58 protein-coding genes (1 of these 58 cut by a window edge) are annotated in these 52,297 nt (G+C 72.0%); 37 read left to right on the forward strand and 21 right to left on the reverse strand.

Annotation, left to right across the window (positions count from 1 at the left end; all coding sequences use genetic code 11):
- Window positions 1-117 precede the first annotated feature (117 nt).
- Window positions 118-969, reverse strand: coding sequence for an LLM class flavin-dependent oxidoreductase (locus ACTMTF_RS31825; protein WP_441113993.1), 852 nt, complete (start codon window positions 967-969; stop codon window positions 118-120).
- A gap of 96 nt (window positions 970-1,065) precedes the next feature.
- Window positions 1,066-1,869 carry an alpha/beta hydrolase gene (locus ACTMTF_RS31830; protein ID WP_441113994.1) on the reverse strand — a complete coding sequence of 268 codons (804 nt, stop codon included), beginning with the start codon at window positions 1,867-1,869 and terminating at the stop codon, window positions 1,066-1,068.
- A gap of 148 nt (window positions 1,870-2,017) precedes the next feature.
- Here ACTMTF_RS31830 and ACTMTF_RS31835 point away from each other — a divergent pair, with 148 nt between their 5' ends.
- Complete coding sequence (locus tag ACTMTF_RS31835) at window positions 2,018-3,229, forward strand: PP2C family protein-serine/threonine phosphatase (protein ID WP_441113995.1); 1,212 nt, start codon at window positions 2,018-2,020, stop codon at window positions 3,227-3,229.
- Window positions 3,230-3,415: 186 nt separating this feature from the next.
- Here ACTMTF_RS31835 and clpX read toward each other — a convergent pair whose 3' ends face one another.
- Window positions 3,416-4,657 carry an ATP-dependent Clp protease ATP-binding subunit ClpX gene (gene clpX / locus ACTMTF_RS31840; RefSeq protein WP_441113996.1) on the reverse strand — a complete coding sequence of 414 codons (1,242 nt, stop codon included), beginning with the start codon at window positions 4,655-4,657 and terminating at the stop codon, window positions 3,416-3,418.
- 142 nt (window positions 4,658-4,799) lie between these two features.
- On the opposite strand from clpX, the gene ACTMTF_RS31845 reads away from it, so the two are divergent.
- From ACTMTF_RS31845 to ACTMTF_RS31865, 5 genes are all read left to right on the forward strand, one after another.
- Entirely contained in the window at window positions 4,800-5,213 is a 414-nt protein-coding gene (locus tag ACTMTF_RS31845; protein WP_441113997.1) for a hypothetical protein, read from the forward strand.
- A gap of 2 nt (window positions 5,214-5,215) precedes the next feature.
- On the forward strand, window positions 5,216-5,440 hold the full coding sequence (locus tag ACTMTF_RS31850) for a helix-turn-helix transcriptional regulator (RefSeq protein ID WP_397015004.1): 225 nt from the start codon (window positions 5,216-5,218) through the stop codon (window positions 5,438-5,440).
- A gap of 29 nt (window positions 5,441-5,469) precedes the next feature.
- The gene (locus ACTMTF_RS31855) at window positions 5,470-6,465 is read left to right on the forward strand and encodes an NAD(P)-dependent alcohol dehydrogenase (protein WP_441113998.1); all 996 of its coding nucleotides are present in this window, start codon (window positions 5,470-5,472) and stop codon (window positions 6,463-6,465) included.
- A gap of 290 nt (window positions 6,466-6,755) precedes the next feature.
- Window positions 6,756-7,148 (forward strand): VOC family protein, encoded by a 393-nt coding sequence (locus tag ACTMTF_RS31860; RefSeq protein WP_441113999.1) that lies wholly within the window; start codon window positions 6,756-6,758, stop codon window positions 7,146-7,148.
- Window positions 7,145-7,585 carry a cupin domain-containing protein gene (locus ACTMTF_RS31865; RefSeq protein ID WP_441114000.1) on the forward strand — a complete coding sequence of 147 codons (441 nt, stop codon included), beginning with the start codon at window positions 7,145-7,147 and terminating at the stop codon, window positions 7,583-7,585. The genes ACTMTF_RS31860 and ACTMTF_RS31865 overlap by 4 nt, the downstream gene beginning before the upstream one ends.
- A 6-nt stretch (window positions 7,586-7,591) precedes the next feature.
- Here ACTMTF_RS31865 and ACTMTF_RS31870 read toward each other — a convergent pair whose 3' ends face one another.
- Window positions 7,592-8,020, reverse strand: coding sequence for a MarR family winged helix-turn-helix transcriptional regulator (locus ACTMTF_RS31870; RefSeq protein ID WP_441114001.1), 429 nt, complete (start codon window positions 8,018-8,020; stop codon window positions 7,592-7,594).
- Between the two features lie 39 nt (window positions 8,021-8,059).
- Here ACTMTF_RS31870 and ACTMTF_RS31875 point away from each other — a divergent pair, with 39 nt between their 5' ends.
- Together ACTMTF_RS31875 and ACTMTF_RS31880 are read left to right on the forward strand one after the other, a co-directional pair.
- On the forward strand, window positions 8,060-8,899 hold the full coding sequence (locus tag ACTMTF_RS31875; RefSeq protein WP_441114002.1) for an alpha/beta fold hydrolase: 840 nt from the start codon (window positions 8,060-8,062) through the stop codon (window positions 8,897-8,899).
- Window positions 8,900-9,101: 202 nt separating this feature from the next.
- On the forward strand, window positions 9,102-9,332 hold the full coding sequence (locus ACTMTF_RS31880; protein WP_441114003.1) for a hypothetical protein: 231 nt from the start codon (window positions 9,102-9,104) through the stop codon (window positions 9,330-9,332).
- Between the two features lie 65 nt (window positions 9,333-9,397).
- Here ACTMTF_RS31880 and ACTMTF_RS31885 read toward each other — a convergent pair whose 3' ends face one another.
- Complete coding sequence (locus ACTMTF_RS31885; RefSeq protein WP_441114004.1) at window positions 9,398-10,237, reverse strand: nitroreductase/quinone reductase family protein; 840 nt, start codon at window positions 10,235-10,237, stop codon at window positions 9,398-9,400.
- A 349-nt stretch (window positions 10,238-10,586) separates the two neighbouring features.
- Between ACTMTF_RS31885 and ACTMTF_RS31890 the strand changes: the two genes are divergently transcribed.
- The 6 genes from ACTMTF_RS31890 (at window position 10,587) to ACTMTF_RS31915 (ending at window position 15,104) form a co-directional block, all read left to right on the forward strand.
- Complete coding sequence (locus tag ACTMTF_RS31890; protein WP_441114005.1) at window positions 10,587-11,213, forward strand: helix-turn-helix domain-containing protein; 627 nt, start codon at window positions 10,587-10,589, stop codon at window positions 11,211-11,213.
- A complete protein-coding gene (locus tag ACTMTF_RS31895) occupies window positions 11,206-12,651 on the forward strand; it encodes a pyridoxal phosphate-dependent decarboxylase family protein (RefSeq protein WP_441114006.1) in 1,446 nt (481 codons plus the stop codon). Before ACTMTF_RS31890 ends, ACTMTF_RS31895 begins: the two co-directional genes overlap by 8 nt.
- A gap of 178 nt (window positions 12,652-12,829) precedes the next feature.
- Entirely contained in the window at window positions 12,830-13,714 is an 885-nt protein-coding gene (locus tag ACTMTF_RS31900) for a putative protein N(5)-glutamine methyltransferase (RefSeq protein ID WP_441114007.1), read from the forward strand.
- Window positions 13,715-13,732: 18 nt separating this feature from the next.
- Entirely contained in the window at window positions 13,733-14,092 is a 360-nt protein-coding gene (locus ACTMTF_RS31905) for an ArsR/SmtB family transcription factor (RefSeq protein WP_441114008.1), read from the forward strand.
- Window positions 14,092-14,703, forward strand: coding sequence for an SRPBCC family protein (locus ACTMTF_RS31910; RefSeq protein ID WP_441114009.1), 612 nt, complete (start codon window positions 14,092-14,094; stop codon window positions 14,701-14,703). The genes ACTMTF_RS31905 and ACTMTF_RS31910 overlap by 1 nt, the downstream gene beginning before the upstream one ends.
- A gap of 5 nt (window positions 14,704-14,708) precedes the next feature.
- Entirely contained in the window at window positions 14,709-15,104 is a 396-nt protein-coding gene (locus ACTMTF_RS31915; protein WP_441114010.1) for a VOC family protein, read from the forward strand.
- A 24-nt stretch (window positions 15,105-15,128) separates the two neighbouring features.
- On the opposite strand, the gene ACTMTF_RS31920 is transcribed toward ACTMTF_RS31915, so the two are convergent.
- Together ACTMTF_RS31920 and ACTMTF_RS31925 are read right to left on the reverse strand one after the other, a co-directional pair.
- Window positions 15,129-16,235: an SWIM zinc finger family protein gene (locus tag ACTMTF_RS31920; protein WP_441114011.1), complete on the reverse strand. Its 1,107-nt coding sequence runs from the start codon at window positions 16,233-16,235 to the stop codon at window positions 15,129-15,131.
- Window positions 16,232-18,949 carry a DEAD/DEAH box helicase gene (locus tag ACTMTF_RS31925; protein WP_441114012.1) on the reverse strand — a complete coding sequence of 906 codons (2,718 nt, stop codon included), beginning with the start codon at window positions 18,947-18,949 and terminating at the stop codon, window positions 16,232-16,234. The genes ACTMTF_RS31920 and ACTMTF_RS31925 overlap by 4 nt, the downstream gene beginning before the upstream one ends.
- A 101-nt stretch (window positions 18,950-19,050) precedes the next feature.
- Here ACTMTF_RS31925 and ACTMTF_RS31930 point away from each other — a divergent pair, with 101 nt between their 5' ends.
- The 6 genes from ACTMTF_RS31930 (at window position 19,051) to ACTMTF_RS31955 (ending at window position 22,588) form a co-directional block, all read left to right on the forward strand.
- Window positions 19,051-19,668, forward strand: a complete 618-nt coding sequence (locus ACTMTF_RS31930) for a DedA family protein (RefSeq protein WP_441114148.1) — start codon at window positions 19,051-19,053, stop codon at window positions 19,666-19,668.
- The gene (locus tag ACTMTF_RS31935; protein ID WP_441114013.1) at window positions 19,652-20,752 is read left to right on the forward strand and encodes a sensor histidine kinase; all 1,101 of its coding nucleotides are present in this window, start codon (window positions 19,652-19,654) and stop codon (window positions 20,750-20,752) included. The genes ACTMTF_RS31930 and ACTMTF_RS31935 overlap by 17 nt, the downstream gene beginning before the upstream one ends.
- The gene (locus tag ACTMTF_RS31940; RefSeq protein ID WP_441114014.1) at window positions 20,743-21,387 is read left to right on the forward strand and encodes a response regulator; all 645 of its coding nucleotides are present in this window, start codon (window positions 20,743-20,745) and stop codon (window positions 21,385-21,387) included. Before ACTMTF_RS31935 ends, ACTMTF_RS31940 begins: the two co-directional genes overlap by 10 nt.
- Window positions 21,388-21,427: 40 nt before the next feature.
- The gene (locus ACTMTF_RS31945) at window positions 21,428-21,997 is read left to right on the forward strand and encodes a TetR/AcrR family transcriptional regulator (RefSeq protein ID WP_441114015.1); all 570 of its coding nucleotides are present in this window, start codon (window positions 21,428-21,430) and stop codon (window positions 21,995-21,997) included.
- A 77-nt stretch (window positions 21,998-22,074) separates the two neighbouring features.
- Complete coding sequence (locus ACTMTF_RS31950; protein ID WP_441114016.1) at window positions 22,075-22,389, forward strand: hypothetical protein; 315 nt, start codon at window positions 22,075-22,077, stop codon at window positions 22,387-22,389.
- 13 nt (window positions 22,390-22,402) lie between these two features.
- Window positions 22,403-22,588 carry a hypothetical protein gene (locus ACTMTF_RS31955; RefSeq protein ID WP_441114017.1) on the forward strand — a complete coding sequence of 62 codons (186 nt, stop codon included), beginning with the start codon at window positions 22,403-22,405 and terminating at the stop codon, window positions 22,586-22,588.
- Between the two features lie 94 nt (window positions 22,589-22,682).
- Here the strand turns inward: ACTMTF_RS31955 and ACTMTF_RS31960 are convergent, their stop codons facing one another.
- Window positions 22,683-24,236: an FAD-dependent monooxygenase gene (locus ACTMTF_RS31960; protein ID WP_441114018.1), complete on the reverse strand. Its 1,554-nt coding sequence runs from the start codon at window positions 24,234-24,236 to the stop codon at window positions 22,683-22,685.
- Between the two features lie 97 nt (window positions 24,237-24,333).
- A complete protein-coding gene (locus ACTMTF_RS31965) occupies window positions 24,334-25,080 on the reverse strand; it encodes a helix-turn-helix transcriptional regulator (RefSeq protein ID WP_441114019.1) in 747 nt (248 codons plus the stop codon).
- A 72-nt stretch (window positions 25,081-25,152) separates the two neighbouring features.
- Between ACTMTF_RS31965 and ACTMTF_RS31970 the strand changes: the two genes are divergently transcribed.
- From ACTMTF_RS31970 to ACTMTF_RS31985, 4 genes are all read left to right on the forward strand, one after another.
- Window positions 25,153-25,524, forward strand: coding sequence for a hypothetical protein (locus tag ACTMTF_RS31970; RefSeq protein WP_441114020.1), 372 nt, complete (start codon window positions 25,153-25,155; stop codon window positions 25,522-25,524).
- Window positions 25,494-26,057 carry a CPBP family intramembrane glutamic endopeptidase gene (locus ACTMTF_RS31975; RefSeq protein WP_441114021.1) on the forward strand — a complete coding sequence of 188 codons (564 nt, stop codon included), beginning with the start codon at window positions 25,494-25,496 and terminating at the stop codon, window positions 26,055-26,057. Before ACTMTF_RS31970 ends, ACTMTF_RS31975 begins: the two co-directional genes overlap by 31 nt.
- Before the next feature lie 234 nt (window positions 26,058-26,291).
- Window positions 26,292-26,834, forward strand: coding sequence for a dihydrofolate reductase family protein (locus ACTMTF_RS31980; RefSeq protein ID WP_441114022.1), 543 nt, complete (start codon window positions 26,292-26,294; stop codon window positions 26,832-26,834).
- A gap of 2 nt (window positions 26,835-26,836) precedes the next feature.
- Entirely contained in the window at window positions 26,837-27,229 is a 393-nt protein-coding gene (locus tag ACTMTF_RS31985; RefSeq protein ID WP_441114023.1) for a hypothetical protein, read from the forward strand.
- 9 nt (window positions 27,230-27,238) lie between these two features.
- Here the strand turns inward: ACTMTF_RS31985 and ACTMTF_RS31990 are convergent, their stop codons facing one another.
- Window positions 27,239-27,832: a TetR family transcriptional regulator gene (locus ACTMTF_RS31990; RefSeq protein ID WP_441114024.1), complete on the reverse strand. Its 594-nt coding sequence runs from the start codon at window positions 27,830-27,832 to the stop codon at window positions 27,239-27,241.
- A 91-nt stretch (window positions 27,833-27,923) separates the two neighbouring features.
- Here ACTMTF_RS31990 and ACTMTF_RS31995 point away from each other — a divergent pair, with 91 nt between their 5' ends.
- Window positions 27,924-28,832, forward strand: a complete 909-nt coding sequence (locus ACTMTF_RS31995; protein ID WP_441114025.1) for an SDR family NAD(P)-dependent oxidoreductase — start codon at window positions 27,924-27,926, stop codon at window positions 28,830-28,832.
- Here ACTMTF_RS31995 and ACTMTF_RS32000 read toward each other — a convergent pair.
- Window positions 28,805-29,527 carry a MerR family transcriptional regulator gene (locus ACTMTF_RS32000; protein ID WP_397014951.1) on the reverse strand — a complete coding sequence of 241 codons (723 nt, stop codon included), beginning with the start codon at window positions 29,525-29,527 and terminating at the stop codon, window positions 28,805-28,807. The genes ACTMTF_RS31995 and ACTMTF_RS32000 overlap by 28 nt on opposite strands.
- Window positions 29,528-29,770: 243 nt before the next feature.
- Between ACTMTF_RS32000 and ACTMTF_RS32005 the strand changes: the two genes are divergently transcribed.
- Entirely contained in the window at window positions 29,771-32,008 is a 2,238-nt protein-coding gene (locus tag ACTMTF_RS32005; protein WP_441114149.1) for an ATP-binding cassette domain-containing protein, read from the forward strand.
- Window positions 32,009-32,053: 45 nt separating this feature from the next.
- Here ACTMTF_RS32005 and ACTMTF_RS32010 read toward each other — a convergent pair whose 3' ends face one another.
- Complete coding sequence (locus ACTMTF_RS32010) at window positions 32,054-32,908, reverse strand: TetR/AcrR family transcriptional regulator (protein WP_441114026.1); 855 nt, start codon at window positions 32,906-32,908, stop codon at window positions 32,054-32,056.
- A 116-nt stretch (window positions 32,909-33,024) separates the two neighbouring features.
- Here ACTMTF_RS32010 and ACTMTF_RS32015 point away from each other — a divergent pair, with 116 nt between their 5' ends.
- Window positions 33,025-34,539, forward strand: a complete 1,515-nt coding sequence (locus tag ACTMTF_RS32015) for an MFS transporter (RefSeq protein WP_441114027.1) — start codon at window positions 33,025-33,027, stop codon at window positions 34,537-34,539.
- On the opposite strand, the gene ACTMTF_RS32020 is transcribed toward ACTMTF_RS32015, so the two are convergent.
- Window positions 34,518-34,847, reverse strand: a complete 330-nt coding sequence (locus ACTMTF_RS32020; RefSeq protein ID WP_441114028.1) for an ArsR/SmtB family transcription factor — start codon at window positions 34,845-34,847, stop codon at window positions 34,518-34,520. The two genes, ACTMTF_RS32015 and ACTMTF_RS32020, sit on opposite strands and share 22 nt — an antisense overlap.
- 61 nt (window positions 34,848-34,908) lie before the next feature.
- Between ACTMTF_RS32020 and ACTMTF_RS32025 the strand changes: the two genes are divergently transcribed.
- A complete protein-coding gene (locus tag ACTMTF_RS32025; RefSeq protein ID WP_441114029.1) occupies window positions 34,909-35,994 on the forward strand; it encodes a flavin-containing monooxygenase in 1,086 nt (361 codons plus the stop codon).
- 1 nt (window position 35,995) lies between these two features.
- Window positions 35,996-36,400 carry a nuclear transport factor 2 family protein gene (locus tag ACTMTF_RS32030; protein WP_441114030.1) on the forward strand — a complete coding sequence of 135 codons (405 nt, stop codon included), beginning with the start codon at window positions 35,996-35,998 and terminating at the stop codon, window positions 36,398-36,400.
- 10 nt (window positions 36,401-36,410) lie between these two features.
- Here the strand turns inward: ACTMTF_RS32030 and ACTMTF_RS32035 are convergent, their stop codons facing one another.
- Complete coding sequence (locus ACTMTF_RS32035; RefSeq protein ID WP_441114031.1) at window positions 36,411-36,995, reverse strand: TetR/AcrR family transcriptional regulator; 585 nt, start codon at window positions 36,993-36,995, stop codon at window positions 36,411-36,413.
- Window positions 36,996-37,026: 31 nt separating this feature from the next.
- Window positions 37,027-38,436 (reverse strand): PLP-dependent aminotransferase family protein, encoded by a 1,410-nt coding sequence (locus tag ACTMTF_RS32040; RefSeq protein ID WP_441114032.1) that lies wholly within the window; start codon window positions 38,434-38,436, stop codon window positions 37,027-37,029.
- On the opposite strand from ACTMTF_RS32040, the gene ACTMTF_RS32045 reads away from it, so the two are divergent.
- Both ACTMTF_RS32045 and ACTMTF_RS32050 read left to right on the forward strand, forming a co-directional pair.
- A complete protein-coding gene (locus ACTMTF_RS32045; protein WP_441114033.1) occupies window positions 38,435-39,664 on the forward strand; it encodes an aminotransferase class V-fold PLP-dependent enzyme in 1,230 nt (409 codons plus the stop codon). The two genes, ACTMTF_RS32040 and ACTMTF_RS32045, sit on opposite strands and share 2 nt — an antisense overlap.
- 175 nt (window positions 39,665-39,839) lie before the next feature.
- On the forward strand, window positions 39,840-40,715 hold the full coding sequence (locus tag ACTMTF_RS32050; RefSeq protein WP_441114034.1) for a DUF4097 family beta strand repeat-containing protein: 876 nt from the start codon (window positions 39,840-39,842) through the stop codon (window positions 40,713-40,715).
- Window positions 40,716-40,735: 20 nt separating this feature from the next.
- Here ACTMTF_RS32050 and ACTMTF_RS32055 read toward each other — a convergent pair whose 3' ends face one another.
- On the reverse strand, window positions 40,736-42,310 hold the full coding sequence (locus ACTMTF_RS32055) for an ABC-F family ATP-binding cassette domain-containing protein (RefSeq protein ID WP_441114035.1): 1,575 nt from the start codon (window positions 42,308-42,310) through the stop codon (window positions 40,736-40,738).
- A gap of 53 nt (window positions 42,311-42,363) precedes the next feature.
- Between ACTMTF_RS32055 and ACTMTF_RS32060 the strand changes: the two genes are divergently transcribed.
- Window positions 42,364-43,011: a TetR/AcrR family transcriptional regulator C-terminal domain-containing protein gene (locus ACTMTF_RS32060; protein ID WP_441114036.1), complete on the forward strand. Its 648-nt coding sequence runs from the start codon at window positions 42,364-42,366 to the stop codon at window positions 43,009-43,011.
- Here the strand turns inward: ACTMTF_RS32060 and ACTMTF_RS32065 are convergent.
- From ACTMTF_RS32065 to ACTMTF_RS32075, 3 genes are read right to left on the reverse strand one after another with little or no spacing between them, the layout of a single operon-like run.
- Window positions 42,995-43,957 (reverse strand): NAD(P)-dependent alcohol dehydrogenase, encoded by a 963-nt coding sequence (locus ACTMTF_RS32065; RefSeq protein ID WP_441114037.1) that lies wholly within the window; start codon window positions 43,955-43,957, stop codon window positions 42,995-42,997. The two genes, ACTMTF_RS32060 and ACTMTF_RS32065, sit on opposite strands and share 17 nt — an antisense overlap.
- Before the next feature lie 9 nt (window positions 43,958-43,966).
- Window positions 43,967-44,920 (reverse strand): permease prefix domain 1-containing protein, encoded by a 954-nt coding sequence (locus tag ACTMTF_RS32070; RefSeq protein WP_441114038.1) that lies wholly within the window; start codon window positions 44,918-44,920, stop codon window positions 43,967-43,969.
- Window positions 44,917-45,255, reverse strand: coding sequence for a PadR family transcriptional regulator (locus tag ACTMTF_RS32075; RefSeq protein WP_397014923.1), 339 nt, complete (start codon window positions 45,253-45,255; stop codon window positions 44,917-44,919). Before ACTMTF_RS32075 ends, ACTMTF_RS32070 begins: the two co-directional genes overlap by 4 nt.
- Window positions 45,256-45,326: 71 nt before the next feature.
- Here ACTMTF_RS32075 and ACTMTF_RS32080 point away from each other — a divergent pair, with 71 nt between their 5' ends.
- Window positions 45,327-46,397 carry a winged helix DNA-binding domain-containing protein gene (locus ACTMTF_RS32080; RefSeq protein WP_441114039.1) on the forward strand — a complete coding sequence of 357 codons (1,071 nt, stop codon included), beginning with the start codon at window positions 45,327-45,329 and terminating at the stop codon, window positions 46,395-46,397.
- Window positions 46,398-46,823 (forward strand): SRPBCC family protein, encoded by a 426-nt coding sequence (locus tag ACTMTF_RS32085; protein WP_441114040.1) that lies wholly within the window; start codon window positions 46,398-46,400, stop codon window positions 46,821-46,823. It begins immediately after the preceding gene.
- A 229-nt stretch (window positions 46,824-47,052) separates the two neighbouring features.
- On the opposite strand, the gene ACTMTF_RS32090 is transcribed toward ACTMTF_RS32085, so the two are convergent.
- Together ACTMTF_RS32090 and ACTMTF_RS32095 are read right to left on the reverse strand one after the other, a co-directional pair.
- On the reverse strand, window positions 47,053-48,672 hold the full coding sequence (locus ACTMTF_RS32090) for an FAD-dependent monooxygenase (RefSeq protein WP_441114041.1): 1,620 nt from the start codon (window positions 48,670-48,672) through the stop codon (window positions 47,053-47,055).
- Between the two features lie 23 nt (window positions 48,673-48,695).
- The gene (locus ACTMTF_RS32095; protein WP_397014915.1) at window positions 48,696-49,295 is read right to left on the reverse strand and encodes a TetR/AcrR family transcriptional regulator; all 600 of its coding nucleotides are present in this window, start codon (window positions 49,293-49,295) and stop codon (window positions 48,696-48,698) included.
- Between the two features lie 301 nt (window positions 49,296-49,596).
- On the opposite strand from ACTMTF_RS32095, the gene ACTMTF_RS32100 reads away from it, so the two are divergent.
- From ACTMTF_RS32100 to ACTMTF_RS32110, 3 genes are all read left to right on the forward strand, one after another.
- Entirely contained in the window at window positions 49,597-50,811 is a 1,215-nt protein-coding gene (locus ACTMTF_RS32100) for a histidine kinase (protein WP_441114042.1), read from the forward strand.
- A 237-nt stretch (window positions 50,812-51,048) separates the two neighbouring features.
- A complete protein-coding gene (locus tag ACTMTF_RS32105) occupies window positions 51,049-51,561 on the forward strand; it encodes a PadR family transcriptional regulator (protein WP_441114043.1) in 513 nt (170 codons plus the stop codon).
- Window positions 51,561-52,297: the 5' portion of an alpha/beta fold hydrolase gene (locus ACTMTF_RS32110; protein ID WP_441114044.1), read on the forward strand. It continues 46 nt past the right edge of the window; only the first 737 of its 783 coding nucleotides appear in the window; its start codon is at window positions 51,561-51,563; its stop codon lies beyond the right edge, outside the window. Before ACTMTF_RS32105 ends, ACTMTF_RS32110 begins: the two co-directional genes overlap by 1 nt.

Raw genomic sequence — 52,297 nt, forward strand, 5'->3', positions numbered from 1 at the left:
CGGCGATCACCGTGCCGTCCTGGCTCACCAGCAGCGACCCGAAGGGCGGGTTGCCGGCCTGCCGCGCGGAGGCGGCCAGCTCGATGGCTCTGCGGAGGTGCCGTTCGTCGTCCTGGTTCATGGAGTCTCCGTTCGGGGTCGGTGGGCGGCGACCGCCGCGAGTGCTTCCCAGGCCACCTCGGGGTGGCTGGTCTCGTGCGGGTCGCCGTTGAAGGGATCGAGGACCACGGTGCCGGCGCCGAGCTCGTGCAGCTGTTCGAGGTCGTCGATGATCTGCTCGATGGTGCCCTCGCCGGCCCGCCGGTCCGGGCCGGTGACCGGCTCGCCGGTGAGCCGCAGGAGGATGCGCGGGACCAGTGGCGGCACCGGGCGCTCCAGCTCGTCGGCCACGATCCGGAGCCGGTCCAGCGCGCCGCGCAGCCAGGGAAGCGTGCAGCGCAGCGGATGCCAGGCGTCGCCCAGGCGCACCGCCCGGCGCACCCCGGCGTCGCTGTTGCCGCCGACCCAGATCGGGATGCGCCCGGGACCGTAGTCGCGCTCGTCGTCCCAGGCGGCGCGCATGGCCCGGATGTGGTCGTCGGTCAGCTTGCCGCGCTGCTGGAACGGGACGCCGAGCGCCTCGAACTCCTGCCGCGCCCAGCCGACGCCCACGCCCAGCACGAGCCGCCCGCCGCTGAGCTGATGCAGGTTGGCGGCCATCCGGGCGACGAGCAGCGGATGCCGGTAGGGGACGATGAGCACGGTGGTGCCGAGCCTGACGCGCCGGGTGATGCCGGCGAGCCAGGCCAGCGTGGTGAACGGCTCGTAGAACGGCGCCGGATACTGCTCGGCCACATCCGGCGTCACCGCCAGATGGTCGGAGACCATGAGCAGGTCGTAGCCGAGCCCCTCGACCGTCTGCGCCCAGCGGCGCAGCGTGTCGGGATCGGTGCCTGGCCCGAAGTTCGGAACGTTCACCCCAATGTGCATCAGCAAAGGCTACGGGTTCACGGCGACACGCGCGCGACCGGCCCGGCCAGGTCCCGGACGGTTCCGGCCGGTCACCCTGACGGCCCGGGCCGCCGCTCAGCGGGTGCCGCCGGCCCGGTCGGCCAGCTTCACCACCGCGCCGACCAGCTCGGAGCCGGTCAGGAAGACCTGGTCGTTGTGGCCCGCGCCGGTCACCTTGATCAGGGTGGCCGAGTCCCCGGCCGCCTCGGCGACCGCTCTGCTCAGTCGTGGCGGCACGATCGTGTCCCGCGTCCCGTACAGGATCACGGTGGGAGCCCGGACGCCGGCGATCAGGTCGGTCACCGGGAAACGGTCGCGGAGCAGCAGCCGGACCGGAAGGTAGGGGTAGTTCGCCTGGCCGGCCGCCGCCAGGTCGGTGAAGGGGGAGCGGAGCACCAGGCCGGCCGGCGGATGGTCGACGGCCAGCCGGGTCGCCACCGCCGCGCCGAGGCTCTCGCCGAAGTAGACGACCTTGGTGTGCCCGAGGGTGTCGCCGAGGAACCGGCGCGCGGCGAGGGCGTCGAGGGTGAGCCCGTCCTCGGTGGGGTTGCCGGGGTTGCCGCCGTAGCCGCGATAGTCCATCAGCAGGACCGGCAGGCCGTGCGCGGCCAGGGCGCGGGCCAGCGGCGCTCGGTGCAGCCGGTTGCCCGCGTTGCCGCCGGTGATCAGCACGGCCACGTCGCGCTCGCCGGGGACGAACCAGGCGGCGAGCCGGAGGCCGTCACGGGTGGTGAAGGAGACGTCCCGCGCTCCGGGGATCACCGTGGCGGCGGACGGCGCCGGCTGCCGGTCGGGAAGGTAGATCAGATGACGCTGGCACGCCCACAGCAGTGCGAGCAGCACCACCAGCACTCCCACGATGACCACCACGGTGCGCATCGCCGCCGATCACTCCCTCCCATGGTCTGTGGTATCAGTCCACCACAGACCGCTCCGCATACGCTGGGGGCGGCGAACGAGCGTGACAGCTGGGAGGCCCCGGGTATGACAGCCCGGGAAGAAGACCGCGACGGGGGAGGCGGGCCGCATGCTGAGCGACGGCGAGCGCATGCTGGGCGGGCTTCTCCAGTCCAGCCACACCGCGAGCATGGAGGACGTCGTCCGACTGGTCGCCGAGCACGCCGTGCTCGGCGGTTTCACCAACACCCAGATCTACGTGGCCGATCTGCAGTCGATGTTCCTCGTGCCCTTCCCCGGGCAGATCGATCCGGCGGGTGAGCCGCTCTCGCGGCTGCACGTCGACGGCACCCTCGCCGGTCGGGCCTTCCGCGACGTCACGCTCGTCCGAGCCCCGGTGGACGACTCGGGCGTGGTGCGGCTGTGGGTGCCGCTGCTCGACGGCACCGAGCGGGTCGGTGTGCTCGGCGCCCTCGCCCACGACCCCGACGAGACCGCCGAGTGGCGGATGAAACGCCTCGGCACACTGATCTCCCTGATGGTGGTCAGCAAGCGTCACTCCAGCGACACCTACGCCCGGCTGGTGCGGACCGACCCGATGACGCTGTCCGCCGAGGTGCTGTGGAACCTGCTGCCGAACGGCAGCTTCGCCAACGACAGGGTGGTGCTCAGCGCCGCGCTCGAACCCGCCTACCAGGTGGGCGGCGACGCCTTCGACTACGGCATCACCGGGGACCTCCTGCACCTGTCGATCTTCGACGCGATGGGCCACGACCTCACCTCCGGGCTGACCGCGAGCATCGCCATCGGGGCCTGCCGCAACAACCGGCTCCAGGGCGCTGACCTGCTCGCCACCAGCGAGGCGGTCGACGAGGCGATCGCCGAGCAGTTCGGCCAGACCCGCTTCGCCACCGGCGTCCTGGCCGATCTGGACATGAACACCGGTGAGCTCACCTGGGTCAACCGCGGGCATCACCCGGCGCTGATCATCCGCGACGGCCGCCTGGCCGCCACGCTGGAGAGCAAGATCCCGTCGCCCCCGATGGGATTCCGGCTGGGGTTGTCGTCCGGGATCGAGCGTTATCAGCTCCAGCGCGGCGACCGGCTGCTGTATTACACCGACGGCATCATCGAGGCCCAGAGCCCCGAGGGGGAGATGTTCGGGCTGGACCGGTTCATCGAGTTCATCGTGCGGCACGAGGCGGACGGGATGTCGGCGCCCGAGACCCTGCGGCGGTTGATCCAGTCGATCCTGCGGCACCAGCACGGGCGGCTCCAGGACGACGCCACCGTGCTGACCGTGGAGTGGCAGTCCGGCAGGCACGTCGGCCTCACCATGTGATCAGCCTCACCGGTGGGACGTCAGGCGCGAAACGCGCCGGTGTGCTCGGCGTATCTGGCCAGCAGCCCCTCGGCGAAGGGCCGTGGCAGGCCCGCCTGGACCAGGTGCCGGGTGAGCGCCTCGGGCGGCACCTCCTCCAAGCGCAGCGGCCTGCCGATCGCCGCGCCGATCGGCCGCGCGCCGTGATCAGGCTGACTTCTCGCGCGGGCCTGGCTCGGGGCGGGCGCGCGGCACCAGGGTCGGGTTGACGTGGTCGAGCACGGTGTCGCGGGTGATCACGACTCGGGCCACGTCGTCCCGGCTCGGCAGCTCGTACATCACGTTGAGCAGCACCTCTTCGAGGACGGCGCGCGTGGCGCGGGCGCCGGTGCGGCGCAGCAGCGCCTGATCGGCGATCGCGCCGACGGCTTCCTCGGTGAAGTCGAGCTCGACGCCGTCGAGCTCGAACAGCCGCTGATACTGCTTGATCAGCGCGTTGCGCGGCTCGGTGAGGATCCTCGTCAGTGCGGTACGGTCCGGCGGACGCAACGTGGTGAGCACCGGGAGGCGGCCGACGAGCTCCGGGATCAGTCCGAACTTCAGCAGGTCGGCCGGCATGACCTCGGTGAGCGGGTCACGTCCGTCCGGCGGCGTGGCGCCGAACCCGGCGCTCCTGCGGCTGGTCCGCCGCTCGACGATGTGCTCCAGGCCGGCGAACGCGCCACCGGCGATGAACAGCACGTTGGCGGTGTCGATCTGGACGGTCTCCTGCTGCGGGTGCTTGCGCCCGCCCTGAGGCGGCACGTTCGCGACCGTACCCTCGAGGATCTTCAGCAGCGCCTGCTGGACTCCTTCGCCGGAGACGTCGCGGGTGATGGACGGGTTCTCGCTCCTGCGGGCGATCTTGTCGATCTCGTCCAGATAGACGATGCCGGTCTCGGCCCGCCCGACGTCGTGGTCGGCGGCCCTGAGCAGGCTGAGCAGGATGTTCTCGACGTCCTCGCCGACGTAGCCGGCCTCGGTGAGCGCCGTGGCGTCGGCGATCGCGAACGGCACGTCGAGCATCCGGGCGAGCGTCTGGGCGAGATAGGTCTTGCCGGAGCCGGTCGGGCCGATCATCAGGATGTTCGACTTGGCCAGCTCGACGGCGTCGCCGGGGCGCGCCCGGATGCGCTTGTAGTGGTTGTAGACGGCCACCGCGAGCGCCTTCTTGGCCCCCTGCTGGCCGACGACGTAGCGATCCAGGAAGTCGTGGATCTCGCGCGGCCTGGGCGGCGGGGACGGCTCGCTCCGGGCGATCTCGATCCGCTCCTCCTCGATGAGCTCGTTGCAGAGCTCCACGCATTCGTCGCAGATGCAGATCTGGCCGGGCCCGGCGATGAGTTTCCTGACCTGGTCCTGCCTCTTGCCGCAGAACGTGCACTTGAGCAGATTGCCGGAGCGTGCCACGTGTCTTCCTCGCCGGAGTCGTTAGATGTTCCAATCATTCGGATGTTCATGGTATCCCAATCGAGAAGTTAAGTATCTTTGACATCAGGTTTGGAGTGCTTTACATTTGTCGTGTTGGCAGATCGTTCACCTGGGAGATGGCATGTCACACGAGGAGAAGCGGGCGTGGGTCTACGCCGTGATCGCGGGCGTCGTGCCCGTGGTCTACGCCGTGATCGTGTTCGGGCGGCTGGCCGACGCCTCGGTCGCGGAGATCTCCTACGTGCGGCCGCTGCTCATAGCCGTCGGCGTCGCGATCCTGGCCAACGTCCTCGCCGACACGCTGATGGGAGCGTCCCGCGGCGCCGGCCGCCGCGACGAGCGCGACGTCGGCATCTTCCGGTACGGCACACAGGCCGGCTACTACGTGCTCGCGGCCGGCGCCGCCGGAGCGCTCCTCCTGACACTGGCGGGATTCGAGCACTTCTGGATCGCCAACGCCCTGTATCTGGCGTTCGTTCTTGACGCGCTCGTCTCCTCGATCGCGAAGATCGTCGCCTATCGCCGGGGTTTCTAGGCATGCCCAAGCCCACCAAGATCACCAACTCGATCCGCTACCTGCGCTTCACCCGTGAAGAGATGACGCAGGCCGAGCTGGCGGCCCGCGTCGGGGTGACCCGGCAGACCATCATCGCCATCGAGCAGGGGCGTTACTCGCCCTCGCTGGAGGTGGCGTTCCAGATCGCCAGAGTGTTCGGCGTGCCCCTCGACGAGGTCTTCCAGTACCCCGATGATCAGGCGTGACCGAGCCGCATGACCACCATCACGTGAGGATGATCTTCATGAAGGCCGTCGTCTATGACACCTATGGCTTACCCGACGTCCTCAGGGTCGAGGACGTCGAAATCCCCCGGCCCGGGGACAAGGAGGTGCTGGTCAGGATCGGCGCCGCGCCGGTGTCGGCGGTGGACGCCACCTTCCGGGCGGGCAAGCCGTTGTTCTCCAGGCTGTACACCGGCCTCACGAAGCCGAAGGCGCGGACGCTGGGCACCGACTTCGCCGGTGAGGTCGCGGCGGTCGGCAAGGACGTGAGCCGGTTCGCCGTGGGCGATCGGGTCGTCGGCGTCACCGGTCCCAGTTTCGGGGCGCACGCCGAGTATGTGCTCGCCCCGGCGGACGGGCCACTGGTCGTCGCGCCGGCCAATCTGTCCTACGCCGAGGTCGCCTCCTTCAGCAGTGGAGTGCTGACCGCGCTGCCCTTCCTCAGGGACCACGCCCGCCTCCGGCAAGGGCAGGAGATCCTCGTCAACGGAGCCTCCGGGCAGGTGGGACTGGCGGCGGTGCAACTGGCCAAGCACTTCGGCGCGCGGGTCACCGGTGTGTGCAGCACCGCCAAACTGGACCTGGTGACCTCCTTGGGCGCCGACGAGGTGGTCGACTACACGAAGGAGGACTTCACCCGCGCGAGTCATGGTTACGACGTCGTCTTCGACGCGGCCGGCAAGAGCTCGTTCGGGCGGTGCAAGCGCGTGCTGAAGAGCGGCGGGGTGTACATGACGACCGTCCCTTCCCCGGCGATCTTCCACCAGTCGCTGTGGACACGCAGGTTCGGCGACAAGCGGGCCGTCGTCGCGTTCACCGGCCTGCGCAAGGACAGCGACAAGACCACGGACCTGCGCTTCCTCGTGGAGATCGCGGAAGCGGGACACATCAGGCCGGCCATCGACGGACGCCACCCACTGGCGCGGGCCGCCGAGGCGCATCGGCGCATCGAATCCGGCGTCAACCGCGGCGCCGTCCTCATCACGATGGACCACGACGACAGGTGACCGCGTGGCCATACCGGGTCTCCAGCGGCCGTTCCAGCGGCGGCACCGGCGCGTCGTCCCAGGCGGAGGCGACATCGACCACATGCTTGGGTAGTCGGCTCAGAAGCAGACCGTCAGCACCGAGACCTCGGCCACGTCGGGCCGCCCGCTGGAAGGTCGTCCCGGCGTAGCCCCGCACGATCCGCCTGCGCCCGGTGCTCACGATCCGGCCTCCGATCCGCGTAGAGCGCGCCCTGGAACCCTTGACGGCCGCCTCGGTGTGAAGTGACATGACAAGAAGGAGCGAGATCATGCCTGTTCTGGGTGGCTTCCACCATGTCAGGCTGCCCGTCTCGGATGTGGTCACGAGCCTGGAGTGGTACAGGCGCGTGCTGTTCCTGGAGGTGGCGATCGAGTTCATCGAGGACGGCGTCCTGCGCGCCGTCACCCTGTCCGACCCGGACCGGACGCTCAGACTCGCCCTGCGCGAGGACCCCCAGCGCGCCCCCGGCCTGGCCGGATTCAATGCGCTGGCCTTCGGCGTGCCGACCGTGCAGGACCTGCACGCCTGGTCCGACCATCTGGACGCGCTCGGCGTCGAGCACTCCGCCATCGCCGAAGGCAGCGTGGGATGGCTGATCGGCGGCATCACCGACCCCGACGACATCGAGATCCGGCTCTACACCCATGAAAGGCGACCATGAGCGCGCTGTACCTGCCCGCGGGTGCGGGCACGACCCATTCCTTCCTCGGCACCGCCATGACGGTGAAGGCGGGCGGATCGGAGACCGGTGAGGCGCTGAGCCTCAGCGAGCAGGAGTGCCCGCCGGGCTTCGCCACGCCCTGGCACCTGCACCAGCACGACGACGAGGCGTTCTACATCCTGTCTGGAACGATCCAGCTCTATTGCGGCGACCGGACGTGGGAGGCGGGAGCCGGCGCGTTCGCCTTGCTGCCCCGCAGGCTGCCGCACGCCTTCGCCAACCGGGCGGAGGAGCCGCTGCGGCTGCTCCAGCTGAGCTGGCCGGCCGGGTTCGAGAACTTCGTCGCTGAGGTCGCCGCCCAGGACCCCGACCCGGCCCTGCTGACCGAACTCGCCGCCCGCCACGGCCTTGAGATCATCGGGCCGCCGCCCGCCTGACGCGCGTCAGGCCGGCGCGCCGGACAGCCGCCGGGCGAGAGATTCCAGCGTGGCGACGAGCTCGGCGACCTCCGCCGTCTCAACACCCAGCGCCTCGGCCAGCGCGGCGTCGACGGTCGTGCTCTCGGCGGCGCGCCGCCCCTTCTCCGGCGCGCCGGGAGCGGGGCGTACGAGAGTCCGCCGCCGATCGGCGGGGTCGGTCTCGGTGACCAGCACACCGTCCTCGCGGAGCTTCGCCACCGAGGAGGACACCAGGCTCTGCGGGAAGCCGGTGCGCTCGGTGACCTCCCTGATCGAGCTGCCTGGGTTCTCGAAGACGTCGACGAGGATCGTCCGCGCGCTGTTCGTCAGTGTGTGGAACCCCGATCGGGGGATGGCGTCCTGGCCGATCCTGATCAGCTTGTGCCCCAGGAGAAACAGCTCCAGCCCGTTCATGTGTCCCATGATGCACCACAGACGTGATACATCTTAAATATGATGCATCTGAAAACAGATGGAGTTGGCACGCTGGACGTGCCCGGCGCCCGGCTGCGGTACCTGCGGCGCGGCAGCGGCCCGCTGCTCCTGCTGATCGCGGGCGGCGACGGGGACGCCGCAGCCTCCGACGGCCTGGCCGCCCACCTCGCCGGCTCGTACACCGTGCTCACCTACGATCGTCGCGGCCTGTCCGGAAGCACCGTCCACGACCCGGCACGGTCACCGACCCTCAGCACCCACGCCGACGACGTTCACCGGCTCCTCGCCGCACACACGTCAGAGCCCGCGTACGTCTTCGGCAGCAGCATCGGCGCCATGATCTCCCTGGAGCTGGTGTCCCGCCACCCCGAGCAGGTCGGCCTCCTCGTGGCGCACGAGCCGCCCGCGCCCCAACTGCTGCCCGAGCCCGAGCGTGCGCGCGCCCGCCAGGACCAGCGGAAGGCCGAGGAGATCTTCCAGGCGGAGGGCGCCATCCCGGCATTTCTCGCCTTCGCCGCGTTCGGCGGCATCGACCCCACCGATCGCGAGCCGGACGTGGAGGTCGGGCCGCCCGGCCCGGAACGACTGCCGAACATGGAGTACTTCCTGACCCACGACGCCCCGGCGGTGCGCCGCCACCGGCTGGACCTGGCCGCCCTGAAGGCAGCGTCCACCCGTATCGTGCCCGCCGTGGGCCAGGCCTCCGCGCACATCTGGGCGCACCACTGCGCCCGCCTGCTCGCCGAGGAGCTCGGCACCTCGTACGTGGAGTTCCCCGGCGGCCACAGCGGCAACGTCTTCCGGCCCCGAGCCTTCGCCGCCCGCCTGCGCGATGTCCTCGACGGCCGGTTGCCGTGACCCGGAAGGCGTACGATCCGAAGCGGCCCCAGGCGGCGAAGACGGCCGGCGCGAACAGCACCACGTTGACGGCGATCCCCGAGGGCTCTTTACGGCGGCCGCACCACGAGACAAAGCCCTGATCAGCTAATCTCGAGAACAAGCGGGACCCGGCTGGGCTTAGCAGCCAGGTCCCTTACCTCCACGGTAAGGGAGATCATCAGTGGACACCAAGACCATCGAGGATCGAGTGCGGAGTCTGGAGTCGTTCGCGTATCGAACGGGTGAGGATCTGACCGACATCAAGACCACGCTGACCGGGCACACGGGGCAGCTGGCCGAGATCCATGACCGGCTGGGCCACGTCGAGGACCGGCTGGACCACATCGAGAAGGGCATTTCCCTCCTCCTCGGTCACCACGGCATCGAGCGTGCCGGAGCGGGGTCCGTGTAAGGTCCGTGGACACCGCTCCGGCGGCTGACGCAGGCGGCGGTTCGCCCGCCGCCTGGTCGGTGGCGCTAGGGCATGATCCCGTTGAGGATCGGGATGAGGTGCTCCTCCTCGTAGGAGAGGTGGGCGTCGAGCTCGGCGATCAGCCGTTCCACCTCACCGAGCAGCGTCGCGGGATCCGTACCCTCGCCTGAGACGAGCTTCTGAAGCTCCTCCAGCAGCGCCTTGATCTCCTCGTGCTCGCGGCGCAGCCGCGCCAGGGCGGGGGCGAGCGCGGGGTGCTGCCCGTCGAGGTGCGGGAACATGTGCCCGTCCTCCATCAGGTGGTGGTGCTCCAGCCCCTGGCAGAGGGCGAGGCAGTTGATGCGCAGCTGCGAGCCGAGGCCCGGCCCGGACTCCGCCACCTCCTTGCGGACCAGGGCGAGCTCGCGGCGGAACGCGTCATGGATCGCCTTGAGCCCGTCCCCTCCCCGGGTGACGCTCGACACGGGGGGACCGACGGGGGTCAGCGCGACGACGGGGATGGTCCGTCCGGCTTTGGCCTGGTATTCGGCCCAGCCGGGATCGGATTCGACGGCGCGGGCGAAGATCTCGTCGCGCTCGGTGCCCTGAAGGATCCGCGCGTCGGCTTCGCGGGTGAACACCCCGTCCTCGATGGTGACCCGTGGGTTGGCGCGCACGTTGTGGTACCAGGCGGGGTTGGCGGGCGACCCTCCGGCCGAGGCGACGACGAACAGGCGACCCGAGCCGCCGTCCGGCAGGTAGCCGAGCGGGGTGGTGTGGCGGGCGCCGGTCCTGGCTCCCGTGGTGGTCAGAAGGAGCAGCCTGGCCCCGTCGAAGGGCGGCCCGACCTGGCCCTGGTTGGCGCGGAACCGGTCGATGATCTGCTGGTTGAAGTCGTTGGGCATGCTCTGCTTTCTCCAGGCGTGAGTACGAAGCCGCAGGAATATGCGGTGAAATTTCGGTACATCGCACGCCGACGCCCAGGCCGTGGGCAGGCAAGCCTCGAAGAACGCGGGAAACAGGAACGAGGCGGCGGTCAACACCACCGAGCGCGGGGACGGCGCGCGGGCGCGATCAGATCAGGCGCTGCCTGTGAGCTGTGAAGTCACGGTATCGTCCCCTTGCTGCGCGGCCTCCATGCCGACACCGTCCTCCGGGTGACGTCACGCGACCTGCCGACGATTACACGATGTCCTGCCGTGGCTGTCAATCCCGCTGCCGCTATCGCGGACAAACCATCGCTATAGTGGACATATGGATGGCGAAGGCGTTCTCTCCACCGGCCTGTCGATGGCCGAGCTGGGTGCGCGCATCCGCGCCGAGCGCCGCTCGCGGGGATTGTCGATCGAGCGGACGGCCGCGCTGAGCGGCATCAGCCGCAGCATGGTCTCCGAGGTCGAGCGGGGTGCCAAGACGCCGAGCGTGCTGGTGCTCGACCGGCTGGCGACGGCACTCGGCACCTCGATCGCCCGGCTGCTCGACGAGCCCGCCCCCGAGGTCCCCCAGGTGCTGCGGCACGCCGCCCAGCGGGTGGTGCGCGACCCGTCCGGCTGGGAGCGCCGGGTGCTGTCGCCGGTGCTGCCGAACGTGGAGTTCGAGTTCATGCGGACCACCCTCGGACCCGGCGTCGACGCGGGGGAGTTCGCCGCGCACGCCCCCGGATCGCGCGAGTACGTGGCCGTCGAGTCCGGCCGGCTCCGGCTCACCATCGACGACCGGCCGCATGTCCTGCACACCGGCGACTCCGCCTACTATCCGGGCGACCGCCGCCACGCCTTCGCCGACGACACAGGCACCGGCTGCGTGTTCTACCTGGCCATGGAGCTGGGCGGGCGCGCGGTCACGCATCACGACCCGGGAAGGGAGACACCGGATGGATGAGCTGCGCCAGGCCGCCGGCCAGGCCGCCGACCTCATGGCCGACCACCTCGCCGGCATCCGCGAGGAGCCGGTCTGGCAGCCGGTGCCGGCCGAGGACCGCCTCTGGCTGACCGGCCAGGCCCTGCCCGAGACCGGGCGAGGGATGGCCGAGCTGCTGCAGGACGTGCGGGACCGGGTGCTGCGGCATCCGATGGGCAACGGGCATCCCCGCTTCTTCGGCTGGGTCAACTCCCCGCCGAACCCGGCGGGCGTCCTGGTCGAGCCGCTGGCCGCCGCCCTGAACCCGAGCTGCGCGGGCGGCGAGCACGCCGGCCCCCTGCTGGAGCGTACGGTCGTGCGCTGGCTGGCGGACCTGGTGGGCTTCCCGCACCGGCCCGGCGGCGGGCTGCTGACCAGCGGCGCCTCCATGGCCACCATCATCTGCCTGGCCACCGCCCGCCAGCAGGCGGCGCTGCGCGACGGGTGGGACGCCCGCGAGGACGGGCTGGCCGGGCGGGCCCCGATGACCCTGTACGTCTCGGCGGAGGGACACAGCTGCCTGCGCAAGGCCGCCGAGCTGCTCGGGTTGGGCGCCCGCCAGGTGCGCACCGTCCCGGTGGACGCCTCCTACCGCATGGACGTCTCCGCGCTCCGTACGATGATCGCCGCGGACGTGGCGGCCGGGATGCGGCCGTTCTGCGTCGCGGCCAGCGCCGGCACCGTCAACACCGGCGCCGTGGACCCGCTGGGCGAGATCGCCGACGTGGCGGGCGAGCACGGGCTGTGGTTCCACGTCGACGGCGCCTACGGCGCGCTCGGGGTGCTGGCCGACGGCGCCGCTCCCGCCTTCGCGGGCATGGACCGTGCCGACTCGCTGGCGCTGGACCCGCACAAGTGGCTCGGCGTGCCGGTGGGCTGCGGCTGTGCCTTGCTCCGCGACCCGGCGCAGGCGCGCGCCGCGTTCAGCCTGGTGCCGTCCTACCTGATCGACGACAACGCCGACGAGCTCGGCTGGTTCGCCGAGTACGGGCCCGAGCAGACCCGTCCCTTCCGCGCGCTGAAGACGTGGGCGACCATGTCCCACCTCGGCCGCGAGGGCATCGTCGAGCTCGTGGACCGCACCTCCCGGCTGGCCCGAATCCTGGGCGCCATGGTCGAGGACGCCGCGGACTTCGAGCTCCTGGCGCCCGTCACGACCTCCATCACCGCCTTCCGCCACCGGCCCACGGCGGCGGAGAGGACGGACGGCCACCGGCCCGGGGCAGTGGCGGGGCTGGACGCGCTCAATCGAGCCCTCCCCTCGGCGGTGCAGCGGCGGGGCAACGTCTTCCTCACCGGCACCCGGCTGGGCGGCGACGACGCCCTGCGCGCCTGCGTCCTGAGCCCGGACACCACAGAGGACGACCTGGCGCTGTTGCTCCACGAGATCCGCACGGCCGCCAAGGAGCTCGGCCGCTGACGTTTGCGCGCCGCCGACCGGCTCGGATAGTGTGCGCGTCGCCAGCAGTCGAACGACACGACCGAGGAGGTGAGACCCATTACCGCTGGACCAGGCCGGGTGCTCTCACCTCACGGCCGCGCGGTTCACCTGGCATAGGTGACCGGGAGAGCGCCCACAGCATCCCCGAAAGGCGCTCATGTCCCTCCCTAACCCCGCCATCGTCACCACGCTCCGCGCCGCCGGCTGCGTCTTCGCCGAGGACGAGGCCCGTCTGCTCACCGCCGCCGCACGGACTCCCGCGGAGCTCCTCGACATGGTGAACCGGCGTGCCGCCGGTCTGCCGCTCGAACACGTCCTCGGCTGGGCGGAGTTCTGCGGCCTGCGCGTGGCCGTCGACCCCGGCGTCTTCGTGCCCCGCCCCCGCACCGAGTTCCTCCTGCGCCAGGCCACCGCCCTCGCGAGCGCCTTCGCCGGCACCGTCGCCACCACACCGTGCGAAGCGGGGCCCACCGCGCCGTACGGTTCGCGGGTCGCGGCGGGGCCGGTCGTGGCCGTCGATCTGTGCTGCGGCACCGGGGCACTGGGGGCCGCGCTGGTCGCGGCGCTGGAGCGGGTAGAACTGCACGCCTCCGACATCGACCCGGCCGCGGTGGCGTGCGCCCGCCGCAACCTCGCCGCCGGCGGTCAGGTGTACGAGGGCGACCTGTACGAGCCGCTGCCCCCTGACCTGCTGGGCCGGATCGATCTGCTGCTCGCCAACGTGCCGTACGTGCCCACAGGCGAGATCGACCTGCTGCCCTCGGAGGCCCGCCTGCATGAGGCGCGGGTGGCGCTCGACGGCGGCGCGGACGGCCTCGACGTCCTGCGCCGCGTGACGGCCGAGGCCGGGAACTGGCTCGCCCCCGGCGGCCACCTGCTGTTCGAGACCAGCGAGCGCCAGGTGCCACAGGCAATCGACGCCGTGACCCGCCACGGCCTGGCCGCCCGCGTGGCCGTATCCGAGGAATGGGAGGCCACCGTCATCATCGCCACCCGCCCCACCCGGTTCCGGGAAGTTTCAGGTTTGACTTATATAAGTTAAAGCTGAAACACTCGGGGAGTGCACGCATTCGACGTCCTCGGTGACCCTGTCCGGCGCCGGATCCTGGAGCTGCTCGCCGACGGCGAGTTGAGCTCCGGCGAGGTCACCGCCGTCATCCAGCGCGAGTACGGCATCTCCCAGCCGGCGGTCTCGCAGCACCTGAAGGTGCTGCGGGACAACGGCTTCGCCAGCGTCCGCGCCCAGGGCACCCGGCGGCTCTACGCCGTCGACGCGGGGCCGCTGCGCGAGGTCGACGAGTGGCTGGAGCGCTTCCGCGGTTTCTGGAACCAGCGCCTGGACGCCCTGGCGACGGAGCTGGCCCGCGGCAGACGCGAACGCCGAACCCCGGACCCACGACCGAAAGACGAGCCCAGCTGATGGACATCATCGACGAGATCACCCGATCCCATCGCGAGATCAAGGAGAGCGGCGAGACGAAGACGCTCCTGCTGACCCGGCATTTCGACGCCGAGACCAAGGACGTCTGGGACGCCTGCACGACCGCCGAGCGGATCAGCCGCTGGCTGCTGCCCATCACCGGAGACCTCCGCCTCGGCGGCTCCTTCCAGATCGAGGGCAACGCCAGCGGTGAGGTCCTGCGGTGCGAGCCGCCCAGCCTCCTCACGGTGAGCTGGATGTACGGCGGCCCGCCCGCCTCGGAGGTGGAGGTGCGCCTGTCCGCCGCGGACGGCGGCACCCGCTTCGAGCTACGGCACACCGCGGTGCCGCCGCCCGACATGTGGACGCAGTTCGGCCCCGGTGCGGTCGGCATAGGCTGGGACCTGTCGCTGCTCGGCCTGAGCCTGCACCTGAGCGGCGGCGTGCTGCCCGACCACGACCACATGCACGAGACCGAGGAGGGCCGGGAGTTCATCACCCGCAGCAGTCAGGCGTGGGGCGAGACGTTCCTGGCCGCCGGCGCCACCGCCGAGCAGGCGGCGGCGGCCACCGCGGCCTCCACCGCCTTCTACGCCCCCTCAGGAGAGTGACCGTCATGCCGCAGAAGATCACGACATTCCTGATGTTCGAAGGTGTCGCCGAGGAGGCGATGAACTTCTACCTGTCCCTCTTCGACGACGCCGAGGTGCTCGCCATCGCCCGCTATGGTCCTGGCGAGGCGGGCGCCGAGGGCAGCGTGCTGCACGCCACGTTCAGGCTGGCGGACCAGGAGTACATGGCCATCGACAGTGCCGTGCATCACGCGTTCACGTTCACCCCGTCGATGTCGCTCTATGTCCAGTGCGAGACGGCGGACGAGATCGAGCGGCTCTTCGCGGCGCTGTCGGAGAAGGGCGAGACGCTGATGGCCCTCGACTCCTACGGGTTCAGCACCAAGTTCGGCTGGGTGTCGGACCGGTTCGGCGTGTCCTGGCAGCTCAACCTCGCCTGACCCGCCCGCGCACCCCGCGCCGCGTCAGTGGATCAGGGCCGACGGGTCACGCTCCGGCGGGCCGGCCGGCCACCACGCGTCGCCGCGCCGGGTGAACGGGTACCAGCGGCCGTCGCGGCCGTAACGCACCTGGCGCTCGCCGAACGTCCACCGGTTGCGCCAGGCCTCCACCTCGGGGGGCCGCTCGTCCTCCCAGCCGGACTCCAGCAGCGCCTGCGCCCTGGCCAGGTCCTTCCTGGGCGGGGTCCAGGCGGATTCGAGCACGTCCAGGCCGTCGGCGCCGCCGTACCGCCAGGCCTCCACGGCGGCGTCGAGCCCGAGGTCCAGACCGAACGCGGCGGACATCCGTACCCTGTCCTGGTATTCCGTCAGGGTGAGCAGGCGGCCGGAGGTCAGCAGTTCGCGCGCCCGGGAGGCGGCGGAGGCGGCGAGCACCTGCAGGGCGGCGACGTCGACGCCCGGGGCGGGCTCCAGCACCAGCGGCGCGAAGGCGACGTCCAGCGGGGGCGGGGCGGGCAGCGGCGGGACGCCGACGGCGAACGCCTCGGCGGCCGGGGTGCCCTGCGGCGCGGTGGCGGGCAGGTCGCGGCGCTGGAGCGCCTCGATCAGGTCGTGCTCGTCGCGGCCGCGCAGCAGCAGGAGCACGAACGGGTCGGCGTCGAGCAGCCAGGAGGCCTGATAGCACAGGGCGGCCGCGTGCTGGCAGGGATGGCCCCAGTCCGGGCAGGTGCAGCGGGGCTCCAGGTCGCCGACCGTGGGCAGCAGGGGGACACCGGCGTCCTCGGCCGCCTCGACGAGGTCGTGCGGCATGTCTCGGTCGAGCAGGGCGGCGATGTGCCCGGCCTTGGCGGCCACCTGGTCCAGGAAGCGTTCCCATTCGGCGTCGGTGAGCTGCTCGACGTGGACGACGGTGTCGTACTCGTCCTCGGTGACGGCGGCCAGCCGGCCGGGGCTGACGGTGATGGGGCCGACCTGGCCGGTCTTGGCGTAGGCACGGCCCCGCTGCAGCAGGCCCTGGTCGAGTGAGGTGTCCTCCAGGGCCTTGATCCAGGCGCGGCCCCACCAGGCGGTGGCGAAGCGGGCGCCGGCGCGCTGGCGGGGGAAGGCGGGGAATCCGCGGGCGGCGTTCATCTCAACTCCACGAGGGCGGCGAGTTCGGCGTCGGTCAGCTCGGTGAAGGCCGCCTCACCGGCGGCGAGCACGGCGTCGGCCAGGGAGCGTTTGGCGTCGAGCATCTGGGCGATGCGGTCTTCGATCGTGCCTTCGGTGATCAGCCGGTGGACCTGCACGGGCCTGGTCTGGCCGATGCGGTGGGCGCGGTCGGTTGCCTGATCCTCGACGGCGGGGTTCCACCAGCGGTCGTAGTGGATGACGTGGTCGGCGCGGGTGAGGTTGAGCCCGGTGCCGGCCGCCTTCAGCGACAGCAGGAAGACCGGGACGTCGCCGTCCTGGAAGCGCCGGACCATCTCCTCGCGCCTGGCCACGGGGGTGCCGCCGTGCAGCAGCTGGGTGCCGACGCCGCGGGCGGTCAGATGCTTGTCCAGGAGCCTGGCCATGGCGACGTACTGGGTGAAGACGAGCACGGCGCCGTCCTCGGCGACGATCGTGTCGACCAGCTCGTCCAGCAGCTCCAGCTTGCCGGAGCGGCCGGGCAGCCGGGGGGTGGCCTCGTGCAGGTACTGGGCGGGATGGTTGCAGATCTGTTTGAGCCCGGTCAGCAGCTTGACGATCAGGCCGCGCCTGGCCATGCCCTGGGCGGACTCGATCTGGCCGAGGATCTCCCGCACGACCGCTTCGTACAGGCCCGCCTGCTCGGTGGTGAGGGCCACCGGCCGGTCGGTCTCGGTCTTGGGCGGCAGCTCGGGCGCGATGCCGGGGTCGGACTTGCGGCGGCGCAGCAGGAACGGCCCGACGAGCCGGGCCAGCCGCTCGGCCGTCGCCTGGTCGCCGGACTCGACGGGCTTGGCCCAGCGGGAGCGGAACCTGGCCAGCGGGCCGAGCAGGCCGGGGGTGGTCCAGTCGAGGATGGCCCACAGCTCCGACAGGTTGTTCTCGACCGGGGTGCCGGTCAGCGCGACGCGGGCGGCCGCCGGGATCTCGCGCAGTGCCTTGGCGGTGCCCGAGATCGGGTTCTTGACGTGCTGGGCCTCGTCGGCGACGAGCAGACCCCAGGGGTGCTCGGCGAGGCGTTCGGCGTCCAGCCGCATGGTGCCGTAGGTGGTGAGGACGAACCCCTCGTCGGCCAGGGCGCGGCCGGCGCCGTGGAAGCGGCGGACCGGGACGCCGGGGGCGAACCTGCCGATCTCGCGCTCCCAGTTGCCCAGCAGCGACGCCGGGCAGACCACCAGCGTCGGCCCCTGCCCCTGACGCTGCCGGGACAGGTGCAGGGCGATCAGGGTGATGGTCTTGCCCAGGCCCATGTCGTCGGCCAGGCAGGCGCCGAGCCCGAGCGAGGTCATCCTGGCGAGCCAGCGCAGCCCCTGCAGCTGGTAGTCGCGCAGGGTGGCCGCCAGGCCCGGCGGCGGGCCGATGTCCTCCGGCTCGGTCAGCCGGTCGCGCAGCTCGCGCAGCCAGTCGCCCGGCTCGACCGCCACCTGCTCGCCGTCGACCTCCACGGTCCCGGTCAGCGCGGCGCCGAGGGCGTCGAGGCCGGTCAGCGGCTTGAGCTCGCGCTGGCGGGCCTTGCGGGCGACGTCGGGGGCGATGAGCACCCACTGGTCGCGCAGCCGGACGACGGGGCGGTGCGCCTCGGCGAGCTGGTCCATCTCGGCGGCCGTGAGCCGCTCGCCGCCGAGTGCCAGCTGCCAGTCGAAGCTGGTCAGCTGGGCGCCGCCGAGGAACGACGGCATGTCGGACGGCGCCGGGTCGCGCTCCCCGAGGACCGCGCGGGCGCTCAGGCCCTGGACCAGCGATCGGGGCCAGTGCACCTCGACCCCGGCCGCGGCCAGCCGCTCGGCGGCCCCGGCGAGCAGCTCCTCGACATCACCGTCGGACAGGACGAGCTCGTCCGGAACGGCGCTGTCCAGCAGCCGTTCGAGTCTCGGCCAGGCTCGGGCGGCGCCGCGGATGGCGATGGTCGCGTCGATCCTGGCCCGCCCGCCGAAGCCGGGGTCCCGCCCTTCCCACAGGTCGGCGGCGTCCACCACCAGCGACGGGTCGGCCAGGCTGTGCAGTTGCGCGACCGCGCGGAACTCCGCGCGCGCCGGATCGGCGGCCTCCAGCCGCAGCGACAGCCGCACGCCGGAGTCGAGCCCCGCCGACACCTCCGCCGCCCAGGAACGCAGCCGGGGCACCTTGACGGGCTTGGCGGCGGCGAACGCGGTGGTGCCGGTGGCCCGCACCGCGCCGGGCGAGCGCGGCATCGCGTCGGCCACCGCGTCCAGGAACGCCCGCACGTGACTCTCCGCCTCGGGCAGGCGCAGGTCCTCGTCGACCGGTACGGCGCGAGCCGCGGCGGGCATGGCGTCGGCCAGTTCGCGGATGCGCCGGGCGTCGGCCGCGTCGAAGGGCCCGGCCCGCCAGGAGTCGTGGTCGCCCGTGGTGACGCCGGGCAGGACGCGGCCTCTGGTGACGAGCTGGAGCGCCACGAGCGACGCGGCGCCCCAGAACCGGGCGGCGGGGTGGGCCGTCTCGTCCTGGCGTGCTCTGGCCAGGGCGGCGACGGCCTCGGCGACCGGGACGCGGACGGCCGGAGCCTCGCGGACGCGCAGCTCCCCGTCGTGCTGCTCCACGACGGTGGCCGTGCTGTCACCCCGGGGGTCGAGGAAGGCGATCTGTCCGGATCTGGGAGGATCGCTGGGCTCGAAGACGACCGGGTGTCGTACCGAATCTGGTGTGAGGCTCACGACCGTACAGTGTACGGTACATGGGGGTGTGGTTTACCGTAGCCGGGATCGGGCGTCTTCCGCATTCCCCGGCACTGCCAATGATCCGTAGCCTTATGCGCATGGTTGATTGGGTCGTGTCATTAATGGCCGCTCTCGGTGCGCCCGGGGCGGGAATCGCTATCGCGCTGGAGAACCTGTTCCCGCCGCTGCCGAGTGAGGTGATCCTGCCGCTGGCGGGGTTCACGGCGAGCATGGGCAGGATGAATCTCGTCGAAGTCCTGGTGTGGACCACGGCGGGGTCCGTGGTCGGCGCGCTGGCGCTCTACTGGATAGGGGCGCTCCTCGGTCGCGAGCGGACGCTGGCGATCGCCGCCAAGCTCCCGCTCGTCAAGGTCTCCGACATCGAGAAGACCGAGGCGTGGTTCCTCAAGCACGGAAAGGCGACGGTGTTCTTCGGGCGAATGATCCCGATTTTCCGCAGCCTGATCTCGGTGCCGGCCGGCGTCGAGCGGATGAACCTGGTCACGTTTCTGTTGCTGACGACCGCGGGCAGCGCGATCTGGAACACCATCTTTGTGATGGCCGGATACCTCCTGGGCAATGAGTGGGAACTGGTCGAGACGTACGCGGGCATCGGGTCGAAGGTCGTGCTCGGCCTGGTCGCGCTGGCGGTGGTGGTCTTCATCGTGGTACGCCTGCGCGAGCGCAGCAAGGGACGGCATGCGGTCCGTCGCTGAGGGAGCACGACGACTCGGCGCGGTGACCCTGGGAACGGTCACCGCGGCGGTTGAGCTGGTGTTCTTGCTGGTGACGCTGCCGTTCCTGGGCCGTGCCCGGGTGGAGGCGGCGGCCGGGCGGCTGGCGGGGTTCGAGGCGTGGCGACTGCGGCTCGACCCCGCGGAACTGGACGCGATGGGCGACGGCAGGCGGGTGCTGCGCTATCTGGCGCTGCGCGTGCCCGTCGGCGTGCTGGGCGGGCTGGTGGTGCTGCTGCTGGCGTTCGGGCTCCGGGAGGCCGCCCGGCTGGGGGCGTCGTGGGTCGCGGGTGAGGCTTACGACGGGATGACTCCGTCGTCCGTTCCGCTCGTGGCGTACGTGTCCGTCGGGGGGCTCGTACTGCTCTTTCTGGCTTTGTCGGGTGTGGTGGGCGTGCACGCGCTGGAACGGCGGCTGGCCCGCCGGGTGCTCGCCGGCGACCCGACCGTGGCGCTGGAGCGCCGGATCGCCGAGCTGGCGGAGAGCCGGGCGGGGATCGTGGCGGCGGTCGACTCCGAGCGGCGCCGGATCGAGCGTGACCTGCACGACGGGCTGCAGCAGCGGCTCGTCGCGCTGTCCATGCTGATCGGCCGCTCCAGGCGCGGCCGGCCCGAACTGCTGGACCAGGCGCACGGCGAGGCGCAGCAGGCGCTGGCCGAGCTGCGGGAGGTCGCCTGGCGGGTGTACCCGAGCGGGCTGGACTCGCTGGGGCTGGGCGAAGCGCTGGCGGGGGTGGCCGAGAGGTCGGGCGTGCCGGTCAGGGTGGCGTGCGAGCTGCCGGAGCGGCCGCCGATGGCGGTGGAGACGGCGGCGTACTTCGTGGTGAGCGAGGCGGTCACCAACGCCGCCAAGCACGCCGGCGCCGACGCCATCACGGTGGACGTGCGCAGGGAGGGGACGATGCTCGTCGTACGGGTGTCGGACGACGGGGTGGGCGGCGCGCGCCTGACGGGCGGCGGGCTGTCCGGGCTGCGGCGCCGGGTGGCCGCGCTGGACGGCGCCTTCGAGGTGATCAGCCCGCCGGGCGGGCCGACGACCGTGACGGCGGAGTTGCCATGCGAGTGATCCTGGCCGAGGACTCCACGCTGCTGCGTGAAGGCCTGGTGCGGCTGCTGCTGGAGGAGGGGCACCAGGTGCCCGCCGCGGTGGGCGACGGTGACGCGCTGGTCGAGGCGGTGGCCGCGCATCTGCCGGACATCGTGGTGGTGGACGTGCGGATGCCGCCCACGCACACGGACGAGGGGTTGCGCGCCGCGCTGGAGATCAGGCGGCGCTGGCCCGAGGTCAAGGTGCTGGTGCTGTCGCAGTATGTGGAGAAGCGGTACGCCACCGAGCTGATGAGCGCGGACGTGTCCGGGGTCGGCTACCTGCTGAAGGACCGGGTGGCGCAGGTGGCGGATTTCCTCGACGCGCTGGACCGGGTGGGCGCCGGGGGAGCGGCGTTCGACCCCGAGGTGGTGCGCCAGTTGCTGGCGCGCACGACGCAGGTGGATCCGCTGGCGCGGCTGACTCCCCGCGAGCGGGAGGTGCTGGAGAGCATGGCGCAGGGCCTCACCAACGCCTCCATCGCCCAGGCCCTGCATGTTTCGCAGAGCGCGGTGGAGAAGCATGTGAACTCCCTTTTCGACAAGCTGAACCTGTCCCACGCCACCGGCTACAGCCGCCGCGTGCTGGCGATCCTGCACTTCCTGGAGTCCTGAGCGGTTTGACGAACTGACACTATTTGCAAATAATGTCAGCATGTCGCAGGGTGCAGAGAAGCAGCAGCGCGTCCTCGATGCCGCTCTCCAGGTGTTCGGCCGCTACGGTCTCCGCCGTACGTCCATGGACCTGATCGCCCAGGCCGCCGGCGTCTCCCGTCCGGCGCTCTACCAGCACCACGCGGGCAAGCAGGAGATCTTCCGCGCGGTGGCGGAGCGGGCCATCGACCAGCTCATCGGACGCGCCGAGGAGATCGGCCAGGCAACCGGCGACGTCACCGACCGGGTGTTCCGGGCCCTCGACCTCAAGCTGGAGTTCGTCGCCGGCAGCGTCGAGGCGGAATTCCGGAGCGAGCTGCTCGCCGAGGTGACCGCGGTCGCCCCCGATCTGACCCGCTCGTTGAAGGACCGGCACGCCGCCGTCGTGGCAGCCATCCTGCTCGCCGCCGAGGACGACCTGCCGCTGCTCGGCACCGTCCTGTCCGCGCATGACGCGGCCGTGCTCCTGCTCGCCGCGCTCACCGGCATCGCCCAGCAGGAGGAGGAGCTGGACGTGCTGCGCACCCAGCTGCGGCAGCTCGTCGAGCTCACCATCAGAAGCCTCAAGTGACCCCCGCCCACGTGATCCAGCCTCACGTATCCAGCCGAGATCGCGATCCGCCGGGCTCGCGTGACCCAGGAGTTTTCATGACGCAGACGATCCTGCTCAGCTTCGCGGCCGGCGTCTTCGCCGCCAACGCCACGCCCCACTTCGTGAAAGGCATCACGAAAGAGGAGTTCCCGACGCTCTTCGGCTCCGGCCCGCTGATCAATCTGGTGGCGGGCTGGGCGATGTACGTCCTGGCCGCGGTCCTGGCGATCATGGCCGACATCGGCGCTCACCCGGTCGCCGCGCTCGCGGCGGGCGCGGTGGGCGTGCTGGCCATGGGCGTGTTCCACGCGTACATCGGCGCCGACACTCTCGCCACGCGCCTCAAGACGGCCCAGGGCCGTACGACGTGACGCGAGCATCGGCGTGACCGCGATCGTCATGACCGGCGGCACGTCCGTGCTCGGCGGGCTCGCCGCCACACGCATGGCCGCCTCGGGCGCGCGACTGCTGGTCAGCGCCCGAGGCTCCGGACCGGCGCCCGGGACGGGCCGGTCCTCCTTGACCTCCAGCGGTTCTGGTCCCTGCCCGGCACCCCGCTGGGACGCCTGATCCCGCGCATGAACACCCGCCAGGCCGCCGGCCAGGCCCTGACCGACCTCTGTCTCGGTACGGTGACCCACCCGACGCGGGCGAGCCGCCGAATCTATGCTGCGCTCCGGCCGGTGATCGCGGTGATCGCGGTGAGGGCGTGGTGGAGAGCGGCCTCGCTCGACGGGCCGCCGGGCCAGCGGGCGCCGATGTGGCCGTCAGGCCGGATGAGCAGCGCTCCGTGCGATGTGAGGCCGCAGAGGTCGGCATCCTCGCCAGGAAGGGCCTCGACGTTCAGCGGCCATGGTGCCTGGTGCGTCCATGCGGCGGGGTCCGGGGTGAGCAGGGTGAACCATTCGCCGAACGTGTCCAGCGTCGAGCGGTCGCGGGCGAGCCAGAGGTGCGGCATGCGACGGCCTGGTTCGGCGCTGGGAACGTAGTCCGCGCCCGGCGGCTCCGGATCGGGACCGTCGCCGGCCAGGACGGCGGCGGAGCGGTACGTGACGCCGAGCACCAGGCCGTGTTGGGCGAAGTACCGCTCCGACCAGGGGAGATCGACATGGTCCGGCACTGCCCGCCCGGTGCGGAGCTGCTCGCGGCGCCGGTTCTGCACGTCGAGCATGAGCTCGGTGTTGGTCACCGCCTGGCGGAGTGTCCGGCAGGCGACGGGCCGCCGCTCCGTCTCGTACGTGTCCAGCAGGCTCGGACCGGCCCATCCTCGCAGGACGCCGGCCAGTTTCCAGCACAGGTTGTGCACGTCGGCGATACCGGCGTTCATGCCCAGGCCACCCACGATGGGCATCGCGTGCGCGGCATCGCCGCTCAGCAGGATCCGCCCGTGACGAAAGCGCTCGGCGACGAACGCGTTCATCACCCAGTTCTGGATCCTGACGATATCGGCGCGCACATCGGGACCGAGGGCGCGCGAGAGAAGGCCGGGCCAGTCGGCGGCCGCACCTTCGCCGGGGGTGGGGACGAACCAGGCGTAGCCTCCTTCGGGATACAGCGGCGCGACAAGGCCGTGCGCGGTGAAGTAGACGCCCGCGGGCTGGTCGGCGCACCAGCGGCGAAGATCGCCGTCGAACACGACGGTGGTGAAGCCTCCGATCCTCCCGGGGCCGGTGGTGCCGATTCCCAGCAGCCGCCGGACGGTGGAGTTCGCGCCGTCGGCGGCGAGGACGTAACGGGCACGGACGCGGGTCTCCTCACCGCGCCGACGCCCGGCGAGCAGGGCCACGACGCTGTCGGCCTCTTCGGCCAGGTCGACGAGCTCGACACCGAAGCGCGCCGGGGACTTCGCCGCGGCGAGCAGAGTGGGCTCCAGGCGATCCTGAGAGGTGACCACGCCGGTCACCGGGCTCTCGGGCACCGGCGCGTTGATCCCGGTCATCGCCGCCGCGGCGAAGTCGTGGTCCTGCATGGTGTCGCGGAAGCGGATGCGGCCGTACTCAGGGGCGAACGCGTTGGCCGTGATCTCGGCGGCGAGCCCGAGCTGACGGTAGATCTCCATCGAACGCACGTTGACCAGCCGGGACCGTGGAAAGGGCGACAGCTCGCCTTGTCTTTCGACCAGCAGGACCCGCATCCCCCAGCGTTCCAGCAGCGCACGGGCGGTCAGCCCGACCGGCCCGCCACCGACGACCAGTACGGCCACCTCTCCGTCCGCCATGGGCACGCTCCGTAGCCGACTCATACCTCATCGTAGCGAGGCGCTCGCGGCCCGGCCGGCGAGCGTCTTGCAGATCCTGGGCGCAGGGCTCAGCGGGTCACCTCAGCAGGTTGCCGCGGTGGGCGATGGTGACGGCATGGGTACGGTCGCGGGCGCCCAGTTTGGCGAGGATGTTCCGGACGTGGGTCTTGACCGTCTCCCTGCCGATGACCAAGCGCTCGGCGATCTCCCCGTTCGTCATGCCTTCCGACACCATCTGGAGGACGTCCCGTTCGCGAGACGTGAGCGGTGATGCGATGGGTGCCGGAGGTTCCGGTGGCGCATGGCGGACGGCCGCGAAGGAGCGGCCGAGCAGTGCGGGCACGGCCGCGATGACGCCGCCGATCACCAGCGCGGTGAGCACGTCCCGGACGAGGTGGGCGGCCGTGGCGTTGGCCCCGACCACGAACAGCGCGAGCGCCGCCGCCGTCACGCCCGTCGCGGCCAGTACGTCCCGGCTCGACGCGTACGCGCCGACCATGAACAGTGCCAGCAGGAGTCCCAGATCGGCCGTGGTGGCCGGGAGGTCGAATGCCTGTCCGGCCAGGAAGGCCGTACCGGTGGCGGCGAGCGCGGCCACCGGCCTGCTCTGCGACCACCAGATCGGCACGAGCTCGGCCAGAACGAGGATGGGCAGCAGCGGATACGGGGTGATGTCCCAGAGGTCGCCGAGATAGAACGTGGTTTTCAGGTCCGGCCCCAGAACGAGGGGGAGCGGCGCGGCGGCGAGAATGACGGCGATCACCCAGCGGTGCGGCACCCCGCCATTGTCGGGCAGGCGAGCAGGGCGTACCAGGTCCCTCAAGTGGGGGATTTTGCCGGATCTCCCCCGGTTGAGGGAGAGACGGTACGCCTTTGGCCGGGCTATCCCGGGTCCATGGTGCTCTTCTTGGACTCCGAACGCCGGCTGCGCCGTCCCCTGCGGCTTCTGTTGTACTTCGTCGTGTACTTCGTGATCGTCGCGGGCCTCCAGGCGGTACCGTTTCCGGCGGCCGTGCGAAAGCCGGCCTTCCTGCTGCTGGTGGTCCCTGCCATCGCGGGTGTGACCTGGGCGTTCCGCCGGTGGCTGGACCGCCGCCCGTGGGACGACGTCGGGCTGCTGCGGCCGGGGGCGGGCGGGTTGATCTCCGGTTGTCTCGCCGGCATCGGGCTGGCCGGGATGGTCGCGCTGGTGGGATGGTCCGCGGGGTGGCGGGACACCGTGGTCGGCGGGGATCCGTGGTCGGCGGGGATCCGTGGCTGTTCCTGACGGCTTTCGCCGGCGCGCTGGGGGTCGGGTTCGCCGAGGAAGTGGCCTTCCGCGGATATTTTCTGGTCAACCTCGGCGAGCGGCTGCCGCTCTGGATCGCCACGCTGGTCATCGGGCTGATCTTCGCAGCGCTGCACCTCCAGTCGGCACCGGCGGCCTGGGCGCCGGGGGTCATGGCGGGGGTTGTGGTGATCAGTTTCCTGTTGACCGCCGTACGACTGGGCACCGGCTCGCTGTGGCCGGCCATCGGGCTGCACTGGGGCTGGAACTGGTCACAGGGACACCTCTACGGAGACTCTCGCGGCGCGGGGCCGGAACTGATGGTGGGACCGCCGGGGTTCAGCGAGGCGGGGTTGGTGTCCACCGGTGTCACCCTGCTGGCTCTGGCCGTCGCGGTGTGGGCCTTTCGCCGCCGGATCCGGTGGCGTGGGCGCGTTCTGACCGTGCCGGGCAGCACGGTGCGCGAACAGCAGGACGCGTCCAGGGATGGCGGAGAGCGAAGACCACCACACCACCAGCACTTCTGGCGCTGATCAAGCGGATGCCGCGGGTGGACCTGGGCACGCCCGCAGGCAACGCCACGTCATGCTCGTTCGCCCGTCAGCTCGCCAACCGGGCCGGGCGGCGAGCATCGCTAGAGCAGGTCAAGCGCTACCTCGTCGAAAACTTCTCCCTTGCCACCGGAACCCCCGCGATGTCGCGGTCGGCTTGACAAATTTATTTGTCGGTGAGACGGTGGTGCCACACCCCGAGAAGCGGAGAAACTCATGCGGAAGATCATCGCCGGCCTGTTCATCTCGCTCGACGGCGTCGTGGAGGCGCCGGAGAAGTGGCACTTCCCCTACCTGAACGACGAGATGATGCAGTCCGTCGGCTGGCTGATGGAGCGCGGCGACGCCCTGCTGCTGGGCCGGCGCACCTATGACGAGTTCGCCGCGCACTGGCCGCACCAGGACCCCGCCGACCCGATGGCCAGAGCACTGAACGAGATTCCGAAATATGTCGTCTCCTCCACCCTGGAGACCGCCGCCTGGCAGAACAGCACGATCCTCAGCGGCGACGTCGCGGCCTCACTGACCGAGCTCAAGCAGCGGCCCGGCAAGGACATCGCGATGAGCGGCAGCCCCACGCTGGTCTCCTGGCTGCTGACCGAGGGCCTGCTCGACGAGCTGCACCTGCTGGTGCACCCGATCGTCCTCGGCACCGGCCAGAGGTTGTTCACCGAGGGGATCGGGCAGATGCCGCTCACCCTCACCGCGTCCGAGTCCTTCAGCACCGGCGTGCTGGACCTGACCTACGAAAGGGCCTGACCATGGCTGCCAAGACCATCGCCGACAAGCTGCTCATCAAGCCGGGTGGCACGGTGTGGATCTCCGACGAGCAGCACCTGCCCCGCGTCGGGCCGCTGCCCGAGGAGGCCGAGCTGGTGGGCGACCCGCGCGAGGCCGCCGTCGCGGTGCTCTTCGCCGCTGACGCCGCCACCGCCCGCCGCCTGCTCGACGAGCACCGCAGCGCTCTGACCGGGACGACCTGGATCGCCTACCCCAAGGGCAACAAGGCGGACATCAACCGCGACACGCTCTGGCCGATCGTGACGGAGTACGGCCTGCGGCCGAACGGGCAGGTGGCGGTGGACGAGGTGTGGTCGGCGCTGCGCTTCCGGCCGTACAAGGAGGGGGAGGCCCCGTTCACCGGCGGCCGCTGAAGCGGCCCGTCAGCCCGGCGCGGGGCCCAGGCAGGCCGGGCGGAGCAGCGCGAACGCGCGGTCGACCAGGGCGAGCCGGTCGGTTTCCGGGCCTGAGTCGGCCCAGGCGCGTGACACGCTGTCGAGAGCCGCTCCCGCCGCCGTGGTGAGCAGGTCGGCGGTGAACCGGTCCAGCCCCAGGCCGGGCCTGGCCAGCAGCGCGTCGGCGATCTGGGCGCGCGCCTCCTCCCGCTTGGCGTGGAACCCGGCACGCAGCGCGGGCGTCGCCTCGACCAGCCTGAGCCTCTCCAGCGCCTGCCGCTCGGCGTCTATCCGCTGCTCCCACCCGCGCAGCACGGCGTGCAGGAGCTGCCAGGCGTCCTCCCGGCCGGGCCGCCGGGCGATCTGCTCGGCGATCTCGCCGCCCATGAAGTCGATGCCGCCGAGGACGACGTCCTCCTTCGCCGGGAAGTAGCGGAAGAAGCTGCGCTTGGACAGCCCCGCCGCCCGCGCGATGTCGTCCACCGTGACCGCGTCGAAGCCCCGCTCGGCGAAGAGCCGCAGGGCCACCTCGGTCACCTCGGCGGCGACCGCTCGTCTCGTACGTTCCCGCAATCCTGACACGCACCGGAGTCTACATTCCAACACGCGTTGACGTTATTGGCATCTGATGTCATCTTGGGTGCGCAGATCTCATCGAAGGCGGGGAGCGCGCATGCAAGGCAAGACGGCCCTGGTCACCGGCAGCACGGCCGGGATCGGCAAGGAGACGGCCCGGGAGCTGGCGCGGCTCGGCGCCCGCGTGGTGCTGGTGGGCCGGGATCCCGGCCGCGCCCGGGCGGCGGCGGCCGAGCTGGCTCGCGACACCGGCAACGAGCAGGTGGAGGCGGTGACCGCCGACGTGACGCGGCAGGACGGCCTGCTGCGGCTGGCGGCCCGGGTGCGCGAGCGCTGCGGCACGCTGGACGTTCTGGTCAACAACGTGGGGGTGAACGGCCCGCGCAGGACGCTGACCCCCGACGGCGTGGAGACGATGTTCGCCGCGCACGTCCTGACGCCGTTCACGCTCACCCACCTGCTGCTGCCGCTGCTGCGCGAGGGCGGCGGCGGGCGGGTGGTGAACGTCACCGGCGGCATCCCCGGCGGCCCCATCGCGCTGGACGACCTCCAGGCGGAAAGGCGCTTCCTGGGCTGGACGTTCACCCAGTACAACCACACGAAGACGATCCTGATGGCGATGAGCGCCCGCTTCGCGGAGGTGCTGCGGGGATCCGGCGTGACCGTCAACGTCGCCTACCCGGGGCACGGTCACACGCCGATGAACCGGGCGATGCCGATCAGGGCGTTCCCGTACGTCTACCGGCCGATCGCGCCGGTGGTGAAGCTGATGGCTCCGCTGCTCTTCGCCGACCTGGCGAAGTCCGCCAGGTCGAGCGTCTGGCTGGCCTCCTCGCCGGAGGTGGCGGGCGTGACCGGCGCGTACGTGGACCGCCGGTGCCGGCGCCGTCCGTGGCCGGCGAGCGTGCTGGACGAGCACGCCCGCGACCGGGTGTGGGCGCTGTGCGAGAGGCTGAGCGCCGGCGCGCTGCCGCCCGGTCAGTCCGTGACCTCTCCCTCCAGGTAGTGGTGCAGGTGGCCGGATCCTTCGAGCATGGCCCTGGCCCGCCGGGTCAGCTCCGCCTGGCGTTGCGCGATGGCGGCGCGCAGCGCGTCGCTGCTGCCCGTGCGGCGCAGGCCGTCGAGGACGAGCTGGATCTGGGCGATCGGGTAGCGGCCCTGCCGCAGCATGTTGATCATGCGGGCGTCCCGGACGTCGGCCGGGCCGAAGCTGCGGTAGCGGGTGCCCGGCTCGCGCTTGGGAGCCAGCAGGCCGACCGACTCCCACAGGCGCAACGTCGAGGTGCGCACCCCGAGGTAGGCGGCCACCTCACCGATGCGCATGCCGGAGCGCGGCAGCGGCGCCGCCTCCGGGTTCTGCTCCGCGACCGCTTCGAGCGCCGCGCCCGCCGCCTGCAGGGACAGCCGCTCCTCGTGCAGCGCGACGTGGCCGGTGTCCAGCAGTGTGAGGGCGAGCGGGAGGTCGGCGTCGTGCACGGCCTGCATGACCGTCCTGGCGGTGTCCCTGCCGTAGCCTCGCGCGAGAGCCTGGTAGGTGAGCAGGGCCGACCGGTGCTCGGCGCCGAACCGCCGATAGCCGGACTCCGTCCGCGGCACCGGAGGCAGGATGCCCTCGGCGGCGTAGTTGCGGATCTGCTGGGTCGAGACGTCCGCCAGCCGCGCCAGATCGATGGGGCGAATCCCTGCCTTTTCACGGCTCATGCGGCCCATCATCCCGCCCCACGGCTTACACGGCAATTTGAACGTTGACCGTACAGATCCTCGATAAACGCCGAAAAATCCGGCCAAAGTCTAGACTGGTATATCAATGAGACACTTGAACGCATGAATGTCGGCAGTCGAGGATGGAAGGGTTCCTTGGTTCCCAGTCAGCAGGACAGCAGCGTTCACCCCCACGACCAGTTCCGCCGCAGATCGGATCACACCGCGGCGGACAGCCACGACCTGATCCAGGTCCGTGACGCAAGGGAGAACAACCTCACCGGCGTCTCCCTGGACATCCCCAAGCGACGGCTCACCGTCTTCACCGGAGTCTCCGGCTCCGGCAAGTCCTCGTTGGTCTTCGACACGATCGCGGCGGAGTCCCGGCGGTTGATCAACGAGACCTACACGGCGTTCCTCCAGGGGTTCATGCCGAGCCTCAGCCGCCCGGACGTCGACGCGCTGCGCAACCTGAGCGCGGCGATCATCGTCGACCAGGAGCGGATGGGCGCCAACGCCCGCTCGACCGTGGGCACCGCCACCGACACCTACACGATGCTGCGCATCGTGTTCAGCCGGGTCGCCACCCCGTACGTCGGGCCCGCCTTCGCCTTCAGCTTCAACACCCCCCAGGGCATGTGCCCGGTGTGCGAGGGGCTCGGCAAGGTGTCCGACATCGACGTCGACGAGCTGGTGGACCGGGACCTGTCGCTGAACGAGGGCGCGCTCAAGATGCCCGGCTACGGCGTGGACACCTGGCCGTGGCAGATCATCGTGGCCTCCGGCTTCTTCGACCCGGACGTCAAGTTGCGTGACTACACGCCGGAGCAGTGGGCGGACTTCCTGCACAAGCCGCCGGTCAAGGTGAAGCTCGGGGCCAACAACTTCACCTATGAGGGCCTGGTGCCCAAGGTGCGGCGGCAGTATCTCGGCAAGGACCGGGAGTCGATGAAGGGGCAGGCGCGCGCGTTCGCCGACCGGGCGGTCAAGCTCGCCGGCTGTCCCGACTGCGCGGGCTCGCGGCTGAACGAGGCGGCCCGGTCGGCCACCATCGACGGCGTCACCATCGCCCAGTGCTCCGCCATGCAGATCAGCGACCTGGCCGAGTTCGTCGGAGGCGTCCGGCACGCCTCGGTGGGGCCGATCCTCGACAGCCTGCGCGAGACGCTCGACTCCCTGGTGGAGATCGGCCTCGGTTATCTCAGCCTGGACCGGGAGTCCTCGACGCTGTCCGGCGGCGAGGCGCAGCGGGTGAAGATGGTCCGGCATCTCAACTCGAGCCTGACCGACGTCACGTACGTCTTCGACGAGCCCACCGCCGGGCTGCACCCGCACGACATCCAGCGGATGAACGACCTGCTGCTCCAGCTGCGCGACAAGGGCAACACGGTGCTGGTGGTGGAGCACAAGCCGGAGACGATCCAGATCGCCGACCACGTCGTCGACCTCGGTCCCGGCGCCGGCTCGGCGGGCGGGCGGCTCTGCTACGCCGGTGACCTCGACGGGCTGCGCAGGTCCGGCACCCTGACCGGCCGCTACCTCGACCACCGCGTGACCCTGCGCGAGAGGGTCCGCACGCCCACCGGTCAGCTCCCGATCCGCGGCGCCACCCTGCACAACCTGAGTGACGTGAGCGTCGACATCCCCCTGGGGGTGCTCAGCGTCATCACCGGCGTCGCCGGATCCGGCAAGAGCTCGCTGATCCACGGCTACGTGGCCGGGCTGGAGGGCGTGATCGTCGCCGACCAGTCGCCGATCCGTGGCTCCCGGCGGAGCAACCCGGCCACCTACACCGGGGTGCTCGACCCGATCCGGGCGGCCTTCGCCAAGGCCAACGGCGTCAAGCCCGGCCTGTTCAGCGCCAACTCCGAAGGCGCCTGCCCGGCCTGCAAGGGCATCGGCCTGATCTACACCGATCTGGCGATGATGGCCGAGGTGGCGACGGTGTGCGAGGAGTGCGAGGGCAAGCGGTTCACCCCCGAGGTGCTGTCGTACAGGCTGCACGGCAAGAACATCAGCGAGGTGCTGGCCATGCCCGTGGCCGAGGCCCGCGAGGTGTTCACCACCGGTCAGGCCGGGGCCATCCTCGGCCGTCTCGAAGCGGTGGGCCTGGGCTACGTCGGGCTGGGCCAGCCGCTCACCACGCTGTCCGGCGGCGAGCGTCAGCGCCTCAAGCTGGCCATCCACATGGCCAGGAACGGCACCACCTACGTGCTGGACGAGCCGACCACCGGCCTGCACCTGGCGGACGTGGACCGCCTGCTGGCGCTGCTGGACCGCCTGGTCGACGACGGCAACACCGTCATCGTCATCGAGCACCACCAGGCCGTGATGGCGCACGCCGACTGGATCGTCGACCTCGGTCCCGGCGCCGGCCACGACGGCGGCCAGGTCGTCTTCACCGGCACTCCCGCCGAGCTCGTCGGCGCGGGCAAGTCCCTCACGGCGCAACATCTGCGCCTGTACGTGGACCAGCCGTAGCACGACGCCCCTGGCCGCGGCCCGATCGCGGCCAGGAGGCGTCCATCAGCCGGCTCGGCGGTCGCCCAGGTGGGCGGCGAGGCCGTCGAGCATGCGCTGCAGGCCGAACTCGAACTCCTCCTCCAGGCTCACGTCATCCTGGTCCGCCGAGGCGATCATCGCCAGGATCGGGTAGGGGCCGCGCGCGACCAGCTCGTTGAAGCGGTCGCGGTTGGACTCCCACCACTGCTCCTTGCCGACGCCGGTCAGGCGCTCGGCCTGCAGGTCGTTGACCAGGAACATCGCCATGCCCTGCACGTAGCCGGAGATGGTGACCGCCGCCCTGACCATGGTGGGCAGGTCGCGGCTCAGCCCTTCGACGCCGCGCAGCAGCCATTCGGTGCGCGCCGGCCCGCCCGGCGCCAGTCGTGGCCGGGTCACCGCCAGGACCTGCAGGAGCCAGGGGTGGCGCCGGTAGAGCGCCCACATGATGCGGGCGTAGGCCTCCACGCGCGCCCGCCAGCCGTCCCGCTCCGCGGGCGGCGCGCCGGCCGCGGCCTCCGCCTCGTCGAGCACGGCGCCGGCCATCAGGTCGACCAGCTCGTCCTTGCCCGGCACGTGCCGGTAGAGCGACATGGTGCCCGCGCCGAGCTCGCCCGCCACCCTGCGCATGGACAGGGCGGCCAGACCCTCCGCGTCGGCGATCGCGATGCCCGTACGGACGATCCGCTCGACGCTGAGGCCGTCCTTGACGGCCGGTTCCGGCGCGGCGGGCTGGATCTCTTCCGGCCGGGGGCCGGTGCGTGCCGCCGCTCGCGCGCGGTAGGCGCGCGCCTGGCAGGCGCGCGAGCAGTAGGTGGGGCGGCGTCCTCGCGCGGGAACGTCCAGCGGCCCGCCGCAGCTGGCACACGTCAGTTTCATCACACTCCCCTTCTGCGTGACGAAATGCTACCACGTGATGAAATTCGCGGCTATGCCTCCCTAGAAGCTGTGCGTAGGGTGTATGCATACACCGTACTCATGGAGGAGGTCTTCGCATGGGGAGAGCGAGGGATCGGGCGGGACTGGTGACGCTCACCATCCCCGGCGTGCTGGTCTCGATGGACATGTCCGTGCTTTACTTCGCGCTTCCGCCACTGAGCGCCGAGCTCGCACCGACCGCGACGCAGACGCTGTGGATCATGGACGTGTACGGTTTCCTCCTCGCCGGTCTCCTGGTCACGATGGGCACGCTGGGCGACAGGATCGGCCGCCGGCGGCTGTTGATGATCGGCGCGGCGGCGTTCGGGGCGGCGTCGGCCGTGGCGGCGTACTCCGGCAGCGCGCAGGAGCTCATCGCCGCCCGGGCGCTGCTCGGCGTGGCCGGGGCGACCCTCGCGCCGTCCACGCTCGCGCTGATCCGCACCATGTTCCAGGACCCGCGCCGGCGCCGGACCGCCGTCGGGGTGTGGGCGGCGGGGTTCTCCGGCGGCGCGGTGATCGGGCCGGTCGCCGGCGGGCTGCTCCTGGAGCGGTTCTGGTGGGGCTCGGCGTTCCTGCTCAACGTTCCCGTGATGGTGCTGCTGCTGGTGGCCGCGCCGCTGCTGGTCCCCGAGCACCGCGATCCGTCGCCGGGCAGGTTCGACGTGGTGAGCGCGGGCCTGTCGCTCGCCGCCGTGCTGCCGGTGATCTACGGGGTGAAGCTGCTGGCCGAGGAGGAGCCCGGCTGGGGCGCTCCGGCCGCTGTGCTGGCCGGGCTGGGGCTCGGGGCGCTGTTCGTGCGCAGGCAGGCCCGGCTGGCCGCGCCGATGATCGACCTGCGGCTGTTCCGGTCGAGGACGTTCACCACCTCACTGGCCGTGAACTCGGTGACGATGTTCGCCATGGTCGGGCTGACGCTGTTCGCCGCGCAGTTCCTGCAGCTCGTCGCCGGGCTGCGCCCGCTCGCCGCCGCGCTGTGGATGCTGCCGGCGATCCTCGCGACGACGGCCGGCGTGGCGGTCGCCACTCTTGCCGTACGGCGGATCCGGCCGGGAACGGTCGTCACCTGGGGGCTGCTGGTGGCCGCGGCCGGGCTGCTGATGACGGCCCGGATCGAGGCGGCGTCCCCGCCCGCCGTCCTGGTGGCCTGCGTGGGCGTCATGGCGGCCGGCATCGGCATGGTCGCCACCCTGGCCACCGACCTGATCCTCGCCGGGGCGCCGCCGGAGCGGGCCGGCGCCGCCTCGGCGCTGTCGGAGGCCGGCACGGAGTTCGGCGGCGCGCTGGGCATCGCCGCGCTGGGAACGGTGGGCGCCGCCGTCTATCGGAGCGAGATCACGGCCGCGCTGCCCGGCCTGCCCCAGACGGCGCGCGAGACGCTGGCCGGGGCGGCCGCCGTGGCCGGGCAGGTGTCCGGGAGCCTGCGCGGGCCCCTGATGGAGGCCGCCTCCGCCGCGTTCGTGTCCGGCCTGCGGGCCACCTCGATCACGGCCGCCGTGATCATGGCGTTGATCGCCGTCCCGGCCGCCGTCCTCCTGCGGCATGTGCGCGCCGACGCGGACGGCCCTGCTCAGCAGCAGAGGCGCAGGTAACGCTGCAGGTCGGCGAGGGCCTGGGCGGCGCGTTCGCGGTCACCTCGGTAGAGCACGGCCTTGCCGTCGCGCCGGGAGGCGATGATGCCGCCGCGGCGCAGCAGGGCGAGCTGCTGGGAGGCGGTGGACTGGCCGATGCCGGCGAGCTCGGCCACCTGGCCGACCGACAGCTCGGCGCCCTGGGCGAACAGCAGCATGATCCGCTGCCTGTCGGGGTTGGCCAGCGCCTTGAGGAAGTCGTGCGTGGCCTCGGCGAGCTGGGGCGGCGGCGCGCACGACTCCGGCGCGGCCACGGGATCTCCTGCCATGCCCCGATCCTAGCTCATATCATCATATTGACATATTAGAATATGACGATATGTTTTCGGCATGGAACCCATGGTCATCATCGGGGCCGGGCAGTCCGGCCTGGCCGCCGCCCATGCCGCGCTCCGGGCGGGGCTGCGGCCGCTCGTGCTGGAAGCCGCGGAGCGGGCGGCCGGCTCCTGGCCGCGCTACTACGACAGCCTCACCCTGTTCTCGCCCGCCCGCTACAGCGCTCTGCCCGGCCTGGCCTTCGACGGCGACGGTGAGCGCTATCCGCACCGCGACGAGGTGGTGGCCTACCTGGAGCATTACGCGGGCGAGCTGTCCCGTGACGGCGCCGAGATCCGCACCGGAGCCCGGGTCGGCGGCGTCACCGCGACGGACGGCGGCTTCACCGTGCACCTGCAGGACGGGCAGAGCCTGAGCGCGACGGCGCTGATCGCCGCCACCGGCTCCTTCGGCCACCCCCACCTGCCCGCGCTGCCGGGCCAGGAGACGTACACCGGCCGGATCACCCACGCCGCCTGCTACCGCGCGCCGCAGGCGCTGGCCGGGCGGCGGGTCGTGGTGGTGGGCGCGGGCAACTCCGCGGTCCAGATCGCCTACGAACTGGCCGAGCACTCCCGCGTCACCCTGGCCAGCCGCGCGCCCGTCCGGTTCGTCCCGCAGCGGCCGCTGGGGCGGGACCTGCACTTCTGGTTCCGGCTCACCGGTTTCGACCGGCTGCCGCTGCGACGCTCGGCAGACCCGCCCGCCTCGCCGGTGCTCGACCCGGGCCGCTACCGTGACGCCCTGCGCCAGGGCCGGATGGACCGCCGCCCGATGTTCGCGCGGCTGGCGGGAGACGAGGTGGAGTGGGCCGACGGCCGCCGCGAGCGGGTGGACGCCATCGTGCTGGCCACCGGCTACCGGCCCCACCTGGACTATCTCGATCCCCTCGGCGCGCTGGCACCTTCGGGGCATCCCCGGCACGCGCAGGGCCTGTCGAGCACCCATCCCGGCCTGGGCTTCCTTGGGCTGGAGTGGCAGCGCACCCCTTCGTCCAACACGTTGCGCGGTGTCGGCTCGGACGCGCGCCACGTGGTCCGTGGCCTCGTCGCGCGGCTGCCGCGTCGTAACGTGGCACAGGGAGCTCGACGAGGGGACTGAGATGACACTGACCGCTGAGGACCGTACGGCCATCATCGAGCTGATCTCGTTGCACGGCCATCTCGTGGACGGCGGCGAGCTCGACCGCATGGACGAGCTCTTCACCGCCGACATCCGCTACGACGTCACCGACCTCGGCGGCGGCATCATCCTGGGGCTGGCGGCGCTGCGGGAGGCGGCGCTCGCGCTGGGCGAGGCGAACCCCGTCGGCCATCACGTCACCAACATCGTGCTCGGCGAGCTGGCCGACGGCACGGTCCGCGGCCTGTCCAAAGGGATCGGCGTGCACGCGGACGGCACCTGCGCGAGCGTCACCTACGAGGACGTGGTCGCCCGCGGCGACGGAGGATGGCGCATCACCCACCGTAAGGTCGTGCGGCGGCGGGTCCCGCTCGGCGGACGGTGAGCGGGGCGTCTCAGGCGAGTGAGTCGATCCAGCTCTGGAGGCGACGCCCCTCGGCGACCATCAGCTCCGGGTCACGGAAGGTGTTGGTGAGCAGCGAGATCCCCTGGTAGGCGGCGATCAGGGCGACCGCGAGCTCGCGGGAGTCCGGCCGCCCCATCTCGGCGAAGCGCAGCTCCACCCAGTCGATCAGCAGCCCCATGACCCCGGCCGCCGCCCGGTCGAGGCCGTCGGCCCGCTTGTCCAGCTCCGAGCAGAGGGTGCCGGTGGGGCAGCCGTAGCGGGCGGCGAGCTCGCGCTGGTCCACCCAGCCCTGGACGAGCGCCTTGAGGCGGTCCGGTGGCGTGGCGGCGTGCTGCTCCAGGGCGGCGGTCATCGTGTGGAACTGCTGCGCGTGCGCGCCGATCGCCGCCTCGATGAGCTGGTCCTTGGTCTTGAAGTAGTAGTAGACGTTGCCCACGGGGACATCGGCGGCCTGGGCGATGTCGGCGAGCGTCGTCTTCTCGACCCCCTGCTCGTGCAGCACCCTCGTGGCGGCGCTCACCAGCCGCTCACGCTTGCCCGGCTTGCGCACCGCGCTCTTCGTTGAGTCAGTCATCTCACTCACAGGGTAACCGACCGCACGTCGATCAGTGGCCCGTGTCCTGTGCCGCCGCCGCGAGCCTGTGGGCGCCTTCGGCCAGGTCGGCGGTGTCGGCGGCGGCCGCGAAGCTGAGCCGCAGGTAGGCGCCGGAGGGCTCGGCGGGGAAGAAGCGGCGGCCGGCGTCGACCGCCACGCCGTGCTCGCGGGCGGCGGCGGCGATGGCGGCGTCGTCGGCTCCCGGTGGCAGCTCCGCCCACAGGTGCAGGCCGCCTGCCGGGGAGCCGGTGAGCCGCCAGCCGGGCACCCGCGCGGCCAGCGCGCCGGCCAGGAGGGCGCGGCGCTCGCGCAGCGCCGCGCCGAGCGCGCGCAGGTGGCGGTCCCAGGCGGGGGTGCTGAGCAGCTCGATGGCCGCCTCCTGCAGGGGGCGGGCGGTGAAGAAGTCGTCGACGAAGCGCATGCCCGCCAGTCGCCGCAGCACCGGGCCGCGGGCGATCACCGCGCCGATGCGCAGGCTGGGTGAGGCGGGCTTGGTGAGTGAGGTCAGCTGGATCACCGTGCCGTCGCGGTCGTCCGCGACCAGCGGGGGCGGCAGGGGGATGCCGTGGCCGAGGTGGCGGGCGAAGTCGTCCTCGATGAGGAAGGCGCCCGCGGCCCTGGTCACGGCGGCGACCTGGCGGCGCCGCTCGGGTGAGAGCACCGCGCCGGTCGGGTTGTGGAACGTCGGCTGGCAGTACAGGACCCGGGAACCGGTCATGGCGTACGCGTCGGCGAGCAGGTCGGGGCGGATGCCGTCGCCGTCCATCGGCACGGGCACCGGGCGCAGCCCCGCGGCGCGGGCCGCGACCAGCGCGCCGGGATAGGTGGGCGACTCCATCAGCACGGCGCTCCCCGGCGCGGCGATCGCCCGGAAGAGCATGGACAGGGCTCCCTGCGCGCCACCGGTGATCAGCACGTCCTCGGCGGTGACGGCACCGCCCGCCTGCTCGGCGAAGATCGCGCGCAGCGGCGCCAGGCCGGCCGTGGGGGCGCGGTGCCAGGCGTCGGGCCGGCGGGCCGCACGGGCCAGCGCGGCGCCCAGGGCCCGGGTCGGCTGGAGGGTCACGTGCAGGTAGCCGCCCGCCATGGCGATCATCCCCTCGGGCAGGGGACGCGGCGGCTCGACGGCGACGGCCGGGTCGAAGTCACGCCCGGACAGGGCCACCGACTGCCAGGAGGTGTCCGGCACGCCGTCGGCCGGCCGCTCGCGGCGGGGGGCGACGAACGTGCCGCTGCCGGGGCGGGTGACCACCGCGCCCTCGGCGGCCAGGGTGGCGATGGCGCGCGAGACGGTGCCCGGCCCCACCCGGTAGCGCTGGGTCAGCTCGCGGCTGCTGGGCAGCCGGTCGCCCGGCGTCAGCCCGGCCAGCAGCGCCCGGAGGCTGGAGGCCAGATCGGCGGAAGTGCTACTGTCGGACATGGAGACTCATGGTAGCGCTACTAGCGCTGGTGCGGAAACACTACTGGACGTCGCGGCACTGCGCGCCGACACCCCCGGCTGCGAGCAGGTCGTGCACTTCAACAACGCCGGCTGCGGCCTGCTGGCCGCCCCGGTGCTCGCCACGATGCTCGACCACCTCAACCTGGAGGCGCGCATCGGCGGCTACGAGGCGTCCGCCGCGCGCGCCGAGCAGGTCCGCGCCTTCTACACCGAGACCGCCGCGCTGATCAACTGCGCGCCCGGCAACATCGCCTTCGCCGGCAGCGCCACCCACGCCTACGCCACCGCGCTGTCGTCGATCCCGTTCGAGGCCGGGGACGTCATCCTGACCACGCGCAACGACTTCATCTCCAACCAGATCGCCTTCCTGTCGCTGCGCAAACGCTTCGGGGTGCGGCTGGTGCACGCCCCCGACCTGCCCGAAGGCGGTGTGGACGTGGCCGCGATGGCGGCGCTGATGCGCGCCCACCGGCCCCGCCTGGTGAGCGCCACCCACATCCCCACCAACTCCGGCCTGGTCCAGCCGATCGCCGAGATCGGCGCGCACTGCCGCGAACTCGGCCTGCTCTACCTGGTCGACGCCTGCCAGTCCGTCGGGCAGTTCCCGATCGACGTGGCCGAGATCGGCTGCGACCTGCTCACCGCCACCTGCCGCAAGTTCCTGCGCGGCCCGCGCGGCTCGGGTTTCCTGTACGTGTCCGACCGGGTGCTGCGGGACGGCTACGAGCCGTTGTTCATCGACATGCACGGCTCCCGCTGGGTCTCGCCGGAGGACTACCGGCCGGTGGAGTCGGCGGCCAGGTTCGAGGAGTGGGAGTTCCCGTACGCCACCGTGCTGGGATGCGCGGCGGCCGTCCGCTACGCGCGCCAGGTCGGTGTGGAGGCGATCGCCCGGCGCACCCCGGCGCTGGCGGCGCGGCTGCGTGCGCGGCTCGGCGACCTGGCGGGCGTGCGCCTGCTGGACAGGGGCAGGGAGCTGGGCGCGCTGGTGACCTTCGCCGTCGAGGGCTGGCAGGCGGAGCCGTTCAAGGCGGCGATCGACGCGGCGGGCGTCAACTCGGCGCTCAGTTTCCGGGAGTTCGCCCAGTTCGACTTCGCGGACAAGGACGTCGACTGGTGCCTGCGCCTGTCGCCGCACTACTACAACACCGAGGACGAGGTGGACCGGGTGGCCGACACCGTGGCCGGGCTGCTCACGTCCCGTTGAGGAAGGCGAGCACGGCGAGCACGGCGAGCACGCGCCGGCCGGTGTCGCCGGCGAGCTTGGCGAAGACACCGGCGACATGCTCGCCGCTCGCCGCGGCGTGTCCTCTGATCCCGCCTCGGCACCGGTGACGCCAGAAGGAGTTGCCGTGACGCTATGATGGCGTCATAGTGGTGCCATGACGTTCGAGCCGCGCCGTGAGGGGACCGAGATGCCCACGTTCGACACCCCGGAGCCGATCTCCGTCACGATCTTCATCGGCACCGGCGACGTCCGCCTCGCGGCCAGCGACCGCGACCACACCGTCGTGGAGGTGCGGCCGAGCGACGAGTCCGACGAGGTCGACGTGCGGGCCGCCGAGCGGACCAGGGTGGAGTTCGCGGGCGGCCGCCTGACGGTGAAGACGCCATCGGACGTGGCGCGCAAGATCTGGGGCCGCGGCGGCTCGATCGACGTCGTGGTCAGGCTGCCGTCCGGCTCGCGGGTGGAGGCCGACGTGGCGTCGGAGGTCCGCGCCGAGGGCCGCCTGGGGGACTGCACGGTCAAGACCTCCGACGGCGACATCTGGCTCGACGAGGCGGGCAAGCTCCGGCTCGACACCGCCGACGGCGACATCACCGTGGCGCGCTCGTCCGGTCAGGCCGACGCCACCACCGCCAACGGCGACATCCGCATCGGCGCGATCGGCGGCCCGGCCGTGATCAAGACCGCCAACGGCGACATCACCCTCGGCGAGGCGGCCGGCCACCTGCGGCTGCACACGGCCTACGGCGACATCGTCATCGACCGGGCCGGCTCGAGCGTCGTGGCCAAGACCGCGACCGGCGGCATCCGCGTCGGCGCGGTGGCGCGCGGCACGGTCGTGCTCGACACCGCCGCCGGCGACCTCGAGGTGGGCGTCCCCGAAGGCACCGCCGTCTGGCTGGACGTCAGCACCTCCTACGGCACCGTACGCAATCTCCTGACCCCCGCCGGCGCCCCCGGCAGCGGCGAGGAGACCGTCGAGGTGCGCGCCCGCACCTCCTACGGCGACATCCTGATCCGCCGCCCCTGACCCGGGCCGCCGTCCGGGGGTCACCGGTCCCAGGAGAGTTCCGCGGCGTGCTCGACCCGGCCTTCGGCGGTGAAGATCAGGTAGCGGTCGAAGTCGGCGGCGAACCAGCGGTCGTGGGTGACCGCCAGCACCGTCCCGGCGAAGGCGGCCAGCCCCTCCTGCAGCGCGTCGGCGCTGGCCAGGTCCAGGTTGTCGGTGGGCTCGTCGAGGAGCAGCAGCGTGGCGCCGGACAGCTCCAGCAGCAGGATCTGCAGCCGCGCCTGCTGCCCGCCGGACAGGGTCTCGAACGGCTGGCCCCACGCCGGTGCGAGCTCGTAGCGGGCGAGCGCCGCCATGGCGTCATTGCGGTCCAGGCGGTGATCGGCCATGACGATGTCGGCGACGCCACGGCCGCGCAGGTCGGGACGTTCGTGCGTCTGGGCGAACAGGCCGGGCCGTACCCGCGCGCCCAGCGTGGCCGTGCCGGTGTGCGCGATGGGCTCACCGGCGAGCAGGCGCAGGAAGTGGGACTTGCCGGTGCCGTTGCGGCCGAGCACGGCGACGCGCTCGCCGTACCAGATCTCGTGGTCGAAGGGCTCCAGCAGGCCGGTCAGGGCGAGCCGCTCGCAGGTGACGGCGCGTTTGCCGGTGCGGCCGCCGCGCAGGCGCATGCGGACGTTCTGCTGCTTGGGGACGCGCTCCGGCGGGCCCGCCCGCTCGAATCGATCCAGCCGGGTCAGGGCCGCCTGGTAGGAGGTGGCCAGCGCGTCGTTGTGGGTGGCGCGCCCGCGCAGGGTGTGGACCATCGCGCGCAGGCGGGTCCGCTCCTGCTCCCAGCGGCGGTGCAGCTCCCGCAGGCGTTCGCCGCGGTCGCGGCGGGCCTGGGCGTAGCCGGCGTAACCGCCGCCGTGCACCCACACCCGGCCGGCTTCGACCGTGACGACGCGGTCGGCCGTCTCGGCGAGCAGCCGCCGGTCGTGCGAGACGAGCAGCACGGTCTTGTACGTCTCGCGCAGCCGCCGCTCCAGCCACTGTTTGGCGGGCACGTCCAGGAAGTTGTCCGGCTCGTCGAGGAGCAGCACCTGGTCGGGTCCGCGCAGCAGCGCCTCCAGCATCAGCCGCTTGCGCTCGCCTCCGGACAGCGTGTCCACCGCGCGACGGCGTACCCGCTCGAAGGGCAGGCCGAGGGCGGCGGTCGCGCACACGTCCCAGACCACCTCCAGCTCGTAGCCGCCGGCGTCGGCGTAGTCACTGATGGCCTGGGCGTAGCGGAGCTGGCGGGGCTCGTCGTCGCGGGCGGCGATCGCCGCCCCGGCGGCGGCCAGCTCGGCGGCGGCGTCCTTGACGCGCCGCGGCGCGACGGCGAGCAGCAGGTCGGCGACGGTGCCCTGGCGGAGGAACTGGCGCATCACGCCCACGCCGCCGGTGGTCGTCACACTGCCGGAGGCCGGTCGCAGCTCTCCGGCGGCCAGGCGCAGCAACGTCGTCTTTCCGGCCCCGTTCGGCCCGACCAGCGCCGCCTTGACACCGTCTCCGACCCGGAAGGACACCTCGTCCAGCAGCACCCGGCCGTCGGGCAGCAGAAAGGTCAGGTCGCGCACCTCGATATGGCTCACTGTTCCATTACTAGACCATCGATCCGGTACTCGTACAGCGTATTATCGGCCGGGTGGCAGAAGAGAGCGTGTGGCTGCGGCCGCGCAAGCGGGAGCGCAGGCCGCTCACCCTGGACCGGATCGTCACCGAGGCCGTCGCCCTGCTGGACGAGGAGGGGGAGGCCCGGCTGACGATGCGCCGGCTGGCCGAGCGGCTCGACACCGGCTCGACCACCCTCTACTGGCACGTCAGGACCAAGGACGACGTGCTCGATCTGGCGCTGGACGCGGTGTTCGGCGAGGTGCCGCTGCCGGACGCCGGCGGCTGGCGGGACCGGGCGGGCGAGCTGGTCTCCGCCTGGCGGGCCGCGCTGCTGCGCCATCCCTGGTCGACCGGGCTGCTGGACCGGCCCATGCTGGGGCCGAACGCGCTGGCGCGGACCGAGTTCCTCTACGCCACACTCGCCGAGGCCGGGTTCGGCGGGCCGGACCTGCCCGCGGCCGCCTTCAGCCTGTCCACGTACGTCACCGGCTCGGCCACCATGCAGGCCCGCGACGAGGCCGCCACCGATCCCGCCGTGCGCGAGCTCATGGTCGACCGGCTGGCGGCCTATCCCACGCTGGCCGGCCACGGCCTCGGCCACGACTGGGACGCCACCTTCGCGCGGGGCCTCGGTTACCTGCTGGACGGCATGGCCGCCTCGATCAGGGGTGCACGGTGATGACGACCTTGGCCCGCGCGTGCTCCACGCCGAGATAGCGCAAGGCCTCGGCGGTCTCGCTCAGCGGGTAGGTCCGGTCGATGGCCGGGGTGACCTTCCCGGCTTCGATGAGGCCGGTCAGCTCGGCCAGGTCGCTCCGGCCCGGGTTGACCGTGCGCAGGCTCTGACGGCCGAACGGTGAGATCACCAGGGCCAGGAGGATGCGGCGCATGGGCCCGAACCAGCGGCCGCCGTCGCCGGCGGAGAGCAGGAGGGTCCCGGCGGGGGTCAGAGTGCGGCGGAGCGCCGACAGCCGGTGGTTGCCCACCAGGTCCAGGATGACGTCGTAGCGCCGCTCGCCACGGGTGAAGTCGTCCTTGGTGTAGTCGATGACGTCGTCGGCGCCGAGCGACCGGACCAGGTCGGTGTTCCTGGTGCTGCACACGCCGGTCACCCGCGCGCCGAACGCCTTGGCGATCTGCACGGCGAAGGTGCCCACGCCGCCCGACGCGCCGTTGATCAGGACCTCGTCCCCGGACCGCACCCGGCCGCTCAAGGCCGCGAGCGCGGTGACGGCGGCGAGCGGCACCGCGGCCGCCTGCTCGAAGGTGAGGTTGGCCGGTTTGCGCGCCAGCAGCCGCTCGGGGACGCGGGCGTATTCGGCGAGGCTGCCGGTGCTGATCTCGGCGTAGACCTCGTCGCCCGGCTGGAATCGGGTCACCTTCGCGCCCACGGCCGTCACCCGCCCGGCGACGTCCCTGCCGAGCACCGGGTTCTTCGGCCTGCGCAGCCCGAAGGCCAGGCGGATCGCGTACGGAGTTCCTGTGGTGACGAACCAGTCGGCCCGGTTGAGCGAGACCGCGTGCACGCGCACCAGCACGTCTTCGTCGCCCGGCACCGGCATGTCGATGTCGGCTAATTCGAGGACATCAGGTGATCCGTAGGTGTAGTGGCAGATTGCTTTCATCGCTTGTCCTTACTGAGAGATGCGAGGGTGCCGGTGGAACGCCCGCCGGAAGCCGTCGGCGGAGTCGGTCAGGCTCATCAGGACCACGGTGATCACGACGACGTAGGTGACGACGGACCGTGACCAGCCCAGGGCCGCCAGGAACGCGTGGTTCAGCAGCAGGTCGCCGGCGGCCAGCCAGACGACCGTCACCGAGAACAGGACGCCGAGCACCGCGTTGGCGACGGCCTGCGGCACCCCCCAGCCCACGTAGTAGCCCAGCAGGTCGAAGCCGATCCGGGCGGCGGCAAAGAAGACGGCGAGGTAGAGCGCCCCGGACTCCCACAGCGCGGGCGCGATCACCCCGATCGGCTCGCCGTCGGCGCCGGTGAGCGGCCCCACCGTCTGGGTCAGCACCAGCAGGCAGGCGAGCAGGGTGGTGACCACGGCCCCGCCGATCAGCCCGGTGAGGTCGACCCGGTGCGCGGGCAACGCGGGCAGCGCGGAGACGTCCCACTTCACCCGCAGCTTCTCGCGCAGCGCCGGCGACCGCCCGATGACGGCGAACACGGCGGTCACCCAGAACGTGATGTGCATGGCCGTCACCAGCACGGCGACGACCGCGTCCCAGACGACCTGCCCGATCGGCGCGCCGTCGAGGAACCGTACGAGGCCGGCGGCCACGAACAGCACCGGCACGACCGCCGACAGCAGCGCCTTGAGCAGCCGGACGTAGTCGAGGTAGAGCTCCGGGCCGATGAGGTGCTGCGGCCGGCCGGTGTAGCGGGCGGCCAGGCGCGCGGGGTCGCCGAGCTCGGCGATCACCTGGGTCTCGGCGCTCTCGGGGTCGGCGCCGTCCCGCAGCCGGTCGTCGATCGCGTCGGCGATGGAGGCGCGCAGCTCGCGCTCCAGGTCGGCGCGCTGCTTGCCGGGAACGCCGCGCAGCATCGCCATGACGTAGCGGTCGGTGAGGGTGGCGGTCATGACTCGTCCTTCAGGAGGGTGCGGAAGGCGGTGTCGAGGTCGGTCCAGTCGGCGGTGAGGGTGGCCGCGAGCTCGGCCCCGTCGGCGCTGGTGCGGTAGAACTTGCGCGGCCGTGACTCCTCGGTGTTCCACTCGCTGGTGAGCAGCCCCTGTTTCTCCAGGCGGCGCAGCAGCGGATAGAGGGTGTTGGCGTCGACCGCGAAGCCCCTGCTCTCCAGCGCCTCCAGCAGCGCGTAGCCGTAGTCGGGCCGCTCCAGGACCAGCAGGCAGGCCAGCACGACGGTCCCGCGCCGGAGCTCCTGGCGGTGCGTGGCGAGCGCGTCATCATCGATCACCCTTCGCACGATAGTGTGTGTCACACACTATGGCAAGGCCGCACAGCATTGTGTGCTGTTAAGGTAAGGCGGTGATCAGCCGTCACGCGCTCAACCGCGCCACCCTCGACCGCCAGCTGCTGCTGCGGCGCCACTCCATGCCGGCACTCCAGGCCGTGGAACACCTGGTGGGGTTACAGGCCCAGGCGCCGTTCCCGCCCTACTTCGGGCTCTGGTCACGCCTGGACGGGTTCCGCCCCGAGGAGCTGGCCCGGCTGCTGGAGCAGCGGGAGGCAGTCCGGATCGTGCTCATGCGCGGCACCGTCCACCTGGTCAGCGCCGCCGACGGCCTGACCCTGCGGCCGCTCACGCAGCCGCTGCTCACCAGATACCTGCTGAACGCGTACGGCAAGACCATCGCGTCACTGGACCTGGACGCGGTCGTCGCGACGGGACGCCGAGCACTGGAGGAGCGGCCGCTGACCGGCGCCCAGCTGGGCGCGAGGCTGGCCGAGCGCTACCCCGGAGTCAGCGCGGCGGACCTGTCGCAGATCATGCGCAGCCTCGCGCCGCTCGTGCAGGTGCCACCCCGGGCGGTGTGGGGCAAGGCAGGACAGACCGCCTACGCCACCGTCGAGTCATGGCTCGGCCGCGCACCCCACCCGGCCCCCACCCTCGACGACCTCGTGACCCGCTACCTGACCGCCTTCGGACCCGCCACCGTCGCCGACGCCCAGGCCTGGTCCGGGCTGACCGGGCTGCGCGAGGTGTTCGACCGGCTGCGGCCCCGGCTCGTGGTCCTGGAGGACGAGCACGGCCGGGAGCTGTTCGACCTGCCGGACGCGCCCAGGCCGGGGCCCGGCGCGCCGGCGCCCGTGCGGCTGCTGGCGCCGTTCGACAACCTGCTGCTCAGCCACGCCGACCGCACCCGCGTCATCTCCGACGAACACCGCAAACGCGTCATCACCATCAACGGGCAGGTCCTCGGCACCGTCCTGGTCGACGGCTTCGTCCAGGGCGCGTGGAAGCGGGACAAGGCGGTGCTGACCGTGGACATGTTCGCGCCGGTGACGGCTGGGCAGGCAGAGGAGATCCAGGCCGAGGCCGCCGCGCTGCTGGCCTTCGCCGAGCCCGGCAAGGCCCACGACATCAGGGGGATCTGAGTGGGGGAGTACGTGTACGCGGCCGCCGCGGTGCACGTGCCGGCGCCGCCGGAGCAGGTGTTCGCGCTGATCACCGACTGGCCCCGGCACCGGGAGTGGATGTTCATGACCTCGGCCCGGCAGACGGGCGACGGCCGCGTCGAGGCCTACACCGGGATCTGGCCGTTCGGCTTCCTCGACGTCATGACGATCACCGCCTGGGAGCCGCCGGCGCTGGTGCGGATGCGGCACATCGGCCGGCTGGTGCGCGGCGAGGGCGTCATCCGCGTCCAGCCCCGCGACGGGGGCAGCCGGGTGATCTGGGGCGAGCGGCTGCTGCCGCCGTTCGGGCTCCTCGGGCGGGCGTTGTGGCCGCTGGCGCGGCCGGTCACCGTCATGCTGGCCCGCCGCTCACTCCGCAAGCTGGGACGGCTCCTGGCCCCCTGACCTCCGCCGGCGGATCAGCGGCGGCGACCGCCGCCGGGACCCGGCGCGCGCCCGAACCCGCCGCGGCGGCGGCAACGCCGAGGGGCCGTTGCGCGCCTTACGGATGCGCGCCCTAGGCGCGCGCCTTGGGTGCGCCTTGGGCGCGCCTTGGGTACGCGCCGCCTTCTGGTACAGCATCGCCGTCACTTCGCTCGGCCCCCTTCAAGCGAGGGACGTCCGATGCCGCCCTTCAGGTGCGGGGCTTGCGATGACTGGCCGGCGGCCCAACAGCTGCGGGGCTTCGGAGCAGCGCGGCGCTGAGGGCCTCGCCCAGGGCGGCTTCGGTGCGCGGCCCGGCCGGCTCGGCGGCGCGCCAGGCGACGAACCCGTCCGGGCGGATCAGGACAGCCCCGCCACGGGTCACCCCGAACGCCGTCGCCCAGCGCTGCTCCGGGTCCCCCAGCAGGCCGTTCCCCGCGACCGCATCGCCATCCGCCACCTGGTACGGCGTCAGCCATGGCCCGGCGACGCGGGCGGCGGCCTCGGTCCAGGCGCCGCCCTCGGGCCCGGCCAGCAGCACGAACCCGCCGGCCCACAGGTCGACCGTGGACACCCGCCGGCCCTCCCGCTCCAGCCACACGTGCGGCGCCCGCGCGCCGGGCTCGCCGGTCGGACGCCGGGGGTCCTCGAAGCCGGCGCCGTCGTAGCGGTAGCCGAACTTGACGGTCACCTCGTCGAGGAGCTCGATCGCGGCCACCTCGGCGGGCAGTTCCGCGCCGAACCAGTCGCGGCCCGTGGCCAGCGCCTGATCGACGGTCCTGGCGGCGACGGGACGGCGTTCGGCGTCATAGGTCTCCAGCAGGGACGGCTCGGCCCAGCCGTTGAGCACGTAGGCGAGTTTCCAGGCCAGGTTGGCGGCGTCCTGAATGCCGGTGTTGGCGCCGAAGGCGCCGGCCGGAGGCATGACGTGAGCCGCATCCCCGGCCAGGAAGATCCGGCCGTCGGCGAACGAGTCGGCCACGGCGGCCGTACTCTGCCAGGGCAGCACCTCCAGCGGCTCGACCGCCAGGTCGGGCACCCCAGCGGCGGCGCGCGCGAGCTCGACGCAGCGCTCCGCGGTGAACTGGCCGACGCCCTCCTCGGGATCGAAGGGGACATGCAGAGCCATCGTGTCGCCGATAACACGGACCATCCCGGAGAAACCTGAATTGTTCACCTGGCAGATCGCGAACGTCCTGTCACGCAGCGCGTCGCCGAGGTCGGCGCGGGCCATGATGCCGGCGATGTGCTCCAGCACGCCGACCCCGCTCCTGCCGATGCCGAGCTTGGCGCGGATGACACTGCCGGCCCCGTCGGCGGCGATCAGGTAGTCGGCGTGCACCGTGACACGGGCGCCGGTGGCCCGCTCCTGCAGCACGGCCGTCACGCGGTCCGGGCCGTCGTCGTACGCGCGCAGCTCGGTGCCGAACCGCAGATCGGCGCCGAGCGTCTCGGCGTGCTCGCGCAGCACGGGTTCGAGCACGTCCTGGGAGAGCATGACGTCCTCGCAGGGGCTGACATCGGAGAGGTCCTGCCGGGCGCTCGGCCGCTCGATCCAGTAGTGGTGCGGGCTGGTCAGGCTCTCGGCCCAGAGCAGCCCCGAGCCGTTGAGCCGCCACGGCCCGGCCGCGCGCACGGCCTCCTCCACTCCCGCCGCCCGGAACAGCTCCATCGTGCGGGCGTTGTAGCCGGGAGTGCGAGGGTGGATGGAGGTGCCGGAGTGCCGCTCGGCGAGAATCACCCCGACCCCGTGCCGGCGCAGGAACAGCGCGGCCGATAAGCCGACCAGGCTGCCGCCGACGATGAGCACCTCGGTGTACTGGTGGGACATGTCGTCATCTCCTTGGAAGTCTCTCAGTCGAGCGAGGTCAGCAGCCGCTCCAGCTCCTCGCTCAGGCGCGTGTCGGCGCCGGGGGGCATGGGCGGGCGCATCACCATGCCGAGCACGATGAACATGATCATCCCCGCGACCGTGACGGTGTCGAGGTCGCCGCGGACCCGCCCCTCCCGCTGGCCCGTCTCGAGCCAGCCGTTGATCGTCTGGTGCCACTCGTCGTGACAGTCGGCGATCAGGCGGTGGATCACCGGGTCCTCGTGGGAGGTCCAGACCATCTCGTGGAGCAGCCGGAAATGCCCCGGATCGACCTCGGCCTGGCGGTGCAGGCCGGTGAGCATCGTGCGCAGCGCGGCCAGGCCGTCCTGCCACTCGGCGTCCAGTCGCAGCGGCGCCAGCATCCGCTCGCGGATCGTGTGCTCCAGCACGGACCGCACGAGGTCGCCCTTGGTCGGGAAGTAGTAGTGCAGGGTGGCGACGGTGATGCCGGCCTCGGCGGCGATGTCACGCGTGCGCGCCCCCGCCAGGCCGGAGCGGACCATGGCGCGATACCCGGCCGCGATCAGCCGCTCCTGACGCTCCTGCGATCGCGGACCCGGTTTGGCGCGCTTGACGGTCATGCCGCCCTCCATCTTCTATCAGTTGATAGAAAGTTACGGGCAGGCCGGCCCTGAAGTCAATCACTTGATAGAAAAACGGGGGAGCGCTTCGCGGGCTGCCACGAGATGCATGGTGATCCGGCCCTGTCGGCAGCCCGACGGGGGCGATCCGGTGCCGTCGGCGGCCCGGCCCTGGTGGTCCAGTGCCGCGGGGGCCCGGCCGTGGTGATCCGGTCCTGCCGGGCTCGGCCGTCGCGTTGCGGCCGGCCGGCGGCGAACGCCGTGCCGCCGGCCGCGACCGGCGGCGTCTAACGTGGGAGCGATGCTCTCCGACCATGTCCGTCCGCCGGACGGCCGACCGTACGACCCGCTCGACGCCAAGGGGATCCTGGTGTTCGTCCTGCTGGGCGTCGCCGCGGCCTGGGACGCCGCCACCGGGGTGGACCGGCCGGCCTGGCTCGCCTGGCTGGGCCTGGCCGGTGTCGCCGCCCTGTACGCGGCCGCGGTCCTGCTGGCGTTCCGGCGCGTCCCCGCGCTCGCGACGGCGGCGCTCATCGCGCTCGCCGCCGTGGTGACCGCCCTGGCGGCTCACTTCGGCGGCGGCTGGCTGTATCTGTTCCCGCTGGTCGGCATCGCGTGCGGGGTCGTCCTGTACGGCCGGCGCGTACGGATCGCGCTGCTGGCCCTGACCGGGGTGACGGCGCTGGTGGTGTGGCGGGGCGGCGGGCAGCTGGAGTCGATCATGACGTTCTCGTGGGGAACGTTCAGCGCCGGGATCGTCGTCGCGTTCATCCTGCATCTGCACGCCCTCATCGCCGAGCTGCACGACACCCGGCAGCAGCTGGCCGAGGCCGCCGTGACGCGGGAGCGGCTGCGGTTCGCCCGTGACCTGCACGACCTGCTCGGCCACACACTGTCGGTGATCGTGGTGAAGGCCGAGGCGGTGCGCCGCCTGGCCCTGCGCGACCCGGAGCAGGCCCGGCGGCAGGCCGGGGACATCGAGACGGTCGGCAGGCAGGCCCTGGCCGAGGTTCGCGAGGCGGTCACCGGCTACCGCGAGGCCAGCCTGACCGGCGAGCTGGGCCGGGCCGTGGACGCGCTGCGGGCGGCCGGCGTCGAGCCGGTCGTGCGCAGGACCGGTCCCGAGCCGGACGGGCGGGCACAGACGCTGCTGGGCTGGGTGGTGCGCGAGGGCGTCACCAACATCATCCGGCACAGCGGCGCCACCCGCGCGGAGATCGAGCTGACCGGCACGTCCCTCACCATCCGCGACAACGGCCCCACCTCACCTCCCGCCCCACCTCCCGCCGACACCGCCTCGGGAACCACCACTGCTGTCACCCCCGCCGACACCACCACCTCCGATACCGCCGAGGATGCAGCCGCCGCCGAGGGCGCCGCCGGCGGTGCTTCCGGTGGCGGCGGTAGTGGGTTGCGGGGCCTGGCCGAACGGCTGGCCCAGGCGGGCGGCCAGGTCGAAGCGGGTCCGCTGCCGGAGGGCGGCTGGCAGCTGAGGGCCTTCCTGCCCCAGGACTGACCGCCACCCAAGCGGCGAAGGGATGCGATCAGGTCAGGGAACGTGACCGCCGGGCGATCAGGCCGTGTTGCTGTACGCATGCTGAGGTTCTCTGGACGCCGGCCACCCGTCTCACCGACCCGCACAAGCCCGTGGGGGCACCTGGTCTTCACTCAGCGGCCGAGGGCCGCGGGCAGGCGCCCACTTGGTGACCCAGGCGAGGCCGAAACCGCATATGTGAGTTGTAGACTATGTGTCATGTCCCTCAAGCATGCCATCCTCGGCCTCCTCGATCTGAGGCCGATGACCGGGTACGACCTCAAGAAGACCTTCGACGACACGGCCCAGCATTTCTGGGCGGCCGATCGGTCGCAGATCTACCGCACCCTCGGCACCCTGTACGCCGAGGGTCTGCTGGACGAGCACGTCATCCCGCAGCGGTCACGCCCGGCCCGGCATGAGTACCGGCTGACCGAGGCGGGCTCCGCCGAACTGGACGCGTGGCTGCGCTCCCCGGCCCCCGCCGAGTTGCCGCGTGAGGCGTTCCTGACGCGGATCTACTTCGCCGGCCGCGCCGAGGACCCCAAGCTCGTACGGGCACTCGTCGAAGAGCGCCGGGCCCTGGTGCGGCAGCGGCTCACGGCGTTCCATGCCCTTGAGACGCCCACGACGACGTACGCCGAACGACTGCGGGCGTTGACGTTGCGCAACGGCATCATGCACCTCGAGGCCGAGCTCAGCTGGCTGGACGAGCTCGAGGAGGCGCTGTGATGTTCGTGCACGAGGAGCACGCGGACGCCGGCGAGACCCTCCTGTTCCTGCACGGCGGCAACGTCGCGGGGTGGATGTGGCGCGACCTGGCCGCGTCGCTGCCCGATCACCACAGCCTGATCCCCGACCTCCCCGGCTTCGGCGCGTCGAACACCGAGCCCTGGACGACCGTCGCCGGCGTGGCGGACTCGGTGGCGGCGCTCATCCGTGACCGCGCCCACGATGGACGCGCACACCTCGTCGGCCTCTCCCTCGGCGCGGTGGTGGGCACCGTCCTCGTGGCACGCCATCCCGATCTCGCCAGGAGCGCCATGCTCACCGGCGCACCGCTCCAGGGCCTGGGCGCGCCGGCGAGAGTACTGGGGCTCGCACAGGTCCGGTTGTGGGGTTCGCGGCCGTACTGGCGGGTGATGGCGCGCGCGTTCCGGTTACCCGATGACGCGGTCGGCGCGTTCGTCGAGACCGGCCTGGGGATCGACCGCGCGTCAGCGCGGCGGATGCTGACCCAGGTGTCCGCGGGGGTGCCGGCCGCGGATCTCGAAGGCCTGCGGCGTACGCGGACGCCGATCCTGATGCTGGCGGGCGAGCGAGAGCCGAAGGCGGTGCACCGAGCGCTGACCGAGGTGACCTCCCGGGCGCCGGAGGCGGTGGCGCGGACCGTGCCGGGGATGCGTCACGAGTGGAGCGCGGAAGACCCGGAGCTGTTCCGCCGCGTACTGCTGCACTGGCTGGCGGC

It is taken from the genome of Nonomuraea sp. ZG12, assembly GCF_052068115.1.
Taxonomy (GTDB): Bacteria; Actinomycetota; Actinomycetes; order Streptosporangiales; family Streptosporangiaceae; genus Nonomuraea.

What these genes read in the sequence shown, in the direction of transcription:
- ACTMTF_RS31950 (WP_441114016.1), top strand. Translation starts at nt 22,075, where the DNA reads ATGACGCAGACGATCCTGCTCAGCTTCGCGGCCGGCGTCTTCGCCGCC.
- ACTMTF_RS31895 (WP_441114006.1), top strand. Translation starts at nt 11,206, where the DNA reads ATGGATGAGCTGCGCCAGGCCGCCGGCCAGGCCGCCGACCTCATGGCC.
- ACTMTF_RS32035 (WP_441114031.1), bottom strand. Translation starts at nt 36,995, where the DNA reads ATGACTGACTCAACGAAGAGCGCGGTGCGCAAGCCGGGCAAGCGTGAG.
- ACTMTF_RS31835 (WP_441113995.1), top strand. Translation starts at nt 2,018, where the DNA reads ATGCTGAGCGACGGCGAGCGCATGCTGGGCGGGCTTCTCCAGTCCAGC.
- ACTMTF_RS31940 (WP_441114014.1), top strand. Translation starts at nt 20,743, where the DNA reads ATGCGAGTGATCCTGGCCGAGGACTCCACGCTGCTGCGTGAAGGCCTG.
- ACTMTF_RS32065 (WP_441114037.1), bottom strand. Translation starts at nt 43,957, where the DNA reads ATGAAAGCAATCTGCCACTACACCTACGGATCACCTGATGTCCTCGAA.
- ACTMTF_RS31855 (WP_441113998.1), top strand. Translation starts at nt 5,470, where the DNA reads ATGATCTTCATGAAGGCCGTCGTCTATGACACCTATGGCTTACCCGAC.
- ACTMTF_RS32025 (WP_441114029.1), top strand. Translation starts at nt 34,909, where the DNA reads ATGGAACCCATGGTCATCATCGGGGCCGGGCAGTCCGGCCTGGCCGCC.
- ACTMTF_RS32050 (WP_441114034.1), top strand. Translation starts at nt 39,840, where the DNA reads ATGACGTTCGAGCCGCGCCGTGAGGGGACCGAGATGCCCACGTTCGAC.
- ACTMTF_RS32105 (WP_441114043.1), top strand. Translation starts at nt 51,049, where the DNA reads ATGTCCCTCAAGCATGCCATCCTCGGCCTCCTCGATCTGAGGCCGATG.
- ACTMTF_RS31915 (WP_441114010.1), top strand. Translation starts at nt 14,709, where the DNA reads ATGCCGCAGAAGATCACGACATTCCTGATGTTCGAAGGTGTCGCCGAG.
- ACTMTF_RS31995 (WP_441114025.1), top strand. Translation starts at nt 27,924, where the DNA reads ATGCAAGGCAAGACGGCCCTGGTCACCGGCAGCACGGCCGGGATCGGC.
- ACTMTF_RS31845 (WP_441113997.1), top strand. Translation starts at nt 4,800, where the DNA reads ATGTCACACGAGGAGAAGCGGGCGTGGGTCTACGCCGTGATCGCGGGC.
- ACTMTF_RS31970 (WP_441114020.1), top strand. Translation starts at nt 25,153, where the DNA reads ATGGTGCTCTTCTTGGACTCCGAACGCCGGCTGCGCCGTCCCCTGCGG.
- ACTMTF_RS31935 (WP_441114013.1), top strand. Translation starts at nt 19,652, where the DNA reads ATGCGGTCCGTCGCTGAGGGAGCACGACGACTCGGCGCGGTGACCCTG.
- ACTMTF_RS31825 (WP_441113993.1), bottom strand. Translation starts at nt 969, where the DNA reads ATGCACATTGGGGTGAACGTTCCGAACTTCGGGCCAGGCACCGATCCC.
- ACTMTF_RS32090 (WP_441114041.1), bottom strand. Translation starts at nt 48,672, where the DNA reads ATGTCCCACCAGTACACCGAGGTGCTCATCGTCGGCGGCAGCCTGGTC.
- ACTMTF_RS31980 (WP_441114022.1), top strand. Translation starts at nt 26,292, where the DNA reads ATGCGGAAGATCATCGCCGGCCTGTTCATCTCGCTCGACGGCGTCGTG.
- ACTMTF_RS32010 (WP_441114026.1), bottom strand. Translation starts at nt 32,908, where the DNA reads ATGAAACTGACGTGTGCCAGCTGCGGCGGGCCGCTGGACGTTCCCGCG.
- ACTMTF_RS31910 (WP_441114009.1), top strand. Translation starts at nt 14,092, where the DNA reads ATGGACATCATCGACGAGATCACCCGATCCCATCGCGAGATCAAGGAG.
- ACTMTF_RS32045 (WP_441114033.1), top strand. Translation starts at nt 38,435, where the DNA reads ATGGAGACTCATGGTAGCGCTACTAGCGCTGGTGCGGAAACACTACTG.
- ACTMTF_RS31985 (WP_441114023.1), top strand. Translation starts at nt 26,837, where the DNA reads ATGGCTGCCAAGACCATCGCCGACAAGCTGCTCATCAAGCCGGGTGGC.
- ACTMTF_RS31860 (WP_441113999.1), top strand. Translation starts at nt 6,756, where the DNA reads ATGCCTGTTCTGGGTGGCTTCCACCATGTCAGGCTGCCCGTCTCGGAT.
- ACTMTF_RS31960 (WP_441114018.1), bottom strand. Translation starts at nt 24,236, where the DNA reads ATGGCGGACGGAGAGGTGGCCGTACTGGTCGTCGGTGGCGGGCCGGTC.
- ACTMTF_RS32100 (WP_441114042.1), top strand. Translation starts at nt 49,597, where the DNA reads ATGCTCTCCGACCATGTCCGTCCGCCGGACGGCCGACCGTACGACCCG.
- ACTMTF_RS31890 (WP_441114005.1), top strand. Translation starts at nt 10,587, where the DNA reads ATGGATGGCGAAGGCGTTCTCTCCACCGGCCTGTCGATGGCCGAGCTG.
- ACTMTF_RS32030 (WP_441114030.1), top strand. Translation starts at nt 35,996, where the DNA reads ATGACACTGACCGCTGAGGACCGTACGGCCATCATCGAGCTGATCTCG.
- ACTMTF_RS31850 (WP_397015004.1), top strand. Translation starts at nt 5,216, where the DNA reads ATGCCCAAGCCCACCAAGATCACCAACTCGATCCGCTACCTGCGCTTC.
- ACTMTF_RS32000 (WP_397014951.1), bottom strand. Translation starts at nt 29,527, where the DNA reads ATGAGCCGTGAAAAGGCAGGGATTCGCCCCATCGATCTGGCGCGGCTG.
- ACTMTF_RS32040 (WP_441114032.1), bottom strand. Translation starts at nt 38,436, where the DNA reads ATGTCCGACAGTAGCACTTCCGCCGATCTGGCCTCCAGCCTCCGGGCG.
- ACTMTF_RS31830 (WP_441113994.1), bottom strand. Translation starts at nt 1,869, where the DNA reads ATGCGCACCGTGGTGGTCATCGTGGGAGTGCTGGTGGTGCTGCTCGCA.
- ACTMTF_RS32070 (WP_441114038.1), bottom strand. Translation starts at nt 44,920, where the DNA reads ATGACCGCCACCCTCACCGACCGCTACGTCATGGCGATGCTGCGCGGC.
- ACTMTF_RS31945 (WP_441114015.1), top strand. Translation starts at nt 21,428, where the DNA reads ATGTCGCAGGGTGCAGAGAAGCAGCAGCGCGTCCTCGATGCCGCTCTC.
- ACTMTF_RS32095 (WP_397014915.1), bottom strand. Translation starts at nt 49,295, where the DNA reads ATGACCGTCAAGCGCGCCAAACCGGGTCCGCGATCGCAGGAGCGTCAG.
- ACTMTF_RS32015 (WP_441114027.1), top strand. Translation starts at nt 33,025, where the DNA reads ATGGGGAGAGCGAGGGATCGGGCGGGACTGGTGACGCTCACCATCCCC.
- ACTMTF_RS31900 (WP_441114007.1), top strand. Translation starts at nt 12,830, where the DNA reads ATGTCCCTCCCTAACCCCGCCATCGTCACCACGCTCCGCGCCGCCGGC.
- ACTMTF_RS32020 (WP_441114028.1), bottom strand. Translation starts at nt 34,847, where the DNA reads ATGGCAGGAGATCCCGTGGCCGCGCCGGAGTCGTGCGCGCCGCCGCCC.
- ACTMTF_RS31870 (WP_441114001.1), bottom strand. Translation starts at nt 8,020, where the DNA reads ATGAACGGGCTGGAGCTGTTTCTCCTGGGGCACAAGCTGATCAGGATC.
- ACTMTF_RS31930 (WP_441114148.1), top strand. Translation starts at nt 19,051, where the DNA reads ATGGTTGATTGGGTCGTGTCATTAATGGCCGCTCTCGGTGCGCCCGGG.
- ACTMTF_RS31875 (WP_441114002.1), top strand. Translation starts at nt 8,060, where the DNA reads ATGATGCATCTGAAAACAGATGGAGTTGGCACGCTGGACGTGCCCGGC.
- ACTMTF_RS31885 (WP_441114004.1), bottom strand. Translation starts at nt 10,237, where the DNA reads ATGCCCAACGACTTCAACCAGCAGATCATCGACCGGTTCCGCGCCAAC.
- ACTMTF_RS31865 (WP_441114000.1), top strand. Translation starts at nt 7,145, where the DNA reads ATGAGCGCGCTGTACCTGCCCGCGGGTGCGGGCACGACCCATTCCTTC.
- ACTMTF_RS31920 (WP_441114011.1), bottom strand. Translation starts at nt 16,235, where the DNA reads ATGAACGCCGCCCGCGGATTCCCCGCCTTCCCCCGCCAGCGCGCCGGC.